The organism is Streptomyces sp. NPDC048718 (genome assembly GCF_043198875.1).
Taxonomy (GTDB): Bacteria; Actinomycetota; Actinomycetes; order Streptomycetales; family Streptomycetaceae; genus Streptomyces.
In genome coordinates this window covers 1-55,486 of record NZ_JBICVG010000019.1, presented here as the reverse complement: position 1 = coordinate 55,486, position 55,486 = coordinate 1, and the positions used below count along the sequence as shown (strand labels likewise).

The following is a 55,486-nucleotide window of genomic DNA, read 5'->3' as shown; positions in this document are numbered from 1 at the left end:
CGCGATGTCGCCCGCGGCAAGGCGGTTGCTGCCGAGAGCCCATCGGTCGCCACGCAGCAGGCCCGTACCGGGGGTTCCACCGTGCCTCTGCCGACCCGCCGCTGCCGCCAAGTCGTCGGACCGTACCGGTGTACCGAAGGAACCGAAGATCCGCGCGTGCTGAAGGCGTTCGCCGCTGCTCGTCGCCATCTCCACAGGACTGTCCGGATCAGCCGACGCGCGAAGCGGTTTCCGCACGCTCGGCAGAGGCACCGGAACTGTCGGACCGTGTCTCCTCGCCACGTGCGGCCCGGCGCCCGACCGCCTCCAGAAGGAGGTAGCCCAGAACGGTCACGGCAGCTCCCGCGTAGATCGTGTTGTGGTACAGGTCCTTCTCGTACCCGTGCCCGTGGCTCCACATGTCGAGGGCGCTGCCGAGGGTCTGCACGAGACCGCCGCACAGCGTCGCCCAGAGCACGCGGGTCGTCGGTCGGTTCGCCGCGCGTCGCGCGATCACCGTGGCGGCCACGGCCATCAGCGTCAGCTGGCCGAGGTAGATGCCCCCATGGACGGTGAGGAGTTCGCCGGGCGGAATCGCCACCTCGGACAGGTGCTGGTTGTGCCAGAAGGTGTCGTAGAGAAAGCCGCCGAACTCCACGACGAGGGCCGCCGCGATGACGAGCCTGACGGCTGTGGGATTCCTCATCGTTCCTCCCTGGTGATTGGTCCGTCCAGCGTGTCCGTGGCGGGCGGCGCGGGCGCCCCCAGGGCGGACCGGCAGCTCGGAGTACCCGGACGGGCAGTACCCCGCCCGGCCCGGTCGGCCCGCCCGTCGGGTCTTCTTCCCCCCGGCTGGTGCGGAGTTGGCTGGCCGTACCGATTACGTCAAGGGAGTGATGATGGCGGTCTTCCCGAGCGGCGAGTGGCTCGACGACTACGTCGAGCGCATCAACTCGTCTCCCGAGTTCGAGGATGCGGCACGGACCTTCGAAGCGGACATCTCCTATGTGTTCGAGGCCGAGCCGGAGATCGGGCACCTGCGTGACGTCTGGGCGCGCGCCGGCGTCGGCGGCGGCAAGTGCCTGTGGTGGAAGTACGACGTGGGGCCGGAGGAGGGACGGGAGTCGCAGTTCGTGCTTCAGGGCCCGTACTCGCTGTGGAAGGAGATCATCCTGGGCGAGGTCGACCCGATGGAGTCCATGCTGGACGGCGACCTGGCGGTCACCGGACACCTGCCGACGTTGCTCCGTTACGTCCGCGCCGCCAACGCCCTGGTGAACCTGGCCGCCTCCGGCACCACATCCTTCGTGGACGAGGCCGGCGACACGGACCGGGCGGCCGAGGCGGTCGGCACATGAGCCTCCCCCGTCCTGACGGCACCGCCGGCGCCACGCCCGTCTCCGTCTCCGCCGGCCCGTGGGATCTGCGGGTGCACATCGAGGGCGACGGGCCGCCGATAGTGCTGCTGCACGGACTACTCACGGATTCCCGGGCCTGGAACGAGGTCACCGCCCGGCTCCGGGACCGTCACCGGCTGATCCGGGTCGACGGGCCCGGCCACGGCGGCAGTCCGGCCCGGCCGGGCCCGTACACCCTGGAGGAGGAGGCCGATGCCGTCGTCGCGACGGTGACCGAACTCGGTCTGACCGATCCGATGGTGTGGGCGGGCCACTCGATGGGCGGGATGAAGGCACTCCGGGTCGCGCTGCGCCACCCGGAGCTGGTCTCAGGACTGGTCCTCGTCTCCACCCAGCCGTACGAGGAGCCGGAGCGCACGGCCCGCCCTTACTACGCGATGGTGGAGGCCGCCCACACCTGGGGCATCGACGCGGATCTCGCCGATGTCATCGGAAGGCTCAACTTCCACCCGGACTTCCTGATCACTCAGGACGGACGTAGCTGGCTGGAGCACTTCACCACCCTGCGGGGCTCCGACATCGAGCAGGCCTGCGCGTCGGTGTTCGGCCGCGGTGACATCTCCGGCCGGCTTGCCGAGCTCGACGTGCCGGCCCTCGTCGTCCACGGGACGGCGGACATTCCCATCCGGATCGGAGTCACCAGGACCTGGGCTCCGCTCCTCCCCCAGGCGCGGCTCGTGGAAGTACCGTACTGCGGCCACACCCCCCAGTGCGAGCAGCCCGCGCTCGTCGCCGAACTTCTCGAGACCTTCTGCCGACAGGCCCGCAGGACCGCGTCCGTCAGCTGACGCCGTCCGTCGACACCTGGGAGTCCCCTTGAGCGACCGGATCTACACCCTGCCCATCGAGCAGACGAAGTGGAAAGTACCCAGCGGCAACACGACCGTCTTCACCTGGGACTACGACGAGGGCAACGACCGCCTCCTCAGCCTGTACGAGAAGGGCAAGGCGAAGCAGTGGAACGCCTCCGACCGTATCGACTGGTCGATCGAGGTGGACCTGGACAGTCCCGATCTCGTACCCGACGAGTACGTCCCCATCTTCGGTTCCCGGCTGTGGGACCGGCTCGGCGCCGAGGACCGCCAGCGGGTCAAGCAGCACGTCACGTCCTGGCAGTTCTCCCAGTTCCTGCACGGCGAGCAGGGCGCCCTGATCTGCGCGTCCAAGATCGTGCAGACGGTTCCCGACATGGACTCCAAGTTCTACGCGGCGACGCAGGTCGTCGACGAGGCGCGGCACGTCGAGGTCTTCTCCCGCTACCTGCGGGAGAAGGTCGGGTTCGCCTATCCGATCAACCGCAGCCTCCAGGCGCTGCTCGACGACACCATCCAGGACAGCCGCTGGGACCTGACCTACCTGGGCATGCAGGTGCTCATCGAGGGCCTCGCCCTGGCGGGCTTCGGAGTCACCCGCGACCAGACCCGGGAACCGCTGGCCCGCGCCCTCAACGCGTACGTCATGCAGGACGAGGCCCGGCACGTCGCGTTCGGTCGGCTCGCGCTCCGCGAGTACTACAAGGAGCTCACCACGGCCGAGCTCGCGGACCGCGAGGAGTTCTGCGTCGAGGCCTGCTACCTGCTGCGGGACCGGTTCCTCGGCGAGGAGATCTGGGAGCACCTGGATCTCGCACCGGCCGAGGCCGTCGCCCACATCAACAACAGCGAGGCCTTCCAGCTGTTCCGGTCCCTGCTGTTCACCCGCATCGTCCCGACGCTCAAGGACATCGGCATGATGGGGCCGAAGGTGAAGCGGGCCTTCGCCGAGATGGACGTGCTGGGCTACCAGGACATCGACCTGGAGGCCGTGATGGCGTACGACGAGGAGGCGGCGGACGCCATCGACGCGCAGCGGATCGCTCAGGTGCAGGAGACCATCAAGGTCGGCACGGGTGCCGACGCGGACGCGTGAGCGCCGAGGAGAGTGGGACATGGCAATCGACAGGACCGCGTTCGACCGGCTCGCCGAGGTGGTCGCCGACCGCAAGGGCGAGGGGCTCGCCGAGTACGCACGGGAACACGACGGAGGCCCGCAGGGACTGCTGGACGACGTCTTCACGAACATGACGAACGCCTTTCTGCCCGGCAAGGCCGCAGGTGAACGGGCCGACTTCCAGTACGTGCTGAGGATGGACCGCTCGGCCGAAGGCGAGGAGTACCACTACTTCCTCTCCGTCGCCGACGGCACCTGTCGCTGGGGACGCGGCACGGTGACCGATCCCAAGGTCACCATGCAGGTGACGGTGCCCGACTTCCTTCGTCTGGTCACCGGGAAGCTCAACAGCATGCAGGCGTTCCTGACCAGGCGCGTACGGATCTCCGGCGACACCTTCTACGCCACCAAGTTCGAGAAATGGTTCGAGCGGCCCTGAGCGAGGCTCACACGACCGCACGCTGAACTCCTGCCGCCGGCAGAGGGCCACCCCCGTCCCTCTGACCGGCGGCAGGCCCATGTCCGGGTTCAGCAGGCCGACAGGAACCACGCGTCGGGGACCAGATGTGTGGTGACGTGCACGAAGGCGCCCAGGGCCGCCAGCCCCGGCAGGCTGAACACGACCCGGAGGACGGAGACCGGCTCCGCCGCCGGCGGACGCCCGGTCTCGAGCTGCGTCAGACGGTGCTCCAGCGGGCATCCCCGGCCGTTGTGAACGAGCCAGGGGGCCAAAGGAACCGACCCACTGTCCTCGCCGACACGCCCGCCGGTGCCTCCCAGGGCGACGAGCAGGGCTCCCGCCACCGCAGGAACACCACATGCCCGTACGGCAGCCGCGTCGGCTTCCAGCTCGCGGGCCAACACCGCACGGCTGAAGAACCGCACCGCGACGGGAACGTGGAACAGCATCGAACGGGCCAGATGGAGGCAGAGGTAGCGCAGCGGATCCCGGCGTTCCGCGTGACAACGTTCGTGCCGGAGCACGGCCTCCAACTGGCTTGTTGAGAGCCGCCGTACGAGACCGGAACTGATGACGACGTAGGTGTTCAGCAGCCCCCTGGTGAAGGCGACCGGACGGTCGTCGTGGAACAGCACCACCTTGCCGAGCAGGCCGGAGCGGCGCACCACCGGGAGCAGGTCGGTGAAGCACCCGCACCGGGATGACGAAGAGGCGCTCAGTCGCCGGCCGATGCGCATCGCGGTGATCAGCGAACGGACCGCCCCTCCGAGCACGGCCGTGGAGGGGCCGAGGGCGAACAGGCCGACCGCGACGATGCGGGGCACGATCCAGACCCCGCGCACGGTGTCCCAGCATAGGATCTCGGCCAATGCCACGTACTGGGAGAGCAGCACGACCAGAGCGCCGCCGCCTTTGAGTAGCCGGTGCCATTCAGCCGACACCATCCGCCCCTCCGTCCGCCGTCGCCCGTCCAGCCTCGCGGGACGAGCCTCCTTAGCGGTTGAACACGGGCTCGCCCCGGGAGCTTCCTCTCCCGGGGCGACCCGTTCTCACATGTCTCCGGATCTCACCGTCATGGGCGAGTGCCGAAGACTGAAGCAGCGTCTCAGTCCTCGGCCGCCCCAGTGGACACCGTCTTGACGGAAGACCCCGTGGGTCGTGTTCCGCGGACCTCGTCGGCGATGGCCGCGATGTTCCGCTCCAGCTCCTGGGCCAGGGCCTTCATGGTCGTGTCGTCGAAGCGGTTGGCGCTGTAGCCGATGGTGAACGTGAGGCGTCGGCCCACCACGTATCCGAGGACGTCCAGGTCGCGGAAACGGGTGCCCGTCGCCGAGTGCTGCTCGCCGAAGGACATCCTCGGCACGCTGAGCAGGTCGGAGCGGAGGAACACCTCGTCGACCTGGCCCACGTAGTTGAGGCCGACCTGTGCGAGCGGCCCGTCCGACAGCGAGGGCTCACCCAGCAGATGGCGCAGGAGGCCGAAGCCCGCCCCCTGCTGGGGCACCCCGGCCAGCTGAGCGTGCACCGTGTCCAGCCGCTCGGCCGCGGAGGCTTCCGGGTCGACGGTGATCAGGGTCGGGGTGATCGTGGAGAAACGACCGACGGTCCTGGCGACGGAGAATCCCGGGAGCGGTATGTCCCGGCCGTGCCGTTCGAGATCGACGAGCACTCCGCGGCCCCCGCCGGAGTCCCCGTCGGCCGGCGACACCTCGGCGACCGGCAGCGCCATGACGAGTGCGGCGAGAAGCGTGTCGAGGATGTCGGTGCCATGCGCGGCGGGAATCTCCCGCAGCACAGCGTCCGTGAGGTCGTGATCGAGCCGGAGCGTGAGGGATCGCAGGCTCTCAAGACGGTTGGGTCCGTCCTCACGGTCGTATCGCAGCGGCAGCCCGGCGGGGCGGTCGCGCCAGTACGGGATCTCGCCCTGGGTGGCGGTGTCCTCGGCGTGCCTGCGCAGGGCTTCCGTCCAGACGGGGAAGGGGGTGGTCTTCGCCGGCAGTACGGCGCGGTCTGCGCCCTCCTCGTACTGGAGGTACGCCGAGAGGAGGTCTTCGAGGAGCAGGCGCGCCGAGTAGTGGTCGACGGCGAGCCAGTGACCGAGCACGAGCAGGCAGTGCGGCCGGTCGCCCAGGTCGAAGTAGGCCAGCCTGATGAGCGGCCCCTCGGCGAGGTCGAGGCTCCGCTGCAGCCGATCCGCGGTGCAGGTGACGGCCTCCTTCTGCTCGCGGGAGGTCAGTCCGGGGAAGGCGTGGAACGAGAGGGGCAGCAGGTCCGTGTCGGTGTCGGCGATCGTGGCCCGCCAGCCGCCTCCGGCCGTCCCCTCGTCCACGAAGCGCAGGCGCAGTCCGTCGTGGTGTTCCAGAACGCGCGCTGTCGCGTTGCGCAGGACGTCCGCAGCGAGCGGACGCTGCAATGAGAGAAGGAAGGAGGCATCGTTCCAGTGGTGCCGCTCCGGCAGATCCTGTGAGAGGAACCAGAGCTGGTTGGGGGTCATGCCCGTGGGGCCGCTGACGACGCCCTGGTCCGCCGCGGTCCTGCCCCGGCTCGTGCGGAGAGCTTGTTCGGCGATGGTGGGGTGCTCGAAGACGGTGCGGAGTTCCAGACCGAGACCCGCGGAATCGGCGGCCGCGACGGCGCGGAGAGCCAGGAGGGAGTCGGCGCCCAGTTCGAAGACATCGTCGTGGACGCCGAGTTTCTCCAGCGCCAGGAGGTCGGTCCAGATGGTGGTGAGGGTGTGTTCCTCGGGGGTGGCCGGGGGAACGAAGGGACGGGCGGCGAGCTGGCCGGGATCGGGCAGGGCCTTGCGGTCGACCTTCCCGTTCGCCGTCAGCGGCAGGGCCTCGAGGACCACCACGGTCGGCGGAACCATGTAGGCGGGCAGGACCTTCGCGACCTCCGCCCGCACCGCGTCCGGGTCGAGATCGTTGTCCGCTCCGGGCTCGGCGACCACGTAGGCGGCGAGCCGACGCGGACCGCCCGGGACACCGAGGGCATGGGCGACCGCGGCCTCGACACCGGGCTGACGCAACAGCGCCGCCTCGATCTCACCCAGCTCGATCCGGTAACCGCCGATCTTCACCTGGAAGTCCTCACGCCCCAGGAACTCGATCGTCCCGTCCGGCAAATACCGCCCCAGGTCCCCGGTGCGATACAGCCGCTCGCCCGTCACCGGATGGATCACGAACGCCTTCGCCGTCCGCTCCTCGTCGCCCCAGTAACCCAGCGCCACACCGATCCCGCCGATGAACAGCTCACCGGGCACGAAATCCGGACGCGGCCGCATCCCCTCGTCCAGGACGTGGAAGGTCTGGTTCACCAGCGGCCGACCGTACGGAATGCTCCGCCAGCCCGCGTCGACCTCGCCGATCGGGTAGGCGATCGACCAGATCGACGCCTCCGTGGCACCGCCCAGCGACACCACCGAAAGTCCCTCCAGCAGCCCCCGCGCGCGATCCGGCAACCCCAACGGAATCCAGTCACCCGACAGCAGGCAAAGCCGCAGCTGAATGCCGGCCGCGCCATGCGTGTGGACGTATTCGGTGAAGAGCTCGAAGAGGGCCGGGACCGAGTTCCACACGGTCACCCGCTCGCTCCGCACCAGCTCGGCCCAGTGACCGGGCTCGCGCAGCTTGTCCGCGTCCGGCAGGACCAGAGCACCGCCCTCGGCCAGGACACCGAAGATGTCCCACACCGACAGATCGAAACTCAGGGACGACAGGCCCAGGACACGGTCGCCCTCCCCGACACGGAAACGCTCGTTGACGTCGACGACCGTGTTCACCGCACCGCGGTGGTCGATCATCACGCCCTTCGGCTCACCCGTCGAACCCGACGTGAAGATCACATACGCCAGATCCGAAGCCGCCTGCACCCATCCCAGCGGCGCATCCGACACCCCCGACCACACCGCGTCCTCATCCACCGACCACACCGAGACGGGGGACGGCCAGGCGATGCTCGCGGCCAGGGCCGTCTGTGTCAGGACGAAGCGCGTGCCGGTGCGAACGCAGAGCTTCTGGATCCGTTCCTGGGGGAGGTCGGGGTCTACGGGCACGTAGGCACCGCCGGCCGCCAGCACACCCAGCACCGCGACAACCTGCTCCCAGCCCTTGCGGGCGCTGACGACCACCGGCTCACCCACGCCGACCCCGGCCTCGCGCAGCCGCCGCCCCACCCGCAACGCACGCGAGGACAGCTCACCGAACGACATCCGGCCACCCGACCACACCACCGCGTCCCGCTCCGGCACACGCCCGGCCGCCGCGAACACCCGCTCCTGCAACAGCCCACCCGGCACCACCGCACGCGTGTCGTTCACCTCGTCCCGCACCACCACCTGCGACACAGGCAGACCAGGGGTGAGGCCGTTGCTCCAGTCGGGGCCTTCCTCCTCGGTCAGCCGCAGCACGAGAGCCCGCAATGCCGCGAAAGCGTCGTCGAGGAGTCCGTTGGGAAACGCGGACTCGACGGCGTCCCAGCTGATCATCAGGCCGTTGCGGAGTTCGACGATCTGCATGTCGAGGAGGACCTGGGGGGTCTGGGACACCGCCTCCACGAGACGGCCAAGCGGCGGCACCTCGCCGATCTCGTCCCCGATGGTCCTGCCGATGGCGCTGGTGAAGACGACCGGCATCGCCGCCCGCTCCGCCCCGTACTCCCGCGCCAGATCACGCAGAACCCGCACACCCCCGTACGCCCGGTGCTCCAACCCCTCCCACACCTGACGCTGCAACCCCCGCACTCGCTCCACGAACCCCACCGGCGACGACACATCCGCCCCTACCAGCAACACCGACGTGAAGTCACCCACCAGCCGACCCACATCCGCATGCAACGGCCAACGATCCGCCACCGTGAAATTCAACGTGAACCGCGAAGACTTCGACCACACCCCCAAAACCTCCGCATACGCCCCCGCCAATACCGCCGAGGGCGTCACCCCCCAACCCACCGCCCGCTCCCGCAACCGCCCCCAACGCTCCCCGTCCAAAACGAACGACCGCCGCTCGAACCGCGCAGCCGCCCCACCACCCGACACCACCGGCAGCTCAGGCGCCGGCGCAAGCCCACCGAGCCTGGAACGCCAGAACTCCCGCGCCCGCTCGAAAGCGGCCGCCCCCTCCACACTTTCCAACGCCCGCACGTAATCCCGGAACGAGCACCCGATCTCCGGCAACACCACATTCGGATCGGAGTAGAGCCGCCCCCACTCCTCCAGCAGGATCTGCACCGAACCCGCATCCGCCACCAGAAGATCCAGACTCAGATGAACCCGCCACACATCCCTCGGCAACACCTGAGCCCGCACCTCGAACAACGGCCAGCGATCCGCCGCACGCACCTCGTGCGACAACTCGTCCCGCACCGCACCAACCCGCGACAAAGCAGCCGGAACATCAAGCCCCGACAAATCCTCCACCCCGATCACCACCGGAGGCACCGACTCCAGAACCTGCTGCCGCCCATCACCCCGCACCACCGCACGCAACATCTCATGCCGCCCCACCAGCACATCCAGAACAGCCTCAGCCCGCCCCACATCAAAACCCACCGACTCGAACTGCACATACAGATGAGTCGACACCTCACCCAACTCGAACAACCCCGACCGGCCCAGCCAATACGCATGCTGCACATCCGTCAGACCGAACCCCTCAAACCGACCCCCCACATCCCCCACCAACACCGGAAGGGAATCGGAGATGCGGCCCTCGGAGCGGGCGCCTTCGATCAGTGCCGCGATTCCATCGAGGGTGGGCTCCTCGATGAGGTCGATCAGGGGCACGACGGCGTCGAACTCGGCCTCGATCAGCGCCTTGAGCTCCGCCGCAGCGATGGATTCGAAGTACAGCGGGGTGTCGGGGCCCGTCGTCTCGTCGTCCCAGTCGGGCACCACCTGCGCGCACAGCAGCCGGAGCCGGTCGTGCGGCTGCGAGGCATTCAGCGCTGCGAGTTCGCTGTTCATGACGACTCCTCCACGAAACGGCGTTTCGGTTCTCGGTCCGCCAGCCTGAGGTGCCACAGAGCGGGCGCACATCCTCAAGCGGTGGCACGAAGAGCCCTGCGCGGTCCGGCAGGTCGGGGGTGCCCGACCGGGCACTACGCGGTCGAGGGCGCACCCGGGTCTTTCCCGGAGATTTCGCCGGGGGTGTCCTGGAGCCATGCGGACGAAGCCCGGGCGCGTCAGCGCCGAGATCTGGTGGCGGCCGTGCGGCCGACGGACGGGGCGGCGATCGCGCTCCTCAGCGCTGCGAAGCGTGAGCGGAGCGCTCGTTTCCACCGCGTCCCGGACCGGGACCGGTTCGTCTCCTCCCGAGTGCTGCTGCGGACAGCCGTCGCCGGCCGGCTGGGGATCACCACAAAAGAGGTGAATTTGCGTCAGTTGTGCTCGATGTGAGGGGCCGAGCACGGGCCGGTGAAGGTGGTGGACGCGTCGCCACCTCTGGAGGTGTTTCGGGATCACCGGTCGGAGTGGACATCGAGCGGATCCGTCCTCTCGGGGACGTGGAGCGCATGATGGCCGTGGCCCTCTCCCCGGCGGAACGGCGCTCGGTGGCGGCCCTGCCCCCTTCGGAGCGGTCGGCGGCGGTCCTCGCCGCCTGGACTCGAAAGGAGGCCGTTCTCAAGGCGTGGGGTTGCGGTCTGACAAGCATCTCCCCGACGCGTCTCACGGTCTCGCCCCAGGGCAGCGAACACCTGCTCACCGCGCGTCCACCCGAGGCGCCGACGACACCGGTCCGACTGCGGACGCTCACCGGCGGCCTGGCAGCCGGATACGCGGGCGCCCTGGCCGTCGCCGTGTCCGCGGGACACGACGTGCCTCTGGTCGTCGCCGAGCGGAACGCCGATGCCCTGCTGCACGGGGCGACGGCACAGGCTAACGTCGCCTCAGCGCGCCCGTACGAAGAGGGCCTGTGAGGCTGTACCGATCCTCCCCTTCTCATCCCAGAGCACCGTGCGAGTCACGCCGGTTCCTTGATCACCGATCTCGCTGACCGCGTCAAGCCCGGTCCAAGAGCCGGCCGCCTGTCGATGCAGGTGGACCGTCAGGTCGACATTGGCAAAGGCGAATCGATTCCAGTCGACGACGGCGCTGATGCCGCTCCCCATGTCGGCGTTCATCAGCACTCCGGTCAGAGCGGAGTGGTCGGATTCCGGGGTGAGCGGCACGTGCGTGCGTATCCAGGCGAAGGCCGGTCCCGGCTCCAGGAATTCTCCTCGCACGAAACGTCGTTCCGAGGCCCGCAGATAACCGAACGGCGGTCGGGGGTGGGGTACGGCCGGTGGCAGCGGTGGCACCTCGGTCTCGTCCGATGCCCCCGGCGGCGGGGGCGGTGTGCTGCGTGACCACCAGCCGGCGAAGCGGGCGCGGGTCGCGCCGTCGGCGCCGAGTTCGGCCTCCACGAGCCACAGACTGCGCCCCTGGCGCACCACGCGGGTGGTGACGGTCACGGTGTCCATGGGCACGGGCCCGAGGAAGTCGCACGTGGCGCGGATCGGCAGAAAGCCAGGGGGTGGCGATTTCTCGGCAGCGTGCGCGAGGAGTGCCGCCACGGCCCCTCCGTACTGATGCGCGGGATCCCAGGGGCCCTGGGCGCACAGTGTCGGCTGGTAGCGGTCGGTGCCGAGCGGGCGGTAGAAGACGTCGTCGTCCATCCCGAAGTGCCCTCCTGATCGAGGTCAGTTGGCCAATAATCAACCAACTACGCCAGCGTAGTGTATGGTGGCTCGCACTTCCGGTTCACCCTGGTGCCTCCGAATGGGCACCCCGTTCGATCCTGGACCAGCTGCCCGCAGGACCCACCGGCCGTCCCGGCCGTGCCTCCCGTAGCGGCTCCCCCGTAGAAGTTCGATCCAGACACACGTCCGTGGCGGGTCGCGTCCGACCGGCCGCTGAATCGATGGGGGACACGTGACTACGTCTGCCGTGCACATCCTGGAGCCGACCGTCCGCGAATTCGGGTTCGATCGGCTGTACAACCAGCTCCGCGTACTCGTCGCCCTGGAGAACAGCGTCGCACGCTGGGGCGTCTGCTCGATGCTCGACGCGCTGCCGACCGTCCGCGCGACGACGGGTTGCGGAACCCTGCAGGAGGCCGCCGCGCAGCTCTCGGAGACGTCGCAGGACGTGTTCATCCTCTCCGCGACGCTGGCCGACGACGAACTGGCCGCCCTGCGGGACAGCTGTCCCGGCACCATGAAGGTGATGCTGCTCCTGCAGCACCCGAGCGACGAGGCACTGGCGCGGGCCGCCTCGCAGCACGTCGACGGGTTCCTGCTGGAGGCCGGCCTGACGCCCGAGGCCCTTCAGGACGCACTCTCCCGCCTCCTGCGTGGCGAGATGCCGATGCCGGACTCGATGGCGCGCGAGCTGCTGTCGATGGTCCGGCGCCGCGGCCCCGCCCCGGCCCGTGGACTCTTCCTCACCCCGCGCGAACAGCAGGCGCTCGACCTGCTCGTGGCCGGCTGCAGCAACAAACAGATCGCCCGCAGGCTGGGGATATCCGAGCACGGCGCGAAACGTCATGTCGGCAATGTGCTGGCGAAGCTGAACTGCCCCAACCGCACCCTGGCGGTGGCCATGGCCCTGCGCGACGGGCTGGTGAGCAGGGAGCCGTAGCCGGGCCACCCCGGCCACCGAGTCGTCAGTGGCCAGCATCGGGCTGCTTTCTACCACGATGTCGTAGTAGATTAGCGATGTGGCCTCTCAATCATCACACGCTGGCGTGGTCCTCGGTGCCCTCGAGACCGAGATCATGAACGTGCTGTGGAACGCGCCCGGTCCGCTGTCCGTTCGTGAGGTCCTCGACAAGCTCAACGAGAAGCGCGCCAGCCCCTTGGCCTACACCACGGTCATGACGGTGCTGGGCCGGCTCGCGGACAAGGGTGCGACCACCCGAACGATGCAGGGGCGCGGATATCTGTACACGGCCGCGGTTGTCGACGAGGCCGCACTGGCGGTCCGTGAGGTGATCCGCGACTTCGGCGCGGCGGCCGTCGCGCACTTCGTCGACGAGGCCCGTGGCACGCCCGAGCTGATGGCGCGGTTGGAGCGCCTGATGCGGGAGGGCGACGGCACGTGAGCCGGGCGGGGACGTCCCGCCTGAGCGTGGCGTTACGTACCGCGGGCCTGGCCGTACGGCTCGCCGCGTCGGCGTTCTTCATCATCATGGCGGTCCTGTTCGTCACCTCCCATCACGGCTCCGCTCCCGCTGAGCCCTGGCACCGCGTCGAGATGGCCCTCGCGCTGTCGCTCGCCGGCGTGGGATGGACCGGCTCCCACGTCCTGCTCTACCGATGGCTGCGGGACACCCGGCGGCTGCACCGGCACATCGAGAACCACCTGGTGCCCCTCTCCCCCGCCCTCGCCCGGGCTGCCGTTCGCACCGGCCTCGACGGGCGTGTCGTCGAATTGGACGGCTCGCAGGCGACAGCCTTCACCTACGGCTCCTGGCGTCCTCGGATCGTGGTCTCGCGCGCCTTGATCGCGCAGCTCGAGGACGACCAGCTCGACGCGGTCCTGGAGCACGAGCAGACCCACCTCAGCCGACTCGATCCGCTGCGCCGGAGCCTGCTCGCGGTGGCCGGGGCGACGTTCTGGTACGTGCCGCTGCTACGGCACTGGCAGTCGCTCCAGGTCGTACGCCAGGAGATCGCCGCCGACCGGCGCGCCGTCGAGTCGTGTGGCCGCCGGGCCGTGGCCGGCGCGCTCCTCGCCGTCTCGCGGGAGACCGGGCCGACGACGGCCGGACCGGTGGCGGCGATGTCCAATCCGGCGCTGCTCGGGGCCCGCATCGCGCACCTCGAAGGGCTTCACGTCGCCGAACCGCCGATGCTCACCCGTCGGCTCATCCTCGTGAGCGTCATGGGGCTCATCGGCGTCGTGATGGTGGTCGGAGTGGCGATCCACCTCCTGTGCCTCTCCCACGTCGGCTGACGTCTCCCTCCCGGGCCGACAGGTCCTGCTCCGTCGACGTGGGTCTCCCCTCACCCGTCGCCGCCCGTGCGACCTGCCCGATCGGGTACCGCAGCCGGCCGGAGCGGGACACTGCGGACGGGCCCCCCGGAGTGCACTGGGCCCGCCCGCAACGGCGGGTCATCCTCACAGCGCCGGGTATTCACGCCCGGCCGATGAGGAGGCGAGCGTGGAGGAGACAAGAATCTCCGTACGGTCCCTGGGCAAGGTGTTCCCGGACGGGACCCGGGCCCTGCAGGACGTCGGTTTCGACATCGCGGCCGGTGACACCTTCGGCTGCCTCGGCCGCAACGGAGCCGGGAAGACGACCCTGGTCAATCTGCTGACCACGCTCGACACGCCCACGGAGGGCACGGCGAGCATCTGCGGTCATGACGTGGTGGACGGCCGCGAGGAGGTCCGTCACCGGATCGGCGCGTCTCTCCAACAGGTCGCTCTGGACGAGCTGATGACCGGGCGGGAGCATCTGGAGTTCATCGGCCGGCTCGCCGGGCTCGGTGCCGCGGCCGGGCGGGCCAAGGCCGACGAGCTCGTGCAGCTCTTCGGTCTGGAGGCGGCCGTCGACAAGATGGTGGCCGTGTGTTCCGGTGGCACGCGCCGTCGGCTCGACCTGGCCCTCGCTCTGCTGCGTGATCCCGAGGTGCTCTTCCTGGACGAGCCGACAACGGGACTCGACCCGCAGAACCGGCGGGCCCTGTGGGACTGGGTGCGCTCCTTCGCCGCCGACGGCGGCACCGTGCTGCTCACCACCCAGTACCTCGAAGAGGCGGACGAGCTCGCCGACCGCGTCGCCGTCCTGGACTCCGGGCGGATGGCCGTCCTGGACACCCCGAGCGCGCTGAAGGCGAAGGCGGGCGGCAAGCAGATCCAGGTGCGGCCCGTCGACCGACTCGAACGCGACCGTCTGATCGCCGAGTTCGGCCCCATGGCGACGCTCACCCACGGCGGGGACGTGATCGTGGACGCGACGCGGGAAGGCGAACTGCTCGGCGCCCTCGGCCGATTGGGGGGCCTCGGCGTGCCGCAGGCGGCCCTCACGGTGGTCGAGCCGACGCTGGAGGACGTCTTCGTCCGTCTCACGGGGGTGTCCGCGTCGGCCGAGGCCGACAGCCCGGTCGCCTCCGGGCTCGCGGCGATCGGCCGGTCCCTCGCCACTGGAACGGGAAGGAACGAACGTCCGTGACCGATCTGTCTCTTGCCTCCTCCGGCGCCCCGGGCGCGACGAGGCCGCCGACCCGAGGACGTACCGCGGCCTCGGGGGCGTCCGCCCCCTCGAACGGCTTCGCCTCCGAGGTGGGCCTGCTCCTGCGGCGCAATGTCCGCGAGGCGCTCCGCAGCCCCGTGATCGCCTTCGTGTTCCCCGTGCTATTCCCGCTGTTCGCGGAGACCCTGGTCGCCTCGGCGTACAGCAGGGTCTCCAGTCTCGCGACCTTCCCCGTGCATCCGTACACGGCCTACATGGCGCCCGGGATGGTGCTGCTCGCGGGCATGATGGGGTCCGGCTACTCGGCGACCGCGCTGGTCCTCGACGTCCAGACGGGCTTCCTGAACCGCATGCGCCTGCTCGACGTCCGACCCTCGGCGATCCTGCTGTCCCGGGTACTGTTCGACGCGCTGCGGGTGCTGCCCGCCGCGGTCGTGGTGCTCGTCGTGGGCCTCGCCCTCGGGGCACGGATCGACAGCGGCCCCGCGGCCGTGCCGGTCCTGCTCGTGATGTGCAGCGTCTGGTCGGTCGCGTACGGCGGGCTGTTCTACATCGTGGCCCTGACGACCTGGAACCCGCAGGCGCCACTGGCCATGTCGCCGCTGTTCATCCTGCTCATGTTCACCAGCACCGCCGCCATGCCCACCAACCTGCTCCCCGACTGGCTGGCGACGCTCTCCGCCTACAACCCGTTCACGTACGTCACAGAAGGTGCCCGCGCCCTGATGACCGGACCGGTCGACGGTGGTGCGCTGCTCGCCATGGCCGCCGTGCTCGTCGGCGGCGTGATCCTCACCCAGGCGTTCGTCATCCCGCTGTTCCGCCGTGCCGTCGAGCGTTGAGCCGTCGCCCGCCAGCCAGGTACGTCCGGTGATTCCCGAAGGAGCCCCATGACCACCCAGGTCGCGACCTCTCCCTCTTCCGCTCTGCTCTCCGTCCCGGAAGCCGTCGAACCCGTCGACTTCTACGGGGCGTCGACCGTTCCCGAGGCCCTGGCCCGTTCTGCCCGCACCGACAAGGGCATCATCCTCGTCGACGGCGCCCTCGCCGAGACCCGGCTGTCCTACCGCGAGCTCGACGCGTCGGCCCGTTCGATCGCCGCCTCGCTGCATGCCACGGGGGTGGCTCCCGGTGACCGGGTGTGCCTGCTCTCCGGAACGGACGAGTCACTGCTGCGCACGCTGTTCGGCGTCTGGTACGCCGGTGCCGTCCCCGTCATGCTGCCGCTGCCGCGCAGGCGCGGCGAACTGGAGGAGTTCCTCGACGACATCGGCCGGCGGGTCGCCTCCGTGGACGCCAGGCTGCTCGCGGTGACGGACGCCTACGTGGACGTGTTCGCGCCGTCGGCGGGGCCCCGGTGCCGGGTGGCGCCGCTCGGTGCGCTCGCGGGCCTGGGCCGTTCGCCGTCGGCGCCGCAGGTCGAACCGCCCTCGGATCCCTCGGCGGTGGCGCTGCTCCAGTTCACTTCCGGCACCACCCAGTCGTCGCGCGCCGTCGTGCTGACCCACCACAACGTGCTGTCGAACATGGCGGCGGTCTGGCACTCGTACGGGATCGGTCCGGAAGAGACCGGGATGACGTGGCTGCCGCTCAACCACGACATGGGCATCATCGGCCTCCTCGGGTGCGTCGCCCGCGGCAACGACGTCGTGGTGCAGTCCCCCGAGCACTTCATCTCCAGCCCCATGTCCTGGCTGACGGCCATCTCCCGCTACCGGGTCTCGCTCACCGTCGCTCCGAACTTCGCGTACGCGCTCGCGGGCCGGCTGCTGCGCGGGGTCGACCGGAAGCTCGATCTCTCGTGCCTGAAGTGGGCGGTGAACGGAGCGGAGCCGATCGACGTCGAGAGCCTCGATGCGTTCACCACGGCGGCTGCCCGCTACGGGATGCGGCCAACCGTGCCGTGCCCGGTGTTCGGGCTGGCGGAGGCGACGCTCTGTGTGACGCTGCGGCCGTCCGACGTCCCGCTCGCGGTCCGCTGGGTGGACCGGGAGACCCTGGAGACCGAGGGGCGTGCGGTGACCGTGCCCGAGGGAGCGCCCGGCGGGCGACGCCTGGTCGCGTGCGGCGCGCCCATCCCCGGTACGCGGGTGAGCATCCGCGACGAGGACGGGACCGAGCTGCCGCACGGCCGGGTCGGAGCGATCCACGTTCAGGGGCCGTGCGTGATGTCGGGGTACTGGAACGATCCGGCGGCCACGGCCGCGGTCATGCGGGACGGCTGGCTCGACACCGGTGACCTCGGCTTCGTCGGCGACGAAGGACTCGTGATCTGCGGGCGCCGCAAGGACATGATCATCCTGGGCGGCCGGAACATCTATCCGGAGGACTTCGAGACGGAGGCGGAGCGCGTGGATGGGGTCCGCCACGGCAACACGATCGCCTTCCTGGACCCGGCCGCCGAGCGGATGGTCCTGGTGGTGGAGGGCCGGGTGAGCGCGGCGGACGCCCCCGACCTCGCCGCACGACTGATCGAACGGTTGCGCAGGCGACTCCCGGTGCCGCCGCACGAAGTGGTCGTCTGCCCCGCCTCGACGCTGCCGAAGACCACCTCGGGCAAGCGTCGTCGCGGCCGCTGCCGGGAGATGTACCTGGACGGGAGCCTGCCCGTGCTGGCCCGGGCGACGCGGTCCTCGGCGGGGGCCGCCGCCGCGAGCACGGAGCGGGCCGAGTGACGGGGACGGCGGTACGCACTCTCGCCGGGCGGGAGGTTACGGGACCTGACGGTGGGCGTCCGCCGGCGCTCTACTGCTTCCCGCACGCCGGCGGCAGCACTGCGTCGTTCCGAACCTGGCAGGAAACGCTCGGGCAGCTGGCCGAGGTGCGGACGGTCGTCCCGCCGCCTCCGGCCGGCCGGAGCGCGCGGACGGTCCAGGAACTGGCCTCCCTCGCCGCCGACCGATTGGTCCGTATGGAGCCGGGGGACGTCTTCCTCGGCCACAGCATGGGGGCGCTGGTCGCCTTCGAGGCCGTACGGGAACTGGTGCGGCGCGGACGGCCGTCGCCCGCCGCCCTCGTGGTGGTCGCGCACCGGGCACCGCACGCGGCGCGTGGCCTTCACCCGATCAGCGGGCTGCCCTCGGAGGCGTTCTGGGCCGAGGTCGAGGCCATGGGCGGGACGCCGGACGAGGTGCTGGCCCGGGCGGAGCTGCGCGCGGCGACGGAACCCCGGCTTCGGGCGGACTTCGCGGCCTGCGAGTCCTACCGCTTCCTGCCGGGGCCGCCGCTCCCCTGCCGGGTGATCGGCTATGTGGGCTCTGCGGACAGGCAGGCGACCGCCGCGTCGATGCAGCCGTGGCGCATGCACACCCTGGAAGGCTTCTCGCTGACAGAGTGCCCCGGCGGCCACTTCTTCCTGCACGAGGATCCTCGTGGTGTCGTCTCGGACGTCCTGCGCCAGGTGCATTCGGAACGGTGGGAGGAGGCGCGATGTTGATCATGGTTCCACCTGCTGTCGGTTCGGAGGCGGCCGTCCTGGGCATCGGAGCGCACCGGCCGGCCCGGGTCGTGACCAACGACGAGGTGTGCGAGGTGCTCGACTCCAGCGACGACTGGATCGTCCGCAGGTCCGGGATCAGGACCAGACGGCGCGCCTCGGCCGGGGAGACGCTCGCCGTGATGGCACAGGCGGCCGGCGAGAAGGCTCTGGCCGCAGCCGGAGTGACGCCCGCCGAGGTCGACCTGGTCCTGCTCGCGACGATGAGCCGCCTGGAGGAGGGTCCTCCGGTCGCGGTCGACGTCGCCCGGCGGCTCGGTGCGTACGGAGCGGCGGCGACGGACCTCTCGGCCGCCTGTGCGGGCTTCACGCACGGCATCGCGCTCGCCAGGTCGGCGGTCGCCAGCGGACAGGCCCGGCATGTCCTGGTGGTGGGCACGGAGCGGATGTCGGACATCGTCGATCCCCGGGACCGGGGAACGGCGTTCCTCTTCGGTGACGGTGCCGGGGCGATGGTGGTGGGGCCGTCTGCGGAGCCGGGCATAGGACCGGTGAGCTGGGGCTCGGACGGGGCGGTTGCGGAACTCATCGTCCGACGTGGTGAGGATCCGTTTCTGCGGATGCGCGGCCAGGAGGTCTTCCGCTGGGCCGTGACCCACATGCCTGGAGTCGCACAGGACGCGCTCGACCGGGCCGGCGTGGGCGTCCAGGACCTGGCCGCCTTCGTGCCGCACCAGGCGAACCTGAGGATCGTGGAGCGGATCGCCACGAGGCTGCGGCTCCCGGATTCCGTTGTCGTGGCCGGGGACATCATGGACATGGGCAACACGTCCGCGGCGTCGATCCCGCTGGCCGCGGAACGCCTGCTCGCCTCGGGACAGGTGGCGGCCGGCGGCCTCGCTCTGTTCGTCGGCTTCGGCGCCGGGCTCGCGCACGCGGCCCAGGTCGTGCAGTTGCCCTGACCCCTCCCCCGCTTCCCCGTGCGGCTCGGCCGGTGCGCGATCTGCGCACCGGCCGGGCCGTTCTTGTACGGGGCTACGGAAGATGGGCACGACCCCGGACGAACGGCACCAGATGAGGCACGCCGGCACGTGGTTCGAGGATGTCGAGCACGCTGAGCCGGAAGCCGGCGGCACGGATGGCGGCGATGGTGTCCACGTTGATGCGGCAGCCGCTGCGGAGGCGCCGTACGACGGGCGTCATCATGTCCTGCACCCCTGCTGTCCATGGGTTGCGGGCACGGACGTGCTCGAGGAAGACGAGCACGCCGTCCGGGGACAGCACGCGCCGTACCTCTCGCAGCACAGCCGCCTGATCGGGCTCCGCACACAGGGCCATGGTGGAGACGACGGCGTCGAACGCGCCGTTCCGGAAGGGCAGCCGGTCGGGCATGGCAGCCACGACGGACACGGGAATGCCGGCCCCGGTAGAAGCCCGGACCGACGCGGCGGCGCTCGTCCGGGAGCGGTTCACCACGACGACACGTGAAACGGCTTTGTAGTGGGGAAGGTTGGCGCCGCTGCTCGCCCCCAGTTCCAGGACGGTGCCGTGCAGCGGTTCCACGAGCGAACGCCGGGCGTCCTCGGCGCAGGTGCGGGAAGGGACTCTTCCGGCGGACGACGCTCTTGGTACGACCTGCTCCATTGCGGTCTCCTCCATCACGGGCAGGACCCGCGGGCCGTCACTCGGCCACGCGGGTCCTGCCGTTCTTGTGCGGGCCTTGCCCGCTGCACGGATGCTTCAGACGCGCGGTTCGAGGGACTCGAGCTCGTAGGTGACGCGGACGCGATAGGTGACGGTGGAGCCATCGGGCAGGACGGAGCTGGTGTCCTGCTTGCGCGTCATCTTGAGGTAGGCGCCCGTCCGGGTCTCGAACCACACGTCGGCGACGGCGGTGCCCTTCATCTCGCCGTTGACCGTGCTGAGCAGTTCGACGTGATAGGCGTCGACGGGCTTGCCGCCGACCATGACGGACTCGGTATTGCGGAAGATGATGTCGATGTTCGCCGCGTCGTGGTGGGAGGCGTAGCACTTCGTCGACTGCCGACCGCCCGGCCCGACGGCTTTGCCACCGACCTGCACCATGCCCGGGTTGCACTCGTGGGTCATGTTGCGGTGCACGTCGCCGAAGGTGATGTCGGAGATGTGCGCCATGCAGAGGAACTCGCCGGGCGCACTGCACTGCCGGTGCCCGTCGGTGTACTCGCGCGCCGTCCGGAAGTACAGCTCCCAGCCGCAGCCGGAGGAACGCAGCACGGTCGCCGGTGTCACCTTGGGGAACTGACGGATGTACTTCTGCCCGTCGTACTCGACCCAGTCCTTGCCCGTGGTGCGGTACGAGTAGACGCCCGGCTTCGGGGCGGAGAAGCCGGCCAGCTTCGGGTTCGGCTGCACGGGCATCTTGCTGGGCATGCGGATCTCTTGGTGCTTCGGCCGGGAGTCGGCACGGTACTCCGTAACGGCCTCATCGACGCTGATCGCCGTCAGTTCGGGCGAGAAGAGGGTCTCCTCGCTCTTGGACACGTAGACGAAGGCGCCTGACGCGACGATCACGAGGAGCACGGGTATGAGACTGAGCAGGCGGGACCTGCGGCTGCGCCGCAGCCTGTGGGGATGGAGCATGGGAACGGGATCCTTCCTCGGTCTGCGGGCAATCGGGCGCGGGTCAGGACAGCAGGGGCAGGACGTCCTTGCTCAACCACTCCAGGGTGTCGACGATCTCCTGGGGCCTCATGTTGAGGTCGAGGACCATCAGGGAGATTCCCTCGCGACGGTAGGCGTCGAAGGACTCCGCGATGTCGGCCGACGATCCGTGCAGGTTGTTGCGGTCGGACATGAAGTTCATGACGGGGAAGGGCGGGATCAGACCGCGGCGGGCGGAGAGCATGATGGACCCGGGGTCGCGGCCCGCCTCGGTCGCGTGCCGGTGGATCTGCTCGTGGGCGGGGCCGATCTCCTCCGGATAGACCTCGTGCCCGAGCCAGCCATCACCGAGCCGGCCGACGCGACGGAGGGCCGGGTCGGAGTTGCCGCCGACGTGGATCCGCGGACCACCCGGCCGGTACGAGCGGCTGGTGAGCCACATGTCGTCGAAGTGGTTGAACCGTCCGTGGAACGAGACGGGTTCGGATGCCTCCCAGAGGGCCCGCATGAGGGCGATGGCCTCGTCCGTACGCGCGCCACGCTGACGTCGGGGCACACCGACGGTGTCGAACTCCTCATCCATCCAGCCGATGCCCGCGCCGAGTTCGATCCTTCCCTCGCTGAGCTGGTCGAGGGCGGCGAGCTCACCGGCGAGGATGACGGGATTGCGATAGGGCAGGGCGAGCACGTGGGTGCCGATGCGGATGCGCTCCGTGGCGCCGGCGACGAGCCCCATGACCGCGATGGGGTCGAGCCACGCCACTCCCCAGTTGTACGCGTCTGATGTGGTGGCCCTCGGGTAGAGGCAGGTGGAATGGCGTTCGCGGGGCAGCGCGACGTGGCTGCTGATCCACAGCGAGTGGAAGCCGAGACGGTCGGCGGCCTCGGCCACCTGGAGTACGTACTTGCGCCGGCCCGCGGGCCCCACGGTGGGCAGCGAGATGCCGATGTCCATGAACTCCTCCGGATTTGACGGGCTCTCACCCTCGCCGTGGCCGCTCCGGGAGGAGGAGACTCGTGGGACCGGGACATGCGCCGGGGCCGATCCGACCGGGGGTGAGGTACCCGTTCGAGGTACCCCTTCGGGGCTTCTCGCGCCCGGCTGGCGTCGGTGGACTGGACGGACCTCTTGCCCCACGCCGTTCACAGCCCCCGGAGGCCGCATGTACGACGTCATCGTGGTCGGAGCCCGCTGCGCGGGTTCCCCCACCGCCATGTTGCTGGCCCGGATGGGCCACAGCGTCCTGGTCCTGGACCGGGCCTCGTTCCCCAGCGACACCCTGTCGACCCATTTCATGCATCAGAGCGGTCTCGCCCGGCTGCGGGAGTGGGGGCTTCTCGAGCGCCTGGAGGCGTCGGGCTGCCCGCCGGTGACCGAGGCGGTCTGGTACTACGGCGACCTGCCGATCCGTGGCTGCGCGCCGCCGTTCCAGGGGATCGTCCCGGCGTACGCGCCGCGCCGCACGGTCCTCGACAACATCCTGGTGGACGCGGCCCGTGAGGCGGGGGCCGAGGTCCGTGAGGGCTTCACCGTCCGGGACCTGATCGTCGAGGACGGCGTGGTCGTCGGCGTGCGGGGCCGCAGCCACGGCGGTGCCGAGGAGGAACTGCGCGCCCGTGCGGTGGTGGGCGCGGACGGGAAGCGCTCGCTCGTGGCGCGGCTCATGGATGCGCCCGTGTACAACGACCGGCCCGCGCGGACCGTCGCGTACTACACGTACTGGAAGGGCCTCAACCGCGGCTACGAGGTGTACTTCGGCGACGAGCAGCAGGTGGCGGTGATGCCGACGCACGACGACTCCCACCTGATCGTGTGTGCGCTGCCGCACGCCGAGAAGGACGGGTTCAAGGCCGACATCGAGGGCACGTACCACCGGATCATCAAGGACACGGCCCCCGATCTCGCCGTCGAGATGGGCGAGTCGGGCCGGCAGACCGAGCGCTTCATGGGGACGGCGGACCTGCCGTTCTACTACCGCCGGCCGTACGGCGCCGGGTGGGCCCTCGCGGGGGACGCCGGCTACCACAAGGACCCGGTGACCGGGCAGGGCATCACCGACGCCTTCCGCGACGCCGAGGTCCTTTCCGAGGCGCTGCACAAGGTGCTGACCGGCACCGGCGACTGGGAGGAGGAGATGGCGGCGTACGAGGCGCGCCGCAACGAAGAATCCCAGTGGCTCTACGAGTTCACCCATCAGGCCGCCTCGCTGGGCTTCAGCGACCGCATGCGCAAGGCGTTCCGCGTGCTGGCCTACGACCAGAAGGAGGCGAACAGCTTCCTGGGCATCGTGGCGGGCTCCACGTCGGTGCTGGACTTCTTCGGCCCCGAGCACATGGCGGAGCTGGAGCGGCGCGCCGAGGACCCGGAGGACGAGGCGAAGACGCGTGCTGCCGCAGGACGTTGAGCCGTAGCGGTGAGCCGTTGAACACTTCACCCCTTTCTACTACGCTTCCGTAGTAGAAAGGGGTTCTTCATGCACACACAGCCGCACACCCAGACCTACGACGTCGTTATCGTGGGCGGAGGACCGGCCGGGCTCTCCGCGGCCACCACACTCGGCCGCACGCACCGCTCCACCCTCCTCCTCGACGCCGACTCGGGCCGCAACCGCGCATCACTCCACAGCCACGGCTTCCTCACCCGCGACGGCCTGCCGCCGGCGGAGCTGCGCGCGCTCGCCCTCGCCCAACTCTCCGCATACCGGGACGTCGAGCACCGCGCCCTCGCGGTCACCGGCGTGAAGCGGGAGGACGAGCACTTCACCGTCGCGCTGGCCGACGGCTCCACCGCCCGGGGGCGTCGCCTGCTGCTCGCCACCGGCATGACCGACGTCCTTCCCGAGCTGCCCGGGCTCACCGAGGCATGGGGCCTCTCCGCCTTCAACTGCCCTTACTGCGACGCCCACGAGGTGGCCGACGAACACGTGGTCGTCATCGGCGGAGACGGGGGCGCCCTGCGCCTCGCGCTCCAGCTCTCCCGTTACATCGGGGACATCACCTTGTGCACCGGAGGCGAAACGGTCGACGACGAGACCACCCTGGGGCTCCTGCGACGCCGGGGGGTCAAGGTACGCACCGAGCCGTTCGATCGGCTCGACGTCGACGACAAGGGGCGGCTCCGCGCAGTCGTCTTCACGGACGACGAGCGACTGCAGTGCCGTGCGGCGTTCCTCCGTCCGCCGACCTGTCAGGGCAGCACCCTGCCGGAAGAGCTCGGCTGCTCCCTCTTCGAGGACGGGAGCGTCGAGGTGAACGACTTCCAGCAGACCACGGTTCGCGGGGTCTTCGCCGCCGGCGACCTGGCCCGGCGCGCGAGCCTGCCGTTCCCGGCGTCGCAGATCGTCCATGCGGCGGCGGCCGGATCGCTGGCAGCGGTCGTGATGGACCAGGAACTGCTCGGCGAGGAGGCCATGGGCGGCTGACTCCGCCGCGCGGCCGGAACAGCGCGGATACGGCTCGGGGCCCGGGAGATCCTCCCGGGCCCCGAGCCGTTCGGCCGTGGCGTCGCTCACTCGGCCGCCGAGACCTGCACCTTGCCCGTGGCGGCGGCCGCCTCCGCAGCCACCTTGGCCTCGTGATCCTCCTTGAACTTCTTGAGGAACTCGACGGTCCACAGCGGGACCGTCGGCAGCGCCAGCGCCAGCACGAGCAGCAGCCCGGCGAACGGCAGCGCCCACACGTACACGATGTGGATCGACTCGGCGAACGCCTGGGAGAACAGGGCCCGCACGGGCTCCGGGAGGACCGCTCCGTCCACCATCGCCTGCCGGGCCACGTCGTCCGGCGAACCCGGCAGCGCCGTTCCGGCCGAGCTCATCTCGTCGGCGAGCCGCCGCACCAGCAAGGTGCTGAAGAACGCCGTGCCGATGGCGCCACCCATCGAACGGAAGAACATCGCAGCCGAGGAAGCCACTCCGAGGTACTGCATCTCGGCGGAGTTCTGCATGACGAGGACGAGGAGCTGGATGGCGAAGCCCATCCCCATGCCGAGCACCAGCATCTCGAGGACCATCAGCCAGTCGGGCGTGTCACCGTCGAGCTGGGTCAGCGCGGCGAAGCCGGCGATGGTGAGCAGCGAACCGATGATGGGGTAGGGCCGATAGCGGCCGGAGGCGGTGACCCGGCGACCGACCACGGTCATGGTGACCACGACACCGAGCATCAGCGGGGTGAGCGCCAGACCGGACGTGGACGCGCTCATGCCCCGTACGGCCTGGAAGAACTGCGGCAGGAACACGACCGCGGCGAGAAGCAGCATGCCGAGGACCACGGAGGCGGGTACGGCGATCGCGAAAGCCCGCGCCTTGAAGAGCCCGAGCGGCAGTACGGGGTTGGCCGCCGTCCGCTCCCGCGCCACGAAGGCGATCAGCAGCACGAGCGCGGCCGCGAGGAGGCCGAGGATCTGCACGGAACCCCAGGCGTAGTCCCGCCCGGCCCATACGGTCACCAGCATCACGGACGTGACCGCGCCGACGAGCAGGGCCGACCCGAGCACGTCGACCGCGCCGCGCACCACCGTGTGCGGCAGCTTGAAATAGCGCACCACGAGCAGCATGGAGACGAGGCCGATCGGCACGTTGATGTAGAAGACCCAGCCCCAGTCGAGGTAGTCGGTGAACAGTCCGCCGAGCAGCGGGCCGCCGATGCTGCCTGCCGCGAAGACCGCGCCGCTGTAGCTGAGCGCCTTGCCGCGCTCGTGCAGCGGGACCAGGTCGGCGATACCGGCGCTGCCGAGACCGACGAGTCCGCCACCACCGAGACCCTGGATCGCGCGCAGGGTGATGAGCGACCACATGTTCGGCGCGAGTCCGCACAGGATCGACGAACCGATGAAGAGCGTGAGGGCGATCAGCACCATCCGGCGACGACCGAACATGTCGCCCAGTTTTCCGTACAGGGGTGCGCTCGCCGTCGTCGTGAGCAGATAGGCGCTCACGATCCAGGCGGAGGAGGACAGACTCCCGAGGTCCTTGGCGATCGACGGCAGTGCGGTGGCGACGACGGTCTGGTCGAGCGTGCTCAGCAGCATGCCGAGAGCCAGACCCGTGATCGCGAGGCCGCGCCGCTCCGGGGCGGCCCGGCCGGGCGAGGAGGCGGAGGCAGAAGCAGACATTTTTTCCCCTCGGGGGCTCGCGGAGCGGCGCAGAGACGTTGGCACACCACCCCATCAACGACGAGTCCATAGTACTACGCATCCATAGTAGATGTCGCGATGGCGGCCACCACATCCACCGACGGGCTGCTCAGCGGGCGCCGCCCAGGACCGACTACCGGACATCTCCGATCGCACGGCCACAGCTCCTGGGTGGTCCTCAACTCACCTGCGCTTCAAGGCATTCAGCCCCACCCTGGCCATGAGCATCACTGTGCGTCTTGAATGTCGTCATGAAGTCGAACGAATACCCAATCCTGCCCGCTGACGCACCGGCACACCTGAGCATCGGCGCCGTCGCAGAGCGCTTCGGGCTCGCCACCCACGTATTGCGGCACTGGGAGACGACCGGGCTCCTCACACCCGACCGGGACGCCGCCGGCCGCCGGCGCTACAGCGACACGGACGTGACGCGCGTTGCGGTCATCCTGCACGCAAAGGAAGCCGGTCTCCCCCTCGGCGCGATTCGCGCCCTCATATCGACATCGGACGGGCAGCAGCGCACAGACGTTCTACTGGAGGAGGCGAAGACCCTGCGTTCCCGCATCGCCGCCTCGGAGGAACTTCTCGCCCTCCTGGAAACTGCCATCGACTGCCACCACGACGACTTCACCGACTGCGCCTCCTGCGGGCGCGCCCTGGCAGCGACAGACCCGTCAGTCGACTCACCCGACACGGTCTCTCAAACGCACTGACGAGCCAAGGTTGTTCGGGTTCGCGGTTCAGGCCGGGTTCCGATCGAACGGTCAGCCAGCCGCTGCAGCGCTCCTCTCACATCCCGGTCGCGGAGGCGACGAAGAGGGGTACCGCCAGAAACAGACGATCGGTTCGGGCCCGTGCCCGCTGTTCGGCCAGCCACCCGTCTGCCTCCGCCCGGGTGACCGCTCCAGCCGCGCACGCCCCTTCGGCGAGACCCACGATCATCGGCAGCACGGCTGCTGTCGTGAACACACCCGTATGGACCTCCACCTGGACATCATGGAAGCCGACGTCGAGCAGGAGGCTCCGGTAGCGCCGCACCGTTCGCGGCCCCGGCACCAGCTCGGCCCTGGCGAGCACGATGTCACGAGCGAGTACAGCATCATCGGAGTCGATCAGGAAGGTGTCCCAGTCCTGGCCGATCAGCACGGCACGGCCGCCAGGCGCCAGAACCCTGCGCGCCTCCGCGACGGCGCGGGCAGGATCCTCCAGCTCGTGGAAGACCTTGTCGGCCCTGTAGGCGTCCAACTCCCCTTCCTCGAAAGGAAGCTGCTCCGCGTCGGCGCGGCGGAAATCACCCTCCGGCCTCCGCCTCCTGGCCTCGGTGAGCATCTCTTCGCTGATGTCCACCCCGATCACCCGCGCACCGAGGCCTGCCATCTCCGTCACCGCCCGCCCCGCACCACAGCCCACGTCAACGACCGCGGACCCACCACCCAGAGCGAGCAACTCGTACGAGCGTTCGCGGAGTCGTCGAGCAGCGGGAAGCGCATCCAGCGTGTCCAGCACAGCGGTGAGCTGCGCTGCCTGACCGGGTGGAACACCATGCATCTGCGTATTGGACATAACCGCCAGGCTGGCGCTTAATGTCGACGTGAAGTCAAGCGACAACGGTCGGTCCACCCCATGGATGAGCGTCGGAACCCTCGCCGAGCGCTTCGGGCTCGCCACCCACGTACTGCGGCACTGGGAGTCGACAGGCCTCCTCACTCCTGCGCGCGACGCTATCGGGCACAGGCGGTACGGCCCCGACGAACTCGTACGGACAGCGATGATCCTGCAAGCCAAGGAGGCCGGCCTTGCCCTCGAAGAGATCCGCGCCATGATGACAGCCGCGGATGTCCGGCGCCGCGACGAGGTCTTGTCGGCCCGACGGGCCGCCCTGCGCGCCACCATCGCGAAAGCTCAGGCCCAACTCGAACTGATCGAGGGCGCCTTGGACTGCGATCACGACGACATCGTCGCCTGCCCCCATTTCCAACGGGTCATCTCACTGCGGACAGGCGAGTCGCATCGGGAGCCGGAACGCCGGCCCACATGACCGTCGGGAGTCAGCCCCACAGTCCGATGATCATCAGGGCAGCACTTCGGGAGGGCAGGGCCGGGCGAGCGCCGCGGGCACGACGAACGCGCGGGGCCAAGGACAAGCTGAGTACCGTCGGCAGAGTACTGGCCACCGTGCTCTACCTGCGCAAACTCGGCACCCGAAACCTACTCGCCCCACTCTTCGGAGTCAACGGCAGCACCCTCACCAAGGCCGTCCGCCGAGGCCGGCCCCTCCTGGCCGAGCACGGCTACACCATCCCACCATCGACAGCCAGGTTCCGCACGCCCGCTGACGTCACCGCGTTCCTCGCGACCGGCATGATCACCCGCGTGACCAATGACGCGGGCGTACATCCCGTACGGACAGCCGGCCGGCTACCACGACGGCCCCTTCGGCCTGAGCCCCGAGCTGCTGGACGAGAGGTTGTTCCGAGCGTGTCGTCATGTACAGCGCGGCCGACGTCGAGGGATGGCTCCGCAGCCGCCACATCCCCCTGACTGGAAGGCTTGATGCCCCGAATGGAAACCGTGCCCATCGGTGTCCGAATCTCGGCGGACGTCGAGCACAGGCGCAACAGGGCCAATCCGTACCGAGCTCGCGTCCGCTGGTTCGATCCCGAGACCAAGCGCCGCATGTCGCTGTCCGAGGCCAAGCAGGACGAGGACGAGGCCAACGCATGGATCAACTCCGTCCTCGAAGCCGCGGCCGCCGGGCTCGACCCATCGCTCGCCACCATGAAGCTCGCCGCCTACGGCGAGGCGAACACGGAACTCGCCCTCCGCGGCCTTGAGCTGAAGACACGCGACCCCTACCTCTCGGGTTGGCGTCTACGGGTAGTGCCGGCGCTGGGCCACCTGCCGGTCCGGATGATCACCAACGGCGTTGTCGACCGCACCGCCCAGAACTGGATCGCCGACGAACTCGGCCGCCCCACCGTCAAGAACACCATCGCGGTCCTGGTCCGCGTCATGGAGCAGGCGGTCCGAGACGGCATCATTCGGATCAGCCCAGCCCGTGTGACCGGCTGGCAGAAGCTCTACAAGCAGGTTGAGGACGAGCTCCTCAGCCCCGGCTCGCTCGCCCTGCCCGACTCGGAGACGCTCGTCGAACTCGCCGACGCCCTCGTCGCCGCCTCGCACGGCGAGTACCGAGGCTGGGGCGAGGTGGTCCTCTTCGCCGCATGCACCGCCGCACGCATCGGCGAGGTGTCCAGCTGTCGCGTCGGGGACATCGACACGACCAACTGGCTCTGGACCGTGCGCCGCCAGACCACCCCCCGCACCCGGCGGCTTGGTCGACAAAGGCACCAAGGCGCAAACGAGCCCGCCAGGTCCCCATCATCGAGGAGATCCGCCCGCTCGTCGCCCAACGGGTCCTGACAGCCGGCCCCGATCCCGACGCCCGCCTGTTCACCGGCCCCCGTGGCGACCGCATCGCGACCGCCGTGCTGCGCGATCCCGCCGGCCGACCGCAGCGATGACGCACGCAGACCGCGCCCACCCCGGCATGCGAACCTGCGGCCGCCCTGTCGCCGCCACCGCTCCGCAGGCGCGATCGGTAGGCGGAACCTGGGGAACCATCTCGGAGTCCCCCCGCGTCTTGCAGGCGGAGTTGCCCCGGGCCCTCATGGCTGAGACCCCCTACCCGATCGCAAAGAGGCCAGTCTCGACCCACCTGGGTCTCTTCGCCCACAACACCTCTTGATTCACAAATGCGTATTCGCGTTTTTCCCATATGCACGGCCGATTGGGCAAGGAAGGCATGCATCCGCTTGAGGGCCGGAAGGCTGGGCTGAAGAGGCACCTTAATTCCTCTCACCTGCCGCAAAAGAGAGCACCCGGATCTGATCGGTCAAGATCGATCAGAATAGTTCAGAAGTGACCCGGAAAACTTCTTCGAAACTGGGATGTGAAGGCCGGAAAGCGCAAGATACCTGTCAGGAGAGACGGCCTTGCATAAGGTACGTATTTGCATGACGGGATATACCTTGAACGCGTCGCAAATGCCTTGCCGTAGCGATATGTTAGGACCGTCAGCATGCGGATCGACAAGGCATGCTGCATGCCAGCAGCCCCGGGTGGCCGCCCGGGGCTGCTGGTGTCACCACTCGATCCTCATAGGAGAGGAATTCAGTGACCATCAAGAACAGCCGGGCGACTCACGACGCCTACCCGGCCGACCTCACCCCGATTATCCCTGCCGAGAGCCCGGGTGAAACCCGTAAGACCCATTTTGATCTGCGGGTGTGCGGCAGTCTGCTGGTCGTCATCGGACTGACGGTCGTCGTCATCATCATCGTGGTGACCCGTCCGCCCGCGCCGGAACTCTGGCCGCTGGCCGTACCGCTGCTCCTGCCGTTCCTCGTGACGGCCCGCCGCAGCACCCTGCGCCTCGTGCGCACCCGCCGGGCCTGAGACCCGCACCGGGTGGGCGCCCTCCGGGGCCCCACCCGGCCTTGGCAGCCGGAACCCCGGCCCACTGGACGATCTTCAGGCCGGGGCGGCGAAGGGAGACATCGATGACGAAGCCATCACCGACAGACCGGTGCGAGCAGTGCCGGGGCCCTGTCGAACAGCCGAAGACCGGACGGCCCAGACTGTACTGCAAGCCCCGGTGTCGGCGTGACGCGCAGCAAGACCGCGACCGCGCCCGTCACGAGCGTGGCACGCTCGGCAACATGTGGGAGCCGATCGCCGACGATCTGCTCGCCCGCGCGGTCCAGCTGCACTCGGGCAAGCGGAAACCGCTGGAACACGTTCTGCGCCTGGCCGGCGCTGCTGCGAACGACATCGAGTCGCTGGTCGCGGTAGCGGTCACCAGCGCTCGCCAGCGGGAAGAAAGCTGGGCGGAGGTCGGCCGGTCCGCCGGCGTGAGCGCCGCTTCGGCACGGGCCCGGTGGGGCGGGGACCAAGTGCCTCGGCTCCTGGAACGGCGCGCGGGCTCGCCCTCCGGCACCGTCGGAGCCGTCGAATCGCTCCTCAACAGCGCGTCGCCGCCCACCTGGCCCGAGCTGGAGAAGGCCCTGCTCGCCCTCGGAGCGGACGCCGTCACACTCGAGCGGCTCCGGGTAACAGCACGCGCTGACGAGGCAGTCGTGGAACAAAAGGACAACGAAGGATGAGCCGGCACCGTATGCCGGTGCGTCTCGTGTACGAAGCCCTGTGCGATGCCAACAAGCACTGGTATGTGCGTTACGCCGAGATCTGGACATCCGACCGGACCGAGGCCAGGCGCTGCGTGCAGACAGCGCTCGATGCCCTGGAGGCGCAGTGGGCCACGGTGCTCCGGACGGCCTCCCCGGCGGCACGCGTGTGGAAAGGGCTGCGGGCCGAGGTCGAGCGGCGCTCTGCGGCCGAAGGAAGCACTGCGGAACACATCCGCTCGCTCCTGTCCGGCGACCAGGCCGACATCCTTTTGCTGCACCAGAAGCTGCGCCTGCCCCTCAAGCAGGCCGCACGCTTGATGGGACTGCCTGAACCCGAAGCGCTGGTGCTCCTGCGGGGCGCCGAACGGCGGCTGGCCGCCGACGGACGCTGAAATAGGCCCGGCGTACGCCCCTGCGACAGGTGTGCGCCGGGCACGCGTGAGATAGCCCCCTGGCGGATGGAACCAATACATCCTTCCGGGCGACTAGCCGAGACCTCCCCGTTTCTCTACCATGAGCCCTTATAACTCAACGGAGTCGGCTCACGTCGAGGCAGGGGAACGCGTATGGTCCACGGGGAGAAACCCCAAACTCGCATCATCGACGATAGCCACGCCAGCGCGGCACGCATGTACGACTGGCTACTCGGCGGAACAGAGAACTATCAAGTCGACCGTGACGCCTGCCGAGTACTACTGAGGATCGCGCCGAGCACACAGCAACTCGCCCGGAACAACCGGGCATTTCTGCGGCGCATCGTCAGATATCTGGTCAGGGAGCGAGGTATCATCCAATTCCTCGATCACGGCAGCGGCCTGCCGACGCAGGACAACGTGCACGAAATCGCCCAGCGGATTGACCCTGACGCCAAAGTGGTCTATGTCGACAATGACCCAATGGTCTTGGCACACGCCAAAACTTACCTAAACGACAATAGCAACACCCACGTCCTGGACATCGACTTCCGGGACACGGAAGTAATCTACGAAGGAACCAGGGGTTTCCTCGACTGGGACAAGCCGATCGCGGCGCTGTTCGTCTCCGTCCTGCACTGCGTCCCGGACAGCCCCGACCACAAAGACCCCGCCGCGGTGATAAGGGCGGTATCGGCCCGGTTGGCACCAGGCAGCTGCATGGTGATCTGCCAGCTTGTGAGTGACGACCCCGTGGTACGTGATGACGTCACCCGACTGATGGCCGACGCAACGGGTGGCCATTGGGGCCGCGTCCGTGAACGGGACGAAGTCGCACGCTACTTCGACAGCCTGCACATCATGGAGCCCCCCGGCCTCGTCGACGTGACCGACTGGATGCCCGACTCCCCGCCCCCACCCCTGGAACACCGCGCGACGGACTGGGTCGAATGGGGAGGGGTAGGCATCGTCCCCCGGCCCCGGTGACCCGCCGGGGAGCAGCCGGAGTGAGCACAGCTCACTCCGGCTGCTCCCCGGCAGCCAGCTTCTCCCAGTGGGAAAGGGCCCTCTTCAACGCCTCAAGGTTCTCGTTGATCCCGGTCCGCGGCTCGTCGTCGTCGTAGGCGGCGGCCCGAAGTCGCACGAGTATCTTCCGCGTACGGTCGAGCTGGACCTTGTTGGTGATGTAGTGGGCGCCGTCTGCGTGCTCGGAGTACGCCAGCTCCTTATGCTGCCCCTCGCTGAACTTCATGTGGAAGACAGACGTGGGCGGGGCGATGTACTCCTTGGGAAGGATCCGCACATTGACCTTGCACGTCGAGGTCAGCCGAATGAGATGACGAATCTGATCGGCCATCTCGGTCGGCGTGCAGTACTGGGCATAGAGGACGGGCTCGTGGATCAAGCCCACGAAACTGGGCGGTGCGGACCGGAGAATCTCCTGGCGCTGCATCCGCTGCCGGACAACCCGGTCGATCTCACTGCCCGAGAGATCGACCTCTATGAGCTGAGTCACAGAACGGGCATAGTCTTCCGTCTGCAAAAGGCCCGGCATCACCCGGTGTTCGTAGACCGTGATCCAACTCGCGGTCCGTTCCAATCGGATGAGACGCCTGAGATAGTCCGGGGTGACATCGGCGAACCTGGCATAGAGATCCTCGTTCGAGGTCTGCTGGTAAAGCTGCTCCAGGTGAGCCTGTTCATCACGCGAGACGCTGTAGAAACGTGCCAGATCCACCAGGTCCCGGTACTTGACAGGACTTTCGCCTCTCTCCAGCCGGCTGACCTTCGACGTGGACCCGCGGATCACCCGCGCTGCTTCGGCCAGGGTGTAGCCCTGCTTCACCCTGTGGTCGCGAAGCTCTTCCCCGAGCAGCCTGTCGCTGAGACGGTCACCGCTGGCCTGCAGCGGGAAGACGGAAGCGTCACTGTCAGACGGCTGCTGAGAGGCGGCAGGCATAGTTTCTCCGTGCATCGAGGCAATACTTGCCGACAGAATGCCGAAATACGCCCGCCGCCACAACTTATGGCCAACGCCTTACAGGGCGTTCACCTTGACTTCTCACGTAAGGGCGTCGAACTCTTCCGCCTTGGCGCCGGCGAGGAAGGCCCGCCACTCCTGCGGGGTGAAGACGAGCGCGGGGCCGGAGGGGAACCGGGAGTTCCGCAGGGCGATCTCCCCCTTGCCCAGCGCGGCCACTTCGACACACTCTCCCATCCCGACGCTCGCACTGGCCTTCCTCCAGCGGACGCCCTCAATCTCGTCGGCGCGTACACCGTTCTCAACAGTCATCAGAAGTCTCCTTCCTGCTGAGGGTAATCACCCTCGACCGTCGCGCCATGGATTCCCATGCGGGAATCCATGGCATCACATATGCAAGATTAAGATCTTCCCCACCACGAGGCAGCTCCCCGAAAGAGTGTCATGCGATCCCAATATTCGAATCTGCTGCGGCGGGGTCGGGGACCAGCAGCGTGTCAGAGGTAGCCGTGCTTGCAGGCGAAGGCCACCAGGTGCGTGCGGTGTGCCGGCCGCAGCCGGGTCTGCAGGCGCCTGATGATGTTCTTGACGGGGCGTTCGGGATACCCGGGCCGTCCGAGCGGTCTGCGCGGTCAAGCCGTCGGCCAGGCAGCGCAGGATGTCGATCTCCGCTCAGCTCTTTCAGGCACTGCTCGACAGAACCGGGCAGGGCTCGGAACGCGTTGGTGTGGGCGGCGCGCTGCTGCTCCTGCCACTCCATGACCTCTCGGGCCGTCGAGGACGGGGAGAAACCGAGAGTGCTGCGCAACGCGGCCACCGCGGACAGCACGGGAACGACGCCGCTGAATCTCCCGCCCACCCTGATCCGTCACACGGACTCGACGAACAGGCCTCACTCGACGAGACCGCCCGTCTGCACAACGCGGAGATCGACCATTACCTGACCGCGGAGGCACGCCCGGCAGTCTGGGCAGTGCCGGGGCTCACTCGTTTTCTCGCGGCGACTGGGTCCTGGAAACGCCGCGCTACAACGTGCCGCACTACTTCCGCGACCTGCCCGGCGCGCTGGGTGAATACCCGCGTCCACCCGACGAAAATCCGGACGGGGCACCGGATCCAGAACGCTGACAGCGCGCCGGCCGGGGTGCGAAGAACTCGCCGCCGTTTCCCCTTTCCGCCACCGGACGACCCAAAGGAGGCGATCATGGACACACAACGGCCTGCCACCGCGCCCCGCCGCGCCCCTCACACGGCATGCGGGGTGGGCCGAATCCACCGACCGACGCGACGCCGCGTCCTTGGCGGACTGCTACACAGACGACAGTCGCTACGAAGACCTCACCCTCGGCCAGGTCCTCCAAGGGCGCCAGAACCTCGACTCCTTCACCGAAGCCTGGCTCGCGGCGTCCAGCGATCTCCACGTCGAGCTCGGCCGCTGCTTCGTCTCCGGCGACGACGGGGCGATGCCCTCGACCATGACGGGCACTCTCACCGGGCGCAGTTTTGCCGGGCTTTGATCATGCGGTGGCTGCTCAGGCCCCGGAAACCTCATCCTTGCCGCCCTCGCGGGTCGACGCCATCGGGTACTCGTCACACGACCGCCCCTTGGGGCGGGGGTGCTTCTTCTTGCAGACGGCCGCCCGGTTCTTGCCGATCCTGCTTTTGTTCGTCAGCCGGTTCAGGGGCGTGGACAGGCCCGGCTGGCCCTTGATCCTACGCCCGCGGCCGGGGCAGCGGCGGAGGAAGGGCCGACAGACAGCCCTGTCGCGACGAGGGCGCCGGCCAGAGCTACCAGCGGGGCCCTGCGAAGCGTGCTCTTCAACAAGATACTCACGTAACGGCTTTGACCGCTTTAGGTCACTCATTCAGGCGTGCCGGTGCCGGGGGGCGCCGCCGTCACAGGCCCGGCGGTCGTCTTCGCTGATCCGCCCTCCGGCGAGAGGTCATTCGCGTACGGCGCCCGCCGGCGAGGTGCTGCACGGCACCTCACCGCAGACAGGAACGTCCACAGGAACAGCGCGACCAAGGAACTCAAGATCGGCAAGGCGGGAAGCGGACGAAGACCGAGAACCAGCCACACCGATTGGAGCTGGCCAAATCCAATAATTCAACTGCCCGTTCGATCCGATGATGCATAGCCTCGCCGATACCTGAAGCCGCACCAGGCCGCCATCAGGGGTGGCTGGGAATCGCTTCGGAGGGGGAAACAAGCCTTGCAGAACAACCGCAGCATGCACTCCAAGCTCGCGCGCCTCGCCGCTACCGGAGCGGCCGTCGCCGCCGTCACGGCCGGCTCTCTGACCGGATCGGCCAACGCCGCTCCGCAGAACAGCAGCCTCTCCGCCGCCGCAGTGGCAGCGTCGGTGACCCAGCCCGTGGTTGGCAAGTCCGATGCCGTTCAGCAGGCTCTCGCGAATGCACGGGCCAATGGGGACCGTGTCGCCGTCGTGAACAGCCTCGACAGTGCCAGCCCGCAGGCGGCCACGGCGACCACCTCGTGTTCCACGGTGCGCAGCGCGTGGCTGATCAGCCGCTTCCACGCGTGCGCGAACGCCACCGGCACCTTCCGGGTGCTCGACGCGCGTTCCGGCCGGGAGCTGGGAAGGATGACGTACACCGTCCACGGTGAAGTGACCTCCCGTACCGGGTCGAAGGCGTTCGGGTACGGCCTGCGCTTCACCCGGAACAGCGTGTCTGGCGCTGCCGCCGCCGCGGTCATCTCGGGTGGCGCTTCCGCGACGAACGCGACGACGAAGGGAAGCCTCCCGTCGCAGTCGCTCGGGGCGAGCGGGAGGGCCGCCGGGAACTTCACCTTCACGAGCAAGGTCGGCAGCGGGAAGATCCTGGCGAGCGGAGCGACACCTCGCTGGTCCTTCACGGTCCCGGGCGCGACGCCGAGCAGCTCGGCATCGTTCCCGGCCCCCGTGGTGCGCTGCGACAACGCGTTGAAGGGCTATCCGCGGTCGTACGGGTGCGTCTTCCCGCAGGCGAAGAATGTGCTCCAGTATTCGCTTTCCGGCCCCGTGAAGGAGGTCGCGAAGCACATCAAGGACGCGCAGACGTCGGGGCTTCCGGGCGCGTACGGCAGCCGGACGGTCCTCCAGCGACTTTACGACGAATCGAAGATCCGTGCGAACCGGCGCAAGTCGTGCCCGGAATCCCTTCCGCGTCCGGCCGGAAAGTCGTGTGACGAGTACGCGTTCGCCAGCACTTACCAGGGTGGTTCCCTTCTCGGCAAGTACAGCCGCCGCATGGTAAACGCCACGCAAAACACGGACGCCGGGCGGGCGCTGAACACCTTCTACACCGTCAACCGGATCCTGAACAAGGACCCGTTCCAGGTCGCAATCGTCCGCTGACCGACCACACTGAAGCCGGCCCCCGCGTGGATGTGCGGGGGCCGGTACGTATACCACCCCTCCCGCCGACGAATCGGAGACGCCCGGGATGCAGCACGAGATGACGCTCCACGCCGCGTACACCCACTACTGGATCACAGGCAGCGAGCCCGAGCCGGGCGCCAGTCTGAGGGGGGCGGAGCGACAGCGGGAGAACGGGCGAATGCCGGTGCTGGAAGCCAGCGAGGAGCATCCGGGGCTCGTCATCAGGACAGGCGTTCAGCATGGCGACATCCCGGCCGTGGTGCAGATCTACGAAAGCGAGCCGGAGCTGATTGCGGAGGGCTGGGACGAGATCGCAGAAGCGGACCTCCAGGCAGAGTCGTACATCCAGCTGAGCAACGCAGACGGACAGGTGCAGGAGATCGACCTGCCGGGGCCGGGGTACGGCGATGAGCACAACTGGCGGGTAAGGCTGTCAGTGAAGGGGGCTGACGACTCGCTGACCGTGGCGTACGGGGAGGACGGGCACGACCTGACTGAGCAGCACCACATCGACATGTGGCCGGCGCCGGTCAGCGGGCCGCGCTGGCTCAAAGAGGATGCTCGGAGCTTCCGCAAGCCGCAGTAATACGTGGCCATCCGTCATCGGGTCTTCCGCTGGCGCTGTGGACCGCGGCGCTCTGCCCTGGTGTCACGCCCAGCGCAGGGCACGGATCGAAGAGGGGAAGGACTCGTCCGGTCTGTCCAGAAGGACCTTCCCCTTTCGTGGCCGGGCCTGGCGCCGTAGGCGCCGTGGCGGACGGGCCAGGTGGCCCCGGACCCGAGCTGGGACCACCGAGAGGGCCGATGTCCGGGGAGGGCCCGGTGAGGAAGGGGCGACATCCGGAAGGAGGCCCGGCATGCATCAGGCCGTCAACGCATGCTGCGACGGTCAGGGGACCCGCTCACGGGTCCCCTGATGCCGGTTCAGTACTGCTTCAAGTGCCCTGGCCTCTCGAAGTAGAAGCCCCTGGGGCCCTCGCGAGCCTCATCAGGGAGGGGCTGTTCGGATCCGCTGTCGATCAGCGCGCTGCCGTCGAGGATGCGCTTGCCGTCGAACCGGCGGCCGGTGGAGCCGAACAGATGGACACCGCGACCCAGTTTCATCAGCCCGATCACGACCTGGGTCGCCGAGACCGGCCTCCCGTCACGCAGAAGTGGGATGGCGAGGAGAAGGGACCGCTTCTCCCGAGCCGCCGGCCCGGTCCACAGGGCGACGGTCACTCGGGCCTCCGCCAGGTCCGGAATGCAGCCGCGCACGTAGTACGGCGTCGCGATCGGGGTGACGGTGTAGTGCCACAATGCCTCGGCGACGGCCCGCTGTGCGGCCGTCAGTTGACTCCCAGCTCTCCTGCCGCCCAGCGGACGGGCGTCACGGCATGACGACATCGCTGCATGTGGGATCCGTACGGGGCGGATTCTGGTGCGCGATGGCGTCCTGCCACCGCGTTCGCGCGGCCTGGAGCTGCGTCGTGCCGTCGGCGCTGGTGGCGAAGAACGCCCCGCGGCCGAGCGTCGTCGCCCCGGTGTCGGTCGTCCAGTTGTACACACCGATGACGTATCGGTGGCCGCCGGGCACGAGCGACTGCTGTTCGTACCGCGCGCCGCCGGAGTCGTGCTCGACGATCTGGTCGATGGGAATGCTCGCGGGCAGGTGGCCCTTCAGCACCTCTTCGACCTTCACGTTCAGGGTCGCCTGTTGCTCGCCCTCGGCCGTACGGCGGGTCTCCGACCTTTTCCCGGTCGTCACCACGGCGATGTGGTCGACGAGCCCCGCCCGGTCCCGATCAGTGTCCATGATCGGTACGCATGACGCGCTGACCTCAACGTCGTCCTGGAGCACGGCGACGGCAGCCGCCGCCGAGCCGGCCAGCACGACGACCCCGGCGAGCGACAGCAGCACGATCCGCTTCATCGTCCCCACACCTTCTGGTAGTTGGCCCGGTCGACGGCGGTTGGGACGTCCCGGGGGCTCGCCGCCGTCCGCATGACCGAGTTGCTGGTGTCCGGCTTGTGGCAGAGTCCCAGGGCGTGCCCGAGTTCGTGCACCATGATGTTCCGTCGGAACCGCGGCTCATCCTTGTAGACAGTGTCGAGCCAATGCCGATTTACATAGATGTAATCGGTCTGGGCGATCCCGCCGTGCCGCTCAAAGTAGCCAGCCGTCCGCGACCGCCGGTCTGTGTAGTCGCGGAATTCCAGGTCATTGACCGTGGTCGCGGTGTCCGGCGCGATGCGGATCTTCTTCAGCTTGCCCCACTGGGTGATCGCGTGCGTGCGCAGGCCGTCGTACCGGCTGGCCTCGGTCCAGCGGATCTCGCCATCGTCCACGGCCGAGTGGCCCCGTCCCTCGGACTCGCCCCGGACACACGGCGCGGCCTTGACCGCCGGCACCGCAGCGGCGGCGTACGGCGCGTTCGCCGTAGCGAGCGCGAGGAGCGCGGCAGCGGCAACCGGCGCTGCAACCCGCGAGAGCACGACGACCTCCAGGAGCACGAGCAGGAGAGACGACCGTACCGGCACGGCGCCGGGCGCGAACCTGGTTGCCGGGCCGGTTCACCTGAACGAGTAGTCCGGACCGGGGCCCGGGCGAAGAGGTTCCGCCGAGGCCCCCGGTCTCACCGGGCCGAAGTCCGGATGTAGATCAGGTGGTCGGGCGGATCATCACCGTGAGGCGTGGGGATACCGGTGACGGCTGGCTGTGCCCGATGCCCGTGTACCCCCAGGAGCAGTAGAGGGCGTGGACCCGGCCTTCGCCAGCCGCCTCGTTGACCATCAGTGTCACGTGCGGCTCGTCTCGGGATGCGAGGAAGGCATCGTGGATTCGGCGTGCCACTCCTGTGCCGCGCCACGCGGTGCGCACCCCGATCTCCTTGAGGGCCGCTGCGGGAACGGCCGTGTACGCCTCACTGGGCGCGGGGGTCATGCGCTGCCAGTAGCGATCCCCGTCCTCGATCCGGTTGCCGTAGGCGTACCCCACCGGTGCCTCGCCGTCGTAGGCGAGGATGGCCAAGAAGCCGGGCTCGGCGCTGTGCCGGTCCAGCCGTTCGCCGAAGGCGTTCACCGAGTAGTTCGCGGTGTGGAGCAGAGGGGCGCGAGCCTCGGCGTAAACGTCGAGTACGTGGCCACGGACGGTGCTCAGGTCGGTGAAGGCGCGGAGTTCTATGGCGGGTGCCGTGGTCATGCGTGTTCCCTCCAAGTGGCGGTGTACTCGGTCCAGGTGCGCGCGCTGGCGCTGCCGGGTGCCGTGGCACGCAGTGCGGCGCCGAACTCTTGCAGCATGCGGGATACCCGGGGGTGTTGGGTAGCTGCCGCCGCGTCGACCCGCATGGCGGTGTCGGTGGCTGTTTCGACGTTGCCCTGCGCAAGTTGCGCCTGTGCCAGGCGGCTCGTGGTGATGGCGAGAGAGCGCTTCATGTGTGGTCGGAGTGAGGCCAGGCACTGGTGAGCGTGGTACTCAGCGGCCGGCCATTGCCCGGCCGACAAGTTGGCACTCAGGGCGAGGGAGTGGAGTTCGGCGTCGTCCCAGAAGGCCCGCAGCCATAGCGGGCGGAATGCGTCAGGGTCGGCCCTGTCCATCGCCTTCTGGGCCTGGTCAAAGGTGTACGGCAAGGCGCGTACCTCGTGGGAGACACCAGAAATGGCCATCTGCCGGGCGAGGCCGAGCGCGGCGAAGGCGGGGTCGCGGCGGGTGATGCTCAGTTCGCGGGCAACGTCGTTGGCGGCTCGGGCATCGGCGGGGCGGCCCATGTGCCGGTAGCAACTGCCGGCGTGGGACCAGATGCGGAACTTGATGGTCTGGTCGCCGGAGAGTTCGGCCAGGACCTGCGCTTCCCGCATGTGTTCGAGAGCGTCGCTGAAGCGGCGGCCGTCGATGGCTGCCCACATGGCCGACGAGCGGAACGCGGCAGCGGTGGCGTACAGGGTCTTGCGTACGCGCTGGGTGGCGGAGCCGGAGTTTTGGAGGTTGATGGCCGTCCCGGCGAGGGCCACGGCCCGCTGCTCGATGATGCGCTTCCCGCCATGTGCATGGTCGCTTGCGATCACGGCGGCGAACTGCTTTTGCAGTCGCTCGACGTCGCTCATCCCGATCCTGCGTGTCGAGGCGGTTCCTGGGGCTGCTGCGGCAACGACGGCGGTGACGGCGCCAGTGACCAGAGTGCGGCGATGCATGGGGTCCTCCTGCGGTACGGCCGCCGGTGAAGTTCGGCGCCGTGGAACGAACCCTAAGTCGGCGGGTGTCATCCCCGAGAGCGCGGTGAGGACTTCCCGGGTGGCCGCATCGGGCCATCGGGTGTGGCCCGAGCGCCACCTTCGGACGCGTCGGCCGTCGTAGGTACCCGGTCTCCCGGTGAGCTTCTCCAGCTCCGAATTCACGTCCTTGGCCAGGGAGTTAGAGCTGTAGCCCTGTTCCTTCATCCATGCCACGAGAGCTTCATTGCGCACGGCTTCCACCTGTGCAAGGTAGCCAACGGATTCACGACGGAAGGTAAAGACGGAGTCAAAAGGGCCTAGGGGGTGCAACAAGATTCTCCTCTTGAGGGCCTAACCGGCTTGCCCGCAAGAGGAGTTGTCTGGGCAGTGGCGCCGGACAGCGGCACCCGTACGGAGGAACGCTCAGCCCCCTCGTTTGGGCTGGGCCACGCCGGAGGGAGCAACCTCGTGACGATGACAACGCATCTCGCGGACCAGGGGCGTGTCACTGCACCGGAGATGGCGCCGGCTTTGGCCCCGGTCCGGAGCATGGGCGGGTTCGAGGTCGCCTTCGCGCCGGACACCCGGCTCATCGGCGACGCTCGGCAGACGACCACGGAATTCCTGCGGCAGCGGGGCTTCCCCGATGGGGTAGTAGACGCGGCCGAGTTGATCGTGTCCGAACTGGTGACGAACGCGATCGTCCACGGCTGCCCCGACGGCACGGGCACCGTGACCTTGCACGTCGGGCTGGTCGAGCACGGCGCGGTGGGAATCCGCGTCCGCGACCAGAACCCCGAGCCGGCCCGGCTCACCGCAGCGTCCGAAGACGCTCTCGGCGGCCGCGGTCTGCACCTCGTGGACGCGCTGTCGGACACCTGGCACGTCAGCCCCGACGGTCGCAGCACCGTGGCCACCATCTCCACCCCGGCCGAAATCGAGGTACCGGCATGCTGACTACGACGAGAGGACCGTCCACGATGCCCCCCATCGTGCAGGGCGAGATCGCGCCGGATGCGGAGGTGGCTGCGGTCTTACCGCTCTTCTACCGCCCCGGAGCGGAGCGGGCGGCGCGCATCGCCGCCCGGACGATTCTCGCGTACCTGCACTGGGACGGACCCCAACACATCGCGGTGGGCGCCCTGTGCGCGCTCGTCCACAACGCGCTGACGCACGGGGAGCCCAAGAGCGGCGCCCCTGTCAAACTGCGGCGGATGAACGTCCTCCTCCGGATCGGCGACGAGCGCGAGCTGGTCATCGACGTCCCGGACTTCAACCCCGACTTTCCCGATTTCGACGCGGCCGTACGCGGAGAGCGCGGGGGCGGGCTGCGAGATGTGCGGGCGTACGGCGGCGAGGTCACCTGGCTCCCGGCTCCCGCCGGCGAGGTCGGGAAGATCGTGCGCGTCAGCTTGCGGCCGGGGCCGGTGGACCTGTGACGACGACCCTCACACCCGCGAGGACGTGGGACGCCACCGGGGTGATGTCGACGGCGGACGCCGTCGCAGGAACCCGCCAGCCGGCCGCCGACATGCGGGACCTCGCCGATCGCGTCCGAACCCTCCTCGGCGTGCAGGCCGGCGAGCCGACCCGTGTCGGTCTGGGTGGTGGTCTGTGCGACGTCGTGATCACCAGCTCCAGCCCGCGGGCCCACGACGCGGTCGCCCTGATGGACAGCATCCAAGGCGGCTGCGGCCCCGTGATCGACCACGGAGGCTTCCTCTACTGGCTCGTTCCGCCCGGATCCGCCGCCCGGTGGGCACCGCACGAGCACGCCCTGTGCCTCGGCGCGCCCCACACGATCACGCTGCCGCCGCCCGGCCGTACGGCCCCGCCGGGCCCGTACTGGCTGCGGCAGCACCGCCATGACCGGCTCGTCCCGGCCGACCCACTGTGGGGGATCCTGGCGCGGCTCCAGCCCGAGCCGAGCCCCCACACCGTGCTCGCCGACCGCTTCGGCGGCGTCCCCTGATCCCCCGTGCCGGGCGGCGGTCCCGTACCTGTCCCGCTGCCCGGCACGGGCCCAAGCCCCCTTGGTACCGGCCTCATTCCGGCGCCAAGGGACCCTTTCGGCCGGTCGGCCAGGTCTCCGTGACAGGGGCGCCCGGCCGGGGGACACGAGCCGGCCCCCGGTGTGGGACGCCGCACAGCCCCTCCACCGGCTGCGCGGGGAACCCGCGCCGGGGCCACCCCTTCCGCACTCCGCCCCCGGCCTGCTGCCGGGCCTCCCCGCCACAGGGCGTAGGCACGGGGGCGGTTCCAGACCGCTCTCCCCCGCTACGCCCTGTGCCTCAGGCGCGGCGGGGAGAGCATCCCGGGGCCCCTTGTCCTACCGAGGGGTGCCGCCGCCGACGACCGGAGACGCGGCGCCCCGGGTACTGCCGCGCGGTGGCTCCGGGCAGCAGCACCCGGTCTCTCCCGGTCACCCTCCACCGGGTGCTCGGCGATTTCGCCCCGTACCCGAGCGCCCGGTGGAGGACCCGCCCATCCAGCGAGAGGACGCGTACGTCGTGTACAGGACCGCCGCCGTCGTGCTCGTCGTCTTCTGCCTGCTGCCCGTGGCCGGCACGCGACTGTCCGCCCGCTCCCGCAAGCACCCTTGGAACGGAACATCCATGAACGACACCCCCCGCCTGCCCGTCCAGAGCAAGGCCCCGGTGCCCGACCGACTGAAGCCCTCCCTCCGCGACTTGGAGAAGGCCCTGCGTCACGCGCCGGGCGAGCAGTCCCTCACCGTGGTCCCCGCCGACTCCGGATGCCTGGTACGGGTGCTCTCCACCAGGGGCCCGGTCGTCGCCGTGCCCGAGGTCGAGGTCGATCAGCTCGATGCCGAAGAGCGTGTTCGCGCCGTCCTGCACGCGGCGGGGATCCCCGCGATCACCAGCCGTACCGACCACGGCCCGTTCCCCAACGCCGCGGTCGAGACCCTCCTGGAGGGCGCGACCCCCGAAGCCGTCGACGCGCTCGCCACCCTGCTCATCAGCCAGCAGCCGCCCGGCCTGACCGCCGCCCTCGCACTGACCGCCGCCCTCGAAAAGCACTCCCTGGGCCGTCCCGACGAGATCACGGCCAGCACCCACCACATCGCCAGACTCCAGCTCTCCTCCGACGACGTCGACAACCTCCAGCAGACGCTCGGCTGGAGAGCGCCGCTGCCGCACGACACGGCCGGGTTGCACGAGTACGAGCGCACGCTCGCGAACCTCCTGGAGGCGCAGCTCGGCGGGCATGTCGTGGTCGAGTTCTTCCCGGCCCGCCGCGCCATCTGCTCCTGCAACGAGTGCACGCAGGGCTGGTACGCCTTCGGTCTCCTCACCGTCGGTCAGGTGACCCGGTTCGTCGAGCTGCTGGAGGGAATGGCGGTTAGCACCGCCTGACACCCCCGGTTCCGAACCGCGTGCCGGGCGCGGGCCGATACGACGCCCGCCCGGCACACCCAGACCGCTCTCCCCGCGCCGCTCTCCTCCGGCACGGCGGGGAGAGCCCCCAAGGGGGCCCCTCGCCTGTCGAGGGGTGACGCCGCCGACGGCCGCAGATGCGGCGTCCCGGCCGCTGCCGCCCGGTACCCCCACAGTCCGGGCCCGCGACCGGCCCCTTGCTGGCCAATTCCCGCCACCGGGTGCTCGGTGACCCCACCCCGCGCCCGAGCACCCGGTGGCGGGCCCCCTCCTGCGCCGGGGCGCCGCGACGCGGCCGACCCGACCCGGCACCCCCGTCTCCCCCGTGCGGCATCCGCATGCCCCGCGGCCATCCGACTCCTGGAGCACCACCGTGACAACGGCGCCCGAGACCGCCACGGTTCCACCCGCCTTACCCGCCGACCGTCGACGCTCCCGCACCGCGCTGCTGACCGGCGAGGGCCTCAACTACGCGGGGTCCGCGGTCCACGCCGTGGCCCTGCCCGCCCTCGCCGTGCTCCACCTCCACGCCACCCCCGGCCAGGTCGCGTGGCTCGCGGCCGCCGCTGAATTCCCGGCGCTGATCGTCACCCTGCCCGCCGGCGCGATCGTGGACCGCTACGGACTGCGGACCGTCCTGATCTGCACCGACATCGCGGCGGCGGCCGTGGTCGCCGCGATCCCCACCGCGGCCTGCCTCGACGCGCTGACGATGCCCCTCCTCTACGCCATCGCCCTGACCCTGGGCGTCCTGACGCCCCTGCACGTGGCCGCGGCGATGGCCGCCGTGCCGGTGCTCGCCGACCCCGGTCGCGGGCACCAGGCAAATTCGGCCTACGCCTCGGTGCTCACCGTCGCCAGCAGCGCCGGGGCGGCGCTGGGGACCGTGCTCGTCGCCGCAGCCGGACCCGCCCGCGCGCTCCTCGCCGACGCCCTGTCGTATCTCGGCGCCGCATGGTGCGCCACGCGCATCCGCACCCAGCCCGTGGCCGCCACGGAGCGGGCAAGGCAGGAGCCGATGCTCGACGGGATCCGGCAGAGCTTCACCTACGTCGTCCGCGACCCTCTTCTCCGGCCGCTGGTCGTGGCCCTGACCGCGGTCGGTATCGGCGGCGGGCTGATCACCACCCTCTTGTCGTACCACCTCCTGCACACCGTGGCTGTCGGCACGACCGGCCTCGGGGTGATCATGGCCGCGGGCAGTCTCGGCGGCCTCATCGGATCCAGCCTCGCCCCCCGCCTTGCCGGCCGCTACGGGCCCGGCACCGTCCTCGCCGTCGCGTTCACCCTCTACTCGCTCATGCAGGCCGCCGCGCTCTTCGCCCGCCCGGGGCCCGTCTGGCTCGTCGTGCTCGCCGCCTCCGCCTGCATGCAGTGCGCCGCCGCCACCAGTTTCGGCACCACTCAGCGCTCCATGCAGCACCAGACCATCCCGCCCCACCTCCAAGTCCGTGTGCAGCAGGTCTCCCTGTGGGTGGTCAACAGCTCTCAGCCGATCGCGGCCCTGGCCGCCGGCGCGATCGCCACCCTCACCGGCGTCCGCACCGTCATGGCCACCGGCGTCCTCGTCCTGCTGCTGGCCTCGGGGATGGTGTGGCGCTCGCCCCTGCGCCGCCTGAAAACCCTCCCCGAGCCCCGAATCCCGCACCCGCGCCCGGCCGATCACCGCTCCGGGCAGACGTCTCCGGCGCGCCCGGTGCCGGCCATGCCCGAGGGGGTGCGCGGCGGTGCCCGCTGACACGACCATGCCGACGCCGCGATCTTCCCGCGCCCCGGCGGGCCGTCCCCGATGACTTCCGCCCCCTGGCGAGACCGAAGGACAGCCCGCCAGGGGGCGGGACAAGCCCACGGGGGAAGGCGACCAACTTCCGCACCGATGCGGACCCCAAGTTGGCTCACGTCTGGGATGTGCGCTCGGACCCTTCCCCCGTGCCCTCACCGATCCCGAGCTAGGAGAAGCGCGTGAAGTGCCAGCGCTGCGACGGAGCGCCCGCGCCGTCCTGAGTGCTCTCGGACCGGCCGATCACACCAGTTTTCCCCGCCCACCCCGGGCCGGGCCGCCCAAGAGAGGAACGCCATGCACGAACTCATCACCCCCCACGACGCCGATCTGGACCCCCAGCTGGTCCCCGACGAGGAGCGCGAGGACACGCCCTACGACGAGGCGATGCCCCACGACGAGATCTCGTCGGGTAGCTGATCAACGGTGCGGCGCCAGCCTGCTGCCGGCACCGCACCGTGACCCGATCAGAGTGGCCAGCCCCACCCCGCGCCTCCCCGCGCACCCACAATCCGCCCTCCGCACGGCTGCCCTCGACGGCGCCGTCCGGAGGGCTTCCACCCCATTCGACGGGCCCGCGAGCCCGTCCTCGCAGAGAGGGACGCCGTGACGCCGTCGGGCGCCGCCACCAACCGGTCGATCTCGTCGAGGAAGCCCGGCATGCCCTCTGACCGAACCCGGTCGACAGTGCCGAGCCACTCCCGACCCGAAATCCACCTCGCCGAGATGCTGCTCACCACGCTTCGCGAGGAGCTGCGTTCCGGCGTCTGGCCGGGGGGAGTCCTCCGAACCTACAAGGGCATCTCTCAGAAATTCGGCGCCCCCGATGTCGTGGTTCGGGCCGTCGTTCGCGTTCTGCGCGACGAGGGCCTGGTCACGATCCACGCTTTCTCGGGCGTACGGGCCGCACACCGCGGCGCCCTGCCGACGCACGGACCCTTCACCGTCACCGACCTCATCGCCTCGACGATCCGTAAGCGCATCGGCGACCACGAGTACCCGCCTGGAACGCCCCTTCCGCAGCGGACCGCCCTCGCGGAAGAGTTCGACACGACGGTCCAAGCCCTCCAGGTCCCGATCCTCCAGCTGACCCTGGAGGGCCTGGTCCGCCCCCACCTGCCGCATGAGGTGCCTGGGACCTACACCGTCGATCACAGGCAGGCAGACCGCGAAGCCCGGCTTCTCGCCGACCTTGAGGCCGCTATGCGTCTCGGGTGTTGGACGCGCGGCGAGTTTCCCGACGCCGTCGAACGTGCGCTGCACGTCCTCATCGGCTCCCTCTCGCCTCAGCCCCTCGCCCCTCCACCACCCCGGTAAGACCGCTTCTTCGACAGGGAGAGCACAGTGAACGAATACCGACTCCTCACCTGGAACATCATGCGCGGGGAGAACCTGCGCCGCGTCGCCAAGAAAGTCAACGAAATCTGCCCGGACATCTGGCTCGCGCAGGAAATCCAGCCCAAGCACCGCCGGCATCTCGAACAGAAGACCGGCATGCGCTGCTACCCGGCCCCGCGCACCCCGAACAGCCCCAACGACAACGCGATCTTCGTACGCGAGCAGGAGCACAGCCCGCTCGTCGTGAAGGACGTCTTCGAGCACCCCCTCAACGGCTGGCACCCGCCGGCGAACCTCACCCTCGTCCCCGCGCCTTTCGTCGCGGATTCCGGCGCTCGCTCCCTGAGCATCGTCAGCCACCACCTCTGCTACTTCTCGGCGGACCGGCGGCTCGACGAGACCGAGTGGCTGACCACCTTGGCCAAGCCCCGGTGGCTGGCGTTCATGGGCGGGGACTTCAACAGCTATCCCCCCGCCAACGAGGCCCCGACCGAGGAGACGTGGAGGGAGCTGCTGGCGAGGGAGGACGCCGACCTCGCCTTCTACACCAACCGCACCCTCATCAGCGGCGACCGTCGTATCAGCGACGTACGCCCGCACAGCACTCTCACCTCCGCCGGATTCGTCGACGTGGCTCTGTGGGCACGAGACCGCCTGGGACAGCCCTACGCCGCCGAGCCGACGGCCGGCCACATGAACCCTGTGCGGCAGGGCGGCCACTGGCGGATCGACTGGAACTTCGCCAGCCGAGAACTCGCACCGGCCATCATCGAGGTCACCGTCGGAGAGGAGGCCAAGCACATCTCGGACCACCTCCCGATCGTGACCACCCTCGACCTGGATGCCGTCCTGGACCTCATGCGCCCCGCCCCCAGCACGCTCACCGGCACCCAGGCGTAACAGGCAGCCGAAGACCAACGCCCGGCGCGGCAGTGCTCGTCTCCCCGAGACTGCCGAGCCGGGTGGCCCTACCCTGAGACTGACGAATGCAACGAACCAACGTGGCGCTGCGGGCCCAGGACCCCATCTCGCAGGCCGGAGTGACGAGTCAGCTGCGGGCCCGCCCGGAGATCGCGGTCACCGAATGGAGCGAGACGGCCGATCCGGCGCCCGAGGTCGTCGTCCTCGTCGTGGACACGGTCGACGAGGAGGTGCTGCGGCTGCTGCGGCACATCCGGCGGACCAGCTCGACGAGAGCCGTCCTGGTGACCACCGACATCGACGAGCAGCGGCTGGTGAGCGCGGCCGAGTGCGGGGTGGCCGGGGTGATCCGGCGCGCGGAGGCGACGCCGGAGCATCTGGTGCAGGTGATCCGCACGGTCGCGAAGGGCGCCGGGCATCTGCCCTCCGACCTGGTGGGACGGCTCCTGGAGGAGGTCGGGCGGCTCCAGGGCCAGGTCCTCGGACCGCGCGGGCTGCACTTCACCGGTCTCGCGGCGCGCGAGGTGGACGTGCTGCGGCTGGTGGCGGAGGGCTACGACACGGCGGACATCGCGGCGAAGCTGTCGTACTCGGAGCGCACGATCAAGAACGTGCTGCACGCGGTCATCACCCGGCTGCAGTTACGCAATCGCTCGCACGCGGTGGCGTACGCGATGCGGCAAGGGCTCATCTGACGAGGTGAGATCCGGTCTCGTACGTGGTCGTGCGTCAACAGCATCCTGTGACCCACCGGGTCTGCCAGCGGCTTCGGCCCCGTGAGTCACAGGATGCTGCGATGGCCTCGTATCAGCGGGGAAGGGGGATGCCGAGCGTGTTCAGCCGGGTGGCGAAGTCGGTCGCCCCGGTGAACAAATGCGCGTTGAGGCCGACGTGTCGGGCGGCGTGGACGAAGGTCGGTTCGTCGTCGAAGTAGGCGAGGCGTTCGGGGGCGTGGCCCATGCGCTCGGCGGCGCGGTGGAAGGCGTGCGGGGAGGGCTTGTCGACGCCGAGGGCGGCCGAGGGGAAGACGTGGTCGAACTCGATGCCGTGGTGCCGGAGGTCGGAGTGCAGGGCGTCGGTGCAGTTGGACAGGACGCCGACGGGCAGGTGCTGGCGGACTCGGGCGAGCAGGCCGATCATCTCGGTGTCGGCTTCGCCGCGGTCGGTGCGCCAGGGGGTGAGGGCGTCGCGGACGCGCGATCCGAAGTCGGCGACGAGCCGATTGGTGACGTCGTCGGCCCACTCCTGGTCGGTGAGGACGCCGACGCGGGCGAGGCGGTAGGTGGGGTGATCGTAGGCGTAGCGGGCGATGGTGCCCTCGGGCAGGCCGGCGCGGTGCTCGCTTTCGCGGGCGCCGGTGTTGTGCCAGTGCCGGAAGAGGCCGTTCATGTCGACGAGCAGGGCGTCGATGGCGGGCATGGTGCTCCGTAAGTTGTTAGGCGGCCCGGGAGGGCCGGGTGTGGCTTATGGTTCTCTGCCATCAGTGGCTTCGAAGGAGTGGCCGCCCGGCTCTCCGGGGCGCCCTGGCTGCTGATTGAGATGTGCGCGCTGTGTGCGGTCGCTGATTACGGAGATGACAGCGGGGTGTTCCTCGGGCCGACGGCACGCTGTCCGGAGCGAGGAGGGGCGAGTGAGCGAGCGACGGAACCGGGTCTGGGCCGGCATCGACGCAGGCAAGGGACATCACTGGGCCGCGGCGGTCGACGAGACCGGTGCGACGCTGTGGTCGAAGAAGGTCGACAACGACGAGTCGGCGATCCTGACCGCCATGGGCGAGATCCTCGACCTGGCCGACGAGGTCCACTGGGCGGTGGACATCTCCGGCACGTCCTCCGCACTGCTGCTGGCCCTGCTCGCGGCCCACGGCCAGCGGGCCGTCTACGTGCCCGGACGGACCGTCAACCGCATGTCCGGCGCCTACCGGGGCGAGGCGAAAACCGACGCCCGCGACGCCTACGTCATCGCTGAAACAGCGCGCAACCGCCGGGACTTCGCGACAATCGACGTGCCGGCCCAGCTGGCCGCCGACCTCGCACTGCTGACCGCCCACCGCACCGACCTCGTGGCCGACCGGGTCCGGATGATCAACCGTCTCCGCGACACGCTGACCGGCGTCTTCCCCGCGCTGGAGCGGGCCTTCGACTACAGCTCGCAGAAGGGCGCGCTGGTCCTGCTGACGGGCTACCAGACGCCCGCCGCGATCCGCCGTCGCGGCCGGGCCAGGCTGACGGCCTGGCTGGCCAACCGCAGCGTGCGCGGGGCCGACGCGGTCGCCGCGACCGCCTTGGAGGCGGCCCAGGCCCAGCAGACCGTTCTGCCCGGCGAGGACGTCGCCGCTCAGATCGTGGCCGGCCTGGCGGGGCAGATCCTGGCCTTGGACGACCGGCTGAAGCGGATCGACCAGCAGATCCGTGAGACGTTCCGCAGCCATCCGCAGGCCGAGATCATCGAGTCTCTGCCCGGCATGGGACCGATCCTCGGCGCCGAGTTCGTCGTCGCCGCCGGCGACCTCACGGCCTACGCCGACGCCGGGCATCTCGCCTCGGCGGCCGGGCTGGTGCCCGTCCCGCGCGACTCCGGCCGCCGCACGGGCAACTTCCACCGGCCCAAGCGCTACAGCCGCCGTCTGCGACGGGTGTTCTACATGTCCGCACAGACCAGCATGATGCGCGAGGGGCCGAACCGGGACTTCTACCTCAAGAAGCGCGGTGAGGGATGCAAGCACGTCCAAGCCGTCATCGCCCTGGCCCGGCGGCGGGCCAGCGTCCTGTGGGCTCTCCTGCGCGACAACCGCGTCTTCACCCCCGAGCTGCCGGTCGCGCAAGCGGCTTGACCTCATCATTGAGACTCCTTCTGGTCAGTTCGATGTGGCGGTGTCGTAGATGTCGAGGTAGTGGTCGGTGGTGCGGGCCCAGTCGTAGGTGGCCAGGACGTGTTCGCGGCTGTTCTCGGCGCGGCGGCGGTGTTCGGCGGTGTCCTGGATCGCGGTGGTGAGGGTGGACGCGAGGTCGGCGGGGTCGTCGGGGGCGACGAGCCAGCCGGTGGCGTGGGCGCCAGTTCCGGTGATGGTGCGGGCGGGGCCGCCGGTGGCGGTGGCGATGGGCGGGGTGCCGCAGGCCATCGCTTCGAGGTAGACCATGCCGAACGGCTCGTTGACGGCCGGGGCGACCATGAGGTCGGCGCAGTTCAGTCCGGTGGGCAGTTCTTCGTGGCCGCGCCAGCCGATGAAGAACACGTCCTGCTGGATGCCGAGTTTGGTCGCGAGGTCGGCGGGGTGGTCGCCCTCGTACTCGCCGGGGTAGCCGCCCCACATCAGCAGGACGGGTGCCGGGTCGAGGCGCGTACGGGCGGCGGCGAAGGCGTGCAGGAGTACGGGGACGCGTTTGAAGTCGAGGAAGCGGCCGACCCACAGCAGCAGGGGCCGAAGGCGGCCGTGGCGGTCGTGGAGGCGTTCGAGGTCGTGTTCGGTGTAGCGGATGGTGCCGGGGCCCTGGCCGGGGGCCCAGCCGCGGGGGTCGGTGACGAGCCATCGGCGCAGGTGGTCCAGGCGCTGCGCCTCGTCGAGCTGCTGGGGCTGGAAGGCGTGGGTGTCGACGCCGTTGGGGATGACGGGCGGTGCGTCGTCGAGGTGGAGCAGGCGGACGGCGAGGTCCCGGTCGTGGTCGGAGACGGTGACCAGGTGCCCGGCGTGGACGGCGGCCTGCTTGAGGCGGGCGAGCCAGTAGGCCGAGTGGAGCCACTTCTGCCAGGCAGTGCCCGCGAGCAGGCGGGTTTCGGCGTCGTCGAGACCGGCGGTCTTGGCCAGGCGCCGGATCTCGGTGGCGCGGTGGGGGTTGTCGCTGTGGAGAACGCGGGCCAGGGCGGCCATGGAGACGTTGACGCGCTGGGCGAGGCGGGCGCGCCGGTGCATGGCGTCGATGAGTTTGAGTTCGGTGCCGTGCAGGGTGGTGACGCGCGGGACGCCCGGGTAGGCGGCGCGGGCGCTGGTCTGCAAGTAGCTGAGGTGGTGCAGGTGCAGCAGGCCGGTGCCGGCGCTGCGGTGGTCCAGCAGATGCTGGGTCCAGGCTCGGGTGCGGTGGTCGGCGCCGCCCGGGGAGACGGCGGGGAACAGCGGGTCGGGGCAGTGTCCGCGGTCCTCGTAGGAGGGGTGGAACGGCAGGTTGACACGCCGGGGGTTCATTCCGGCGGTGAACGCGGCCATCGCTTCGTTGTAGTCGTAGGGGCGCAGGTCGAGGCCCTGGTAGAAGGTGGGGCCGTGGGAGGGGTCTCCGGGCTTGCCGAGGGAACCGGCGTGCAGGCGGGTGGTGTGGCCGCGGCGGTCCAGTTCGCGGTGGAGGTAACGGATGACCTGGGCGCTGCCGCCGCGGGGCCAGAAGAGGACGGCGGTGTCCATGGTGTGTCGCATGAGGGTCCTCGTGGAGTCGATCGAGGTGGTGTGAAGGCTACGGGCGGGTGTCGACGATCAGCGGCTGGGCGCCGGAGAGCCTGCCCGCCCAGTACCGCTCGTCGGGGTCCTCGGGAGCGCGGACGGTGACGTCGAGGACCTGGGCGAGGTTGTGCCGGTCGCACAGCGGGAGCGGGTGGTCGAAGACGACGGTGCGCGTGCCCGGGTTGAGGGCGTAGGGCAGAGAGGGGTGGCCGATGTCGGCGAGGTGACGGTCGATGTCCTGGCGGGTCACCGCGGGCCGGCGGGTGGCGGCGTGGGCGCAGCGCTCGCGCTGGATGGCGGGGCAGCGGTTGCCGGTCACGCAGGTGGGGGTGTTGTGGACGCCGGCGCGGTCGGTACGGCCGAGGACATGGGCCAGGGCGCAGGAGTTGGTCTGGAAGAAGGGGTGACCGGCGTATTCGGCGGGGACGCGCTGCACCCACTCCCAGGCGGACCGGGGCCAGACCGAGTCGGCGGCCCGCGGGTCGAGATGGGGGTCGGCCAGCTCGGGCCACAGGCCGGTGATCTGGTCCAGGGCGGTCGGCTTGACCTTCGTGCCTACCGCGACGGTGCACGCCGCGTACCGGGTGACCAGGCCCATGACCCGTTCGATCGCCTCGGGGGTGCTGTTCTGGGGGAGGAACGGGCGCCAGTAGTGGATCACGGGGATGCCGGCGGCGTGCAGGCGGGGGAAGTTATCCCGGAGCGCGTCGTGGTCGATGCCGGCCTCGATGTCGGGGCCGAGGCCGGAGTAGCTGAGGTAGACCACGATGGGCAGCCCGGCGGCGCGGTTGCGGGTGATGCACGCGACGACGTCGTCGGGGATCGCGCACTTGGTGATCAGACAGATCGGGTTGCGGACCGTGGAGGCGCCCAGGACGTCGAGCAGGTCGGTCAGGTGGGCGCGGGTGACGGGGGTGGCCAGAGCGTCGGTGCAGGTGTAGAGGGCGACGACCAGCTCGGGGTGGTAGTAGCGGTGCGTGAGGAGCTGGGCCACCGTCTCTTCGGGGGTGGCGAGCACCTCCGGCCGGGCGCGGGTCAGGCCCAGGTCTTCCAGGTAGCAGTAGCGGCAGCCTTTCGGGCAGCCCTGCACCGGATTGGCGACCAGCCAGGTGTCGTGCTGGTCGATGACCTCTTCGTATTGCGGTGCTCGTCCCATGGGGGTGCTCCTTGAGGGGTGGGCCGCGCCTGACCGGCGGCCCACCCTTCTAGGGGCGGACGGTCAGGACGCGGCGGTGGCGCCCTCCCCGGCGTCAGCGTCGTCGAGTTCCTTGACGAGGCCGCGCAGGGCCGGGCCGTACTCGGGGTGTGCGAGGGCGGAGGCCATCTGCGCGACGAGGTAGCCGACCGGGTTGCCGGTGTCGTACCAGCGGCCCTGGATGACCTGCCCGTACACCGCCCTGGTGGAGGCGTATTCGTTGATGGCGTCGGTCAGGTAGATCTCGCCGGTCCGGTGCTCCTGCCAGCGGCGGGTCTGCTCGCGCAGTTCGTCGATGATGCCGGGGGTGATGACGTAGCCGCCGATGGCCGCGTACGAGGACGGAGCGTCTTCCGGCTTGGGCTTCTCGACCAGACCGGTCAGCCGCAGCAGCCCGCCGTCGAGGTCTTCCTTGACGACCGGGACGCCGTAGCGCTGCGACTCGCTGCGGTCCATGGGCATCAAGGCCAGCACCGGACATGCGGTCTTCTCGTAGGCGCGGATCAGCTGCTGGGCGCGGGGCACCTTCGCGACGAACACGTCGTCGGGCCACAGCACCAGCACCGGCTCGTCCCCGAAGGCGCGGGCGGCATTGAGCACCGGGGTTCCGTTGCCGTACGGACCGTGCTGGTCGAGGTAGGTGATGTGCCCGCGGCGGGCGAGGTCGGCGACCTCTTCCACCGCGTCCGCGTACGCGTCCTTGCCATCGGCACGCAGCTGCTCCACGAGCCCCGGGTTGGGGCGGAAATGGTCCTGGATCAGTCCCTTGCCACCGGAGACGACGATGGTGATGTCGGTGATCCCGGAGTCCACCAGTTCACGCACGGTGTGCTCGATCACCGGCTGGTCGCCGACCGGCAGCATTTCCTTCGGGGTGGCCTTCGTCAGGGGCAGCAGGCGGGAGCCGAGGCCGGCGGCGGGAATCACGGCCCTGCGGATCGTCGGGGACATCGTGTCTCTCTCGGTCGGGGGGGGGGGGGGGGGGGGGGGGGGGGGGGCGGGCCGGCCGGGCCCCCCCCCCCCCCCCCCCCCCCCCAAACCCCCCCCCCCCCCCCCCCGACAACACGAAAGATGGAAGAGCGACGAGCG

General features: G+C 69.6%; 57 protein-coding genes and 1 pseudogene (1 of these 58 cut by a window edge). 37 read left to right on the top strand and 21 right to left on the bottom strand.

Annotated elements, in window-relative coordinates; translation table 11 throughout:
- Positions 1-189, bottom strand: partial view of an asparagine synthase-related protein gene (locus tag ACGFRB_RS29195; protein WP_393247269.1) — the 5' portion only. It extends 1,386 nt beyond the left edge of the window; only the first 189 of its 1,575 coding nucleotides appear in the window; its start codon is at positions 187-189; its stop codon lies beyond the left edge, outside the window.
- 19 nt (positions 190-208) lie between these two features.
- On the bottom strand, positions 209-685 hold the full coding sequence (locus ACGFRB_RS29190; protein WP_393247267.1) for a hypothetical protein: 477 nt from the start codon (positions 683-685) through the stop codon (positions 209-211).
- 157 nt (positions 686-842) lie between these two features.
- On the opposite strand from ACGFRB_RS29190, the gene ACGFRB_RS29185 reads away from it, so the two are divergent.
- From ACGFRB_RS29185 to ACGFRB_RS29170, 4 genes are read left to right on the top strand one after another with little or no spacing between them, the layout of a single operon-like run.
- A complete protein-coding gene (locus ACGFRB_RS29185; protein WP_393247265.1) occupies positions 843-1,337 on the top strand; it encodes a hypothetical protein in 495 nt (164 codons plus the stop codon).
- Complete coding sequence (locus ACGFRB_RS29180; protein WP_393247263.1) at positions 1,334-2,185, top strand: alpha/beta hydrolase; 852 nt, start codon at positions 1,334-1,336, stop codon at positions 2,183-2,185. Before ACGFRB_RS29185 ends, ACGFRB_RS29180 begins: the two co-directional genes overlap by 4 nt.
- A 28-nt stretch (positions 2,186-2,213) precedes the next feature.
- A complete protein-coding gene (locus tag ACGFRB_RS29175; RefSeq protein ID WP_393247261.1) occupies positions 2,214-3,305 on the top strand; it encodes a ferritin-like domain-containing protein in 1,092 nt (363 codons plus the stop codon).
- A gap of 19 nt (positions 3,306-3,324) precedes the next feature.
- Positions 3,325-3,765: an SCP2 sterol-binding domain-containing protein gene (locus ACGFRB_RS29170; protein ID WP_393247259.1), complete on the top strand. Its 441-nt coding sequence runs from the start codon at positions 3,325-3,327 to the stop codon at positions 3,763-3,765.
- An 89-nt stretch (positions 3,766-3,854) separates the two neighbouring features.
- On the opposite strand, the gene ACGFRB_RS29165 is transcribed toward ACGFRB_RS29170, so the two are convergent.
- Positions 3,855-4,730: a M56 family metallopeptidase gene (locus ACGFRB_RS29165; protein ID WP_393247257.1), complete on the bottom strand. Its 876-nt coding sequence runs from the start codon at positions 4,728-4,730 to the stop codon at positions 3,855-3,857.
- Positions 4,731-4,891: 161 nt separating this feature from the next.
- Positions 4,892-9,823 (bottom strand): amino acid adenylation domain-containing protein, encoded by a 4,932-nt coding sequence (locus ACGFRB_RS29160; protein ID WP_393247391.1) that lies wholly within the window; start codon positions 9,821-9,823, stop codon positions 4,892-4,894.
- Between the two features lie 171 nt (positions 9,824-9,994).
- On the opposite strand from ACGFRB_RS29160, the gene ACGFRB_RS29155 reads away from it, so the two are divergent.
- Together ACGFRB_RS29155 and ACGFRB_RS29150 are read left to right on the top strand one after the other, a co-directional pair.
- Complete coding sequence (locus ACGFRB_RS29155) at positions 9,995-10,183, top strand: hypothetical protein (RefSeq protein WP_393247255.1); 189 nt, start codon at positions 9,995-9,997, stop codon at positions 10,181-10,183.
- Positions 10,171-10,704 (top strand): 4'-phosphopantetheinyl transferase family protein, encoded by a 534-nt coding sequence (locus tag ACGFRB_RS29150; protein ID WP_393247253.1) that lies wholly within the window; start codon positions 10,171-10,173, stop codon positions 10,702-10,704. Before ACGFRB_RS29155 ends, ACGFRB_RS29150 begins: the two co-directional genes overlap by 13 nt.
- Here the strand turns inward: ACGFRB_RS29150 and ACGFRB_RS29145 are convergent.
- Positions 10,675-11,442, bottom strand: a complete 768-nt coding sequence (locus ACGFRB_RS29145) for a thioesterase family protein (RefSeq protein ID WP_393247251.1) — start codon at positions 11,440-11,442, stop codon at positions 10,675-10,677. The genes ACGFRB_RS29150 and ACGFRB_RS29145 overlap by 30 nt on opposite strands.
- Positions 11,443-11,698: 256 nt before the next feature.
- On the opposite strand from ACGFRB_RS29145, the gene ACGFRB_RS29140 reads away from it, so the two are divergent.
- The 8 genes from ACGFRB_RS29140 (at position 11,699) to ACGFRB_RS29105 (ending at position 19,364) form a co-directional block, all read left to right on the top strand.
- Positions 11,699-12,406: a DNA-binding response regulator gene (locus ACGFRB_RS29140; protein ID WP_393247249.1), complete on the top strand. Its 708-nt coding sequence runs from the start codon at positions 11,699-11,701 to the stop codon at positions 12,404-12,406.
- 79 nt (positions 12,407-12,485) lie between these two features.
- Positions 12,486-12,869: a BlaI/MecI/CopY family transcriptional regulator gene (locus tag ACGFRB_RS29135; protein ID WP_393247247.1), complete on the top strand. Its 384-nt coding sequence runs from the start codon at positions 12,486-12,488 to the stop codon at positions 12,867-12,869.
- Between the two features lie 26 nt (positions 12,870-12,895).
- Positions 12,896-13,723, top strand: coding sequence for a M56 family metallopeptidase (locus ACGFRB_RS29130; protein ID WP_393247245.1), 828 nt, complete (start codon positions 12,896-12,898; stop codon positions 13,721-13,723).
- Positions 13,724-13,931: 208 nt separating this feature from the next.
- Positions 13,932-14,945: an ATP-binding cassette domain-containing protein gene (locus tag ACGFRB_RS29125; RefSeq protein ID WP_393247243.1), complete on the top strand. Its 1,014-nt coding sequence runs from the start codon at positions 13,932-13,934 to the stop codon at positions 14,943-14,945.
- The gene (locus ACGFRB_RS29120; RefSeq protein WP_393247241.1) at positions 14,942-15,808 is read left to right on the top strand and encodes an ABC transporter permease; all 867 of its coding nucleotides are present in this window, start codon (positions 14,942-14,944) and stop codon (positions 15,806-15,808) included. The genes ACGFRB_RS29125 and ACGFRB_RS29120 overlap by 4 nt, the downstream gene beginning before the upstream one ends.
- Positions 15,809-15,856: 48 nt before the next feature.
- The gene (locus ACGFRB_RS29115; protein WP_393247239.1) at positions 15,857-17,641 is read left to right on the top strand and encodes an AMP-binding protein; all 1,785 of its coding nucleotides are present in this window, start codon (positions 15,857-15,859) and stop codon (positions 17,639-17,641) included.
- Positions 17,638-18,402, top strand: coding sequence for a thioesterase II family protein (locus tag ACGFRB_RS29110; RefSeq protein ID WP_393247237.1), 765 nt, complete (start codon positions 17,638-17,640; stop codon positions 18,400-18,402). Before ACGFRB_RS29115 ends, ACGFRB_RS29110 begins: the two co-directional genes overlap by 4 nt.
- Entirely contained in the window at positions 18,396-19,364 is a 969-nt protein-coding gene (locus ACGFRB_RS29105) for a beta-ketoacyl-ACP synthase 3 (protein ID WP_393247235.1), read from the top strand. The genes ACGFRB_RS29110 and ACGFRB_RS29105 overlap by 7 nt, the downstream gene beginning before the upstream one ends.
- Positions 19,365-19,437: 73 nt before the next feature.
- Here ACGFRB_RS29105 and ACGFRB_RS29100 read toward each other — a convergent pair whose 3' ends face one another.
- The 3 genes from ACGFRB_RS29100 to ACGFRB_RS29090 all read right to left on the bottom strand — a co-directional run bounded on the left by ACGFRB_RS29100 (position 19,438) and on the right by ACGFRB_RS29090 (position 22,000).
- Positions 19,438-20,046: a class I SAM-dependent methyltransferase gene (locus ACGFRB_RS29100; RefSeq protein ID WP_393247233.1), complete on the bottom strand. Its 609-nt coding sequence runs from the start codon at positions 20,044-20,046 to the stop codon at positions 19,438-19,440.
- Positions 20,047-20,142: 96 nt separating this feature from the next.
- Complete coding sequence (locus ACGFRB_RS29095) at positions 20,143-21,024, bottom strand: hypothetical protein (RefSeq protein WP_393247231.1); 882 nt, start codon at positions 21,022-21,024, stop codon at positions 20,143-20,145.
- A 43-nt stretch (positions 21,025-21,067) separates the two neighbouring features.
- Positions 21,068-22,000, bottom strand: coding sequence for a TIGR03619 family F420-dependent LLM class oxidoreductase (locus ACGFRB_RS29090; protein ID WP_393247229.1), 933 nt, complete (start codon positions 21,998-22,000; stop codon positions 21,068-21,070).
- Positions 22,001-22,208: 208 nt separating this feature from the next.
- Between ACGFRB_RS29090 and ACGFRB_RS29085 the strand changes: the two genes are divergently transcribed.
- Both ACGFRB_RS29085 and ACGFRB_RS29080 read left to right on the top strand, forming a co-directional pair.
- The gene (locus ACGFRB_RS29085) at positions 22,209-23,450 is read left to right on the top strand and encodes an NAD(P)/FAD-dependent oxidoreductase (RefSeq protein ID WP_393247227.1); all 1,242 of its coding nucleotides are present in this window, start codon (positions 22,209-22,211) and stop codon (positions 23,448-23,450) included.
- Positions 23,451-23,519: 69 nt separating this feature from the next.
- A complete protein-coding gene (locus ACGFRB_RS29080) occupies positions 23,520-24,467 on the top strand; it encodes an NAD(P)/FAD-dependent oxidoreductase (protein ID WP_393247226.1) in 948 nt (315 codons plus the stop codon).
- Between the two features lie 86 nt (positions 24,468-24,553).
- Here the strand turns inward: ACGFRB_RS29080 and ACGFRB_RS29075 are convergent, their stop codons facing one another.
- The gene (locus ACGFRB_RS29075) at positions 24,554-26,158 is read right to left on the bottom strand and encodes an MDR family MFS transporter (protein ID WP_393247224.1); all 1,605 of its coding nucleotides are present in this window, start codon (positions 26,156-26,158) and stop codon (positions 24,554-24,556) included.
- 272 nt (positions 26,159-26,430) lie between these two features.
- On the opposite strand from ACGFRB_RS29075, the gene ACGFRB_RS29070 reads away from it, so the two are divergent.
- A complete protein-coding gene (locus tag ACGFRB_RS29070; protein ID WP_393247222.1) occupies positions 26,431-26,892 on the top strand; it encodes a MerR family transcriptional regulator in 462 nt (153 codons plus the stop codon).
- A gap of 76 nt (positions 26,893-26,968) precedes the next feature.
- On the opposite strand, the gene ACGFRB_RS29065 is transcribed toward ACGFRB_RS29070, so the two are convergent.
- Complete coding sequence (locus ACGFRB_RS29065; RefSeq protein WP_393247220.1) at positions 26,969-27,742, bottom strand: methyltransferase domain-containing protein; 774 nt, start codon at positions 27,740-27,742, stop codon at positions 26,969-26,971.
- Between the two features lie 64 nt (positions 27,743-27,806).
- Between ACGFRB_RS29065 and ACGFRB_RS29060 the strand changes: the two genes are divergently transcribed.
- The 7 genes and pseudogenes from ACGFRB_RS29060 to ACGFRB_RS29030 all read left to right on the top strand — a co-directional run bounded on the left by ACGFRB_RS29060 (position 27,807) and on the right by ACGFRB_RS29030 (position 32,768).
- Positions 27,807-28,217: a MerR family transcriptional regulator gene (locus ACGFRB_RS29060; protein WP_393247218.1), complete on the top strand. Its 411-nt coding sequence runs from the start codon at positions 27,807-27,809 to the stop codon at positions 28,215-28,217.
- A 56-nt stretch (positions 28,218-28,273) separates the two neighbouring features.
- A pseudogene (locus tag ACGFRB_RS29055) lies at positions 28,274-28,555 on the top strand (transposase family protein); the annotation flags it as partial.
- A gap of 186 nt (positions 28,556-28,741) precedes the next feature.
- A complete protein-coding gene (locus tag ACGFRB_RS29050; RefSeq protein WP_393247216.1) occupies positions 28,742-29,602 on the top strand; it encodes a hypothetical protein in 861 nt (286 codons plus the stop codon).
- 753 nt (positions 29,603-30,355) lie between these two features.
- The gene (locus tag ACGFRB_RS29045; RefSeq protein WP_393247215.1) at positions 30,356-30,637 is read left to right on the top strand and encodes a hypothetical protein; all 282 of its coding nucleotides are present in this window, start codon (positions 30,356-30,358) and stop codon (positions 30,635-30,637) included.
- 263 nt (positions 30,638-30,900) lie between these two features.
- The gene (locus ACGFRB_RS29040) at positions 30,901-31,344 is read left to right on the top strand and encodes a hypothetical protein (protein WP_393247213.1); all 444 of its coding nucleotides are present in this window, start codon (positions 30,901-30,903) and stop codon (positions 31,342-31,344) included.
- An 11-nt stretch (positions 31,345-31,355) separates the two neighbouring features.
- The gene (locus ACGFRB_RS29035; protein ID WP_393247211.1) at positions 31,356-31,760 is read left to right on the top strand and encodes a hypothetical protein; all 405 of its coding nucleotides are present in this window, start codon (positions 31,356-31,358) and stop codon (positions 31,758-31,760) included.
- 174 nt (positions 31,761-31,934) lie between these two features.
- Positions 31,935-32,768 carry an SAM-dependent methyltransferase gene (locus ACGFRB_RS29030; RefSeq protein ID WP_393247209.1) on the top strand — a complete coding sequence of 278 codons (834 nt, stop codon included), beginning with the start codon at positions 31,935-31,937 and terminating at the stop codon, positions 32,766-32,768.
- A 31-nt stretch (positions 32,769-32,799) separates the two neighbouring features.
- Here ACGFRB_RS29030 and ACGFRB_RS29025 read toward each other — a convergent pair whose 3' ends face one another.
- Both ACGFRB_RS29025 and ACGFRB_RS29020 read right to left on the bottom strand, forming a co-directional pair.
- Positions 32,800-33,741: a helix-turn-helix domain-containing protein gene (locus tag ACGFRB_RS29025; protein WP_393247207.1), complete on the bottom strand. Its 942-nt coding sequence runs from the start codon at positions 33,739-33,741 to the stop codon at positions 32,800-32,802.
- A gap of 102 nt (positions 33,742-33,843) precedes the next feature.
- Positions 33,844-34,074 (bottom strand): DUF397 domain-containing protein, encoded by a 231-nt coding sequence (locus ACGFRB_RS29020; RefSeq protein WP_393247205.1) that lies wholly within the window; start codon positions 34,072-34,074, stop codon positions 33,844-33,846.
- Between the two features lie 761 nt (positions 34,075-34,835).
- Here ACGFRB_RS29020 and ACGFRB_RS29015 point away from each other — a divergent pair.
- From ACGFRB_RS29015 to ACGFRB_RS29005, 3 genes are all read left to right on the top strand, one after another.
- Entirely contained in the window at positions 34,836-35,279 is a 444-nt protein-coding gene (locus tag ACGFRB_RS29015; RefSeq protein WP_393247389.1) for a nuclear transport factor 2 family protein, read from the top strand.
- Between the two features lie 696 nt (positions 35,280-35,975).
- Entirely contained in the window at positions 35,976-37,121 is a 1,146-nt protein-coding gene (locus ACGFRB_RS29010; protein ID WP_393247203.1) for a NucA/NucB deoxyribonuclease domain-containing protein, read from the top strand.
- 88 nt (positions 37,122-37,209) lie between these two features.
- Entirely contained in the window at positions 37,210-37,731 is a 522-nt protein-coding gene (locus ACGFRB_RS29005) for a hypothetical protein (protein WP_393247201.1), read from the top strand.
- Between the two features lie 338 nt (positions 37,732-38,069).
- Here ACGFRB_RS29005 and ACGFRB_RS29000 read toward each other — a convergent pair whose 3' ends face one another.
- The 5 genes from ACGFRB_RS29000 to ACGFRB_RS28980 all read right to left on the bottom strand — a co-directional run bounded on the left by ACGFRB_RS29000 (position 38,070) and on the right by ACGFRB_RS28980 (position 41,597).
- A complete protein-coding gene (locus ACGFRB_RS29000; protein ID WP_393247199.1) occupies positions 38,070-38,531 on the bottom strand; it encodes a hypothetical protein in 462 nt (153 codons plus the stop codon).
- The gene (locus tag ACGFRB_RS28995; protein WP_393247197.1) at positions 38,515-39,057 is read right to left on the bottom strand and encodes a hypothetical protein; all 543 of its coding nucleotides are present in this window, start codon (positions 39,055-39,057) and stop codon (positions 38,515-38,517) included. Before ACGFRB_RS28995 ends, ACGFRB_RS29000 begins: the two co-directional genes overlap by 17 nt.
- Entirely contained in the window at positions 39,054-39,638 is a 585-nt protein-coding gene (locus tag ACGFRB_RS28990) for a hypothetical protein (protein WP_393247195.1), read from the bottom strand. The genes ACGFRB_RS28995 and ACGFRB_RS28990 overlap by 4 nt, the downstream gene beginning before the upstream one ends.
- Positions 39,639-39,786: 148 nt before the next feature.
- Positions 39,787-40,326 (bottom strand): GNAT family N-acetyltransferase, encoded by a 540-nt coding sequence (locus ACGFRB_RS28985; protein WP_393247193.1) that lies wholly within the window; start codon positions 40,324-40,326, stop codon positions 39,787-39,789.
- A complete protein-coding gene (locus ACGFRB_RS28980; protein WP_393247191.1) occupies positions 40,323-41,597 on the bottom strand; it encodes an XRE family transcriptional regulator in 1,275 nt (424 codons plus the stop codon). Before ACGFRB_RS28980 ends, ACGFRB_RS28985 begins: the two co-directional genes overlap by 4 nt.
- Positions 41,598-41,810: 213 nt before the next feature.
- Here ACGFRB_RS28980 and ACGFRB_RS28975 point away from each other — a divergent pair, with 213 nt between their 5' ends.
- From ACGFRB_RS28975 to ACGFRB_RS28935, 9 genes are all read left to right on the top strand, one after another.
- Positions 41,811-42,293, top strand: a complete 483-nt coding sequence (locus ACGFRB_RS28975) for an ATP-binding protein (protein WP_393247387.1) — start codon at positions 41,811-41,813, stop codon at positions 42,291-42,293.
- Between the two features lie 23 nt (positions 42,294-42,316).
- Positions 42,317-42,775, top strand: a complete 459-nt coding sequence (locus tag ACGFRB_RS28970) for a hypothetical protein (RefSeq protein WP_393247189.1) — start codon at positions 42,317-42,319, stop codon at positions 42,773-42,775.
- Entirely contained in the window at positions 42,772-43,308 is a 537-nt protein-coding gene (locus tag ACGFRB_RS28965) for a hypothetical protein (RefSeq protein WP_393247187.1), read from the top strand. The genes ACGFRB_RS28970 and ACGFRB_RS28965 overlap by 4 nt, the downstream gene beginning before the upstream one ends.
- 538 nt (positions 43,309-43,846) lie before the next feature.
- The gene (locus tag ACGFRB_RS28960) at positions 43,847-44,713 is read left to right on the top strand and encodes a hypothetical protein (RefSeq protein WP_393247185.1); all 867 of its coding nucleotides are present in this window, start codon (positions 43,847-43,849) and stop codon (positions 44,711-44,713) included.
- Positions 44,714-45,107: 394 nt separating this feature from the next.
- On the top strand, positions 45,108-46,472 hold the full coding sequence (locus tag ACGFRB_RS28955; RefSeq protein ID WP_393247183.1) for an MFS transporter: 1,365 nt from the start codon (positions 45,108-45,110) through the stop codon (positions 46,470-46,472).
- Positions 46,473-46,811: 339 nt separating this feature from the next.
- The gene (locus ACGFRB_RS28950; protein WP_393247181.1) at positions 46,812-46,934 is read left to right on the top strand and encodes a hypothetical protein; all 123 of its coding nucleotides are present in this window, start codon (positions 46,812-46,814) and stop codon (positions 46,932-46,934) included.
- Between the two features lie 240 nt (positions 46,935-47,174).
- Positions 47,175-47,831: a hypothetical protein gene (locus ACGFRB_RS28945; protein WP_393247179.1), complete on the top strand. Its 657-nt coding sequence runs from the start codon at positions 47,175-47,177 to the stop codon at positions 47,829-47,831.
- A gap of 27 nt (positions 47,832-47,858) precedes the next feature.
- Positions 47,859-48,752, top strand: coding sequence for an endonuclease/exonuclease/phosphatase family protein (locus tag ACGFRB_RS28940; RefSeq protein ID WP_363005017.1), 894 nt, complete (start codon positions 47,859-47,861; stop codon positions 48,750-48,752).
- 86 nt (positions 48,753-48,838) lie between these two features.
- On the top strand, positions 48,839-49,468 hold the full coding sequence (locus tag ACGFRB_RS28935) for a response regulator transcription factor (RefSeq protein ID WP_393247177.1): 630 nt from the start codon (positions 48,839-48,841) through the stop codon (positions 49,466-49,468).
- A gap of 112 nt (positions 49,469-49,580) precedes the next feature.
- On the opposite strand, the gene ACGFRB_RS28930 is transcribed toward ACGFRB_RS28935, so the two are convergent.
- Positions 49,581-50,192 carry an HAD-IA family hydrolase gene (locus ACGFRB_RS28930; protein WP_393247175.1) on the bottom strand — a complete coding sequence of 204 codons (612 nt, stop codon included), beginning with the start codon at positions 50,190-50,192 and terminating at the stop codon, positions 49,581-49,583.
- A 211-nt stretch (positions 50,193-50,403) separates the two neighbouring features.
- Between ACGFRB_RS28930 and ACGFRB_RS28925 the strand changes: the two genes are divergently transcribed.
- The gene (locus ACGFRB_RS28925) at positions 50,404-51,606 is read left to right on the top strand and encodes an IS110 family transposase (protein ID WP_393247173.1); all 1,203 of its coding nucleotides are present in this window, start codon (positions 50,404-50,406) and stop codon (positions 51,604-51,606) included.
- Between the two features lie 24 nt (positions 51,607-51,630).
- On the opposite strand, the gene ACGFRB_RS28920 is transcribed toward ACGFRB_RS28925, so the two are convergent.
- The 3 genes from ACGFRB_RS28920 to ACGFRB_RS28910 form a co-directional block, all read right to left on the bottom strand.
- The gene (locus tag ACGFRB_RS28920) at positions 51,631-53,178 is read right to left on the bottom strand and encodes a glycosyltransferase family 4 protein (protein WP_393247171.1); all 1,548 of its coding nucleotides are present in this window, start codon (positions 53,176-53,178) and stop codon (positions 51,631-51,633) included.
- Positions 53,179-53,215: 37 nt separating this feature from the next.
- The gene (locus ACGFRB_RS28915) at positions 53,216-54,358 is read right to left on the bottom strand and encodes a hypothetical protein (RefSeq protein WP_393247169.1); all 1,143 of its coding nucleotides are present in this window, start codon (positions 54,356-54,358) and stop codon (positions 53,216-53,218) included.
- A 63-nt stretch (positions 54,359-54,421) separates the two neighbouring features.
- A complete protein-coding gene (locus ACGFRB_RS28910) occupies positions 54,422-55,348 on the bottom strand; it encodes a UTP--glucose-1-phosphate uridylyltransferase (RefSeq protein ID WP_393247168.1) in 927 nt (308 codons plus the stop codon).
- Between the last annotated feature and the right edge of the window lie 138 nt (positions 55,349-55,486).

Bases quoted from the DNA above. Each gene is read 5' to 3' on its own strand.
- ACGFRB_RS29030 (WP_393247209.1), top strand. From the start codon at position 31,935: ATGGTCCACGGGGAGAAACCCCAAACTCGCATCATCGACGATAGCCAC.
- ACGFRB_RS29085 (WP_393247227.1), top strand. From the start codon at position 22,209: ATGTACGACGTCATCGTGGTCGGAGCCCGCTGCGCGGGTTCCCCCACC.
- ACGFRB_RS29190 (WP_393247267.1), bottom strand. From the start codon at position 685: ATGAGGAATCCCACAGCCGTCAGGCTCGTCATCGCGGCGGCCCTCGTC.
- ACGFRB_RS29180 (WP_393247263.1), top strand. From the start codon at position 1,334: ATGAGCCTCCCCCGTCCTGACGGCACCGCCGGCGCCACGCCCGTCTCC.
- ACGFRB_RS29050 (WP_393247216.1), top strand. From the start codon at position 28,742: ATGGAAACCGTGCCCATCGGTGTCCGAATCTCGGCGGACGTCGAGCAC.
- ACGFRB_RS28915 (WP_393247169.1), bottom strand. From the start codon at position 54,358: ATGGGACGAGCACCGCAATACGAAGAGGTCATCGACCAGCACGACACC.
- ACGFRB_RS29070 (WP_393247222.1), top strand. From the start codon at position 26,431: ATGAAGTCGAACGAATACCCAATCCTGCCCGCTGACGCACCGGCACAC.
- ACGFRB_RS29005 (WP_393247201.1), top strand. From the start codon at position 37,210: ATGCAGCACGAGATGACGCTCCACGCCGCGTACACCCACTACTGGATC.
- ACGFRB_RS29035 (WP_393247211.1), top strand. From the start codon at position 31,356: ATGCCGGTGCGTCTCGTGTACGAAGCCCTGTGCGATGCCAACAAGCAC.
- ACGFRB_RS29025 (WP_393247207.1), bottom strand. From the start codon at position 33,741: ATGCCTGCCGCCTCTCAGCAGCCGTCTGACAGTGACGCTTCCGTCTTC.
- ACGFRB_RS29095 (WP_393247231.1), bottom strand. From the start codon at position 21,024: ATGCTCCATCCCCACAGGCTGCGGCGCAGCCGCAGGTCCCGCCTGCTC.
- ACGFRB_RS29040 (WP_393247213.1), top strand. From the start codon at position 30,901: ATGTGGGAGCCGATCGCCGACGATCTGCTCGCCCGCGCGGTCCAGCTG.
- ACGFRB_RS28975 (WP_393247387.1), top strand. From the start codon at position 41,811: ATGACAACGCATCTCGCGGACCAGGGGCGTGTCACTGCACCGGAGATG.
- ACGFRB_RS29115 (WP_393247239.1), top strand. From the start codon at position 15,857: ATGACCACCCAGGTCGCGACCTCTCCCTCTTCCGCTCTGCTCTCCGTC.
- ACGFRB_RS29000 (WP_393247199.1), bottom strand. From the start codon at position 38,531: ATGTCGTCATGCCGTGACGCCCGTCCGCTGGGCGGCAGGAGAGCTGGG.
- ACGFRB_RS28950 (WP_393247181.1), top strand. From the start codon at position 46,812: ATGCACGAACTCATCACCCCCCACGACGCCGATCTGGACCCCCAGCTG.
- ACGFRB_RS28910 (WP_393247168.1), bottom strand. From the start codon at position 55,348: ATGTCCCCGACGATCCGCAGGGCCGTGATTCCCGCCGCCGGCCTCGGC.
- ACGFRB_RS29170 (WP_393247259.1), top strand. From the start codon at position 3,325: ATGGCAATCGACAGGACCGCGTTCGACCGGCTCGCCGAGGTGGTCGCC.
- ACGFRB_RS28935 (WP_393247177.1), top strand. From the start codon at position 48,839: ATGCAACGAACCAACGTGGCGCTGCGGGCCCAGGACCCCATCTCGCAG.
- ACGFRB_RS28920 (WP_393247171.1), bottom strand. From the start codon at position 53,178: ATGCGACACACCATGGACACCGCCGTCCTCTTCTGGCCCCGCGGCGGC.
- ACGFRB_RS29100 (WP_393247233.1), bottom strand. From the start codon at position 20,046: ATGGAGCAGGTCGTACCAAGAGCGTCGTCCGCCGGAAGAGTCCCTTCC.
- ACGFRB_RS28970 (WP_393247189.1), top strand. From the start codon at position 42,317: ATGCCCCCCATCGTGCAGGGCGAGATCGCGCCGGATGCGGAGGTGGCT.
- ACGFRB_RS29075 (WP_393247224.1), bottom strand. From the start codon at position 26,158: ATGTCTGCTTCTGCCTCCGCCTCCTCGCCCGGCCGGGCCGCCCCGGAG.
- ACGFRB_RS29105 (WP_393247235.1), top strand. From the start codon at position 18,396: ATGTTGATCATGGTTCCACCTGCTGTCGGTTCGGAGGCGGCCGTCCTG.
- ACGFRB_RS28945 (WP_393247179.1), top strand. From the start codon at position 47,175: ATGCCCTCTGACCGAACCCGGTCGACAGTGCCGAGCCACTCCCGACCC.
- ACGFRB_RS29090 (WP_393247229.1), bottom strand. From the start codon at position 22,000: ATGGACATCGGCATCTCGCTGCCCACCGTGGGGCCCGCGGGCCGGCGC.
- ACGFRB_RS28985 (WP_393247193.1), bottom strand. From the start codon at position 40,326: ATGACCACGGCACCCGCCATAGAACTCCGCGCCTTCACCGACCTGAGC.
- ACGFRB_RS29065 (WP_393247220.1), bottom strand. From the start codon at position 27,742: ATGTCCAATACGCAGATGCATGGTGTTCCACCCGGTCAGGCAGCGCAG.
- ACGFRB_RS29060 (WP_393247218.1), top strand. From the start codon at position 27,807: ATGAGCGTCGGAACCCTCGCCGAGCGCTTCGGGCTCGCCACCCACGTA.
- ACGFRB_RS29160 (WP_393247391.1), bottom strand. From the start codon at position 9,823: ATGTGCGCCCGCTCTGTGGCACCTCAGGCTGGCGGACCGAGAACCGAA.
- ACGFRB_RS28995 (WP_393247197.1), bottom strand. From the start codon at position 39,057: ATGAAGCGGATCGTGCTGCTGTCGCTCGCCGGGGTCGTCGTGCTGGCC.
- ACGFRB_RS28930 (WP_393247175.1), bottom strand. From the start codon at position 50,192: ATGCCCGCCATCGACGCCCTGCTCGTCGACATGAACGGCCTCTTCCGG.
- ACGFRB_RS29080 (WP_393247226.1), top strand. From the start codon at position 23,520: ATGCACACACAGCCGCACACCCAGACCTACGACGTCGTTATCGTGGGC.
- ACGFRB_RS29020 (WP_393247205.1), bottom strand. From the start codon at position 34,074: ATGACTGTTGAGAACGGTGTACGCGCCGACGAGATTGAGGGCGTCCGC.
- ACGFRB_RS29165 (WP_393247257.1), bottom strand. From the start codon at position 4,730: ATGGTGTCGGCTGAATGGCACCGGCTACTCAAAGGCGGCGGCGCTCTG.
- ACGFRB_RS29145 (WP_393247251.1), bottom strand. From the start codon at position 11,442: ATGGACGACGACGTCTTCTACCGCCCGCTCGGCACCGACCGCTACCAG.